This is a genomic window from Achromobacter colocynthidis, assembly GCF_057334535.1.
Genome location: NZ_JBHFIZ010000037.1, coordinates 732,257 through 777,275 on the forward strand (window position 1 = coordinate 732,257; position 45,019 = coordinate 777,275).

34 protein-coding genes and 1 pseudogene (1 of these 35 only partly in view) are annotated in these 45,019 nt (G+C 64.5%); 25 read left to right on the forward strand and 10 right to left on the reverse strand.

All coding sequences use genetic code 11. From position 1 onward, the window contains the following. The 7 genes from ACE04A_RS23035 to ACE04A_RS23065 all read right to left on the reverse strand — a co-directional run. Positions 1–471, reverse strand: the 5' portion of a protein-coding gene (locus tag ACE04A_RS23035; protein ID WP_391437779.1) for an ABC transporter permease. The gene continues 243 nt to the left of window position 1, outside the view; the window shows 471 of its 714 coding nt (coding positions 1–471); it begins with the start codon at positions 469–471; its stop codon lies beyond the left edge, outside the window. Beyond that, positions 468–1,451 carry an ABC transporter ATP-binding protein gene (locus ACE04A_RS23040; protein WP_485820552.1) on the reverse strand — a complete coding sequence of 328 codons (984 nt, stop codon included), beginning with the start codon at positions 1,449–1,451 and terminating at the stop codon, positions 468–470. The genes ACE04A_RS23035 and ACE04A_RS23040 overlap by 4 nt, the downstream gene beginning before the upstream one ends. Before the next feature lie 67 nt (positions 1,452–1,518). After that, complete coding sequence (locus ACE04A_RS23045; protein WP_100854344.1) at positions 1,519–2,379, reverse strand: N-acyl homoserine lactonase family protein; 861 nt, start codon at positions 2,377–2,379, stop codon at positions 1,519–1,521. Positions 2,380–2,712: 333 nt separating this feature from the next. Next, positions 2,713–4,740 (reverse strand): aconitase family protein, encoded by a 2,028-nt coding sequence (locus ACE04A_RS23050; RefSeq protein WP_448716581.1) that lies wholly within the window; start codon positions 4,738–4,740, stop codon positions 2,713–2,715. Next, a complete protein-coding gene (locus ACE04A_RS23055; protein WP_448716582.1) occupies positions 4,737–5,714 on the reverse strand; it encodes a tripartite tricarboxylate transporter substrate binding protein in 978 nt (325 codons plus the stop codon). The genes ACE04A_RS23050 and ACE04A_RS23055 overlap by 4 nt, the downstream gene beginning before the upstream one ends. Before the next feature lie 152 nt (positions 5,715–5,866). Continuing rightward, positions 5,867–6,769, reverse strand: a complete 903-nt coding sequence (locus ACE04A_RS23060; RefSeq protein ID WP_448716583.1) for a LysR substrate-binding domain-containing protein — start codon at positions 6,767–6,769, stop codon at positions 5,867–5,869. Positions 6,770–6,846: 77 nt separating this feature from the next. Continuing rightward, positions 6,847–10,389: an indolepyruvate ferredoxin oxidoreductase family protein gene (locus tag ACE04A_RS23065; RefSeq protein ID WP_485820553.1), complete on the reverse strand. Its 3,543-nt coding sequence runs from the start codon at positions 10,387–10,389 to the stop codon at positions 6,847–6,849. 112 nt (positions 10,390–10,501) lie between these two features. On the opposite strand from ACE04A_RS23065, the gene ACE04A_RS23070 reads away from it, so the two are divergent. Beyond that, complete coding sequence (locus ACE04A_RS23070) at positions 10,502–11,407, forward strand: LysR substrate-binding domain-containing protein (protein ID WP_391437791.1); 906 nt, start codon at positions 10,502–10,504, stop codon at positions 11,405–11,407. Between the two features lie 20 nt (positions 11,408–11,427). On the opposite strand, the gene ACE04A_RS23075 is transcribed toward ACE04A_RS23070, so the two are convergent. Next, on the reverse strand, positions 11,428–12,336 hold the full coding sequence (locus ACE04A_RS23075) for a LysR family transcriptional regulator (RefSeq protein ID WP_448716585.1): 909 nt from the start codon (positions 12,334–12,336) through the stop codon (positions 11,428–11,430). Between the two features lie 121 nt (positions 12,337–12,457). Here ACE04A_RS23075 and ACE04A_RS23080 point away from each other — a divergent pair, with 121 nt between their 5' ends. The 16 genes and pseudogenes from ACE04A_RS23080 (at position 12,458) to ACE04A_RS23155 (ending at position 34,436) form a co-directional block, all read left to right on the forward strand. Continuing rightward, positions 12,458–13,051 carry an amino acid synthesis family protein gene (locus ACE04A_RS23080; RefSeq protein WP_100854342.1) on the forward strand — a complete coding sequence of 198 codons (594 nt, stop codon included), beginning with the start codon at positions 12,458–12,460 and terminating at the stop codon, positions 13,049–13,051. Continuing rightward, a complete protein-coding gene (locus ACE04A_RS23085) occupies positions 13,048–13,902 on the forward strand; it encodes an alpha/beta fold hydrolase (protein ID WP_448716586.1) in 855 nt (284 codons plus the stop codon). Before ACE04A_RS23080 ends, ACE04A_RS23085 begins: the two co-directional genes overlap by 4 nt. 64 nt (positions 13,903–13,966) lie before the next feature. Continuing rightward, positions 13,967–14,950 (forward strand): Bug family tripartite tricarboxylate transporter substrate binding protein, encoded by a 984-nt coding sequence (locus ACE04A_RS23090; protein WP_259250492.1) that lies wholly within the window; start codon positions 13,967–13,969, stop codon positions 14,948–14,950. An 87-nt stretch (positions 14,951–15,037) separates the two neighbouring features. Then, on the forward strand, positions 15,038–15,892 hold the full coding sequence (locus ACE04A_RS23095) for a PA3715 family protein (RefSeq protein ID WP_448716588.1): 855 nt from the start codon (positions 15,038–15,040) through the stop codon (positions 15,890–15,892). A 157-nt stretch (positions 15,893–16,049) separates the two neighbouring features. After that, positions 16,050–18,128 carry a type VI secretion system Vgr family protein gene (locus tag ACE04A_RS23100; protein WP_448716590.1) on the forward strand — a complete coding sequence of 693 codons (2,079 nt, stop codon included), beginning with the start codon at positions 16,050–16,052 and terminating at the stop codon, positions 18,126–18,128. Positions 18,129–18,177: 49 nt separating this feature from the next. Then, positions 18,178–20,853 carry a hypothetical protein gene (locus ACE04A_RS23105; protein WP_448716591.1) on the forward strand — a complete coding sequence of 892 codons (2,676 nt, stop codon included), beginning with the start codon at positions 18,178–18,180 and terminating at the stop codon, positions 20,851–20,853. A 36-nt stretch (positions 20,854–20,889) separates the two neighbouring features. Beyond that, on the forward strand, positions 20,890–21,726 hold the full coding sequence (locus ACE04A_RS23110; RefSeq protein ID WP_448716592.1) for a hypothetical protein: 837 nt from the start codon (positions 20,890–20,892) through the stop codon (positions 21,724–21,726). 745 nt (positions 21,727–22,471) lie between these two features. Next, the gene (locus tag ACE04A_RS23115) at positions 22,472–24,370 is read left to right on the forward strand and encodes a sigma-54-dependent Fis family transcriptional regulator (RefSeq protein WP_448716593.1); all 1,899 of its coding nucleotides are present in this window, start codon (positions 22,472–22,474) and stop codon (positions 24,368–24,370) included. A 361-nt stretch (positions 24,371–24,731) separates the two neighbouring features. Further along, the gene (locus ACE04A_RS23120; protein ID WP_448716595.1) at positions 24,732–26,534 is read left to right on the forward strand and encodes an NAD(P)-binding domain-containing protein; all 1,803 of its coding nucleotides are present in this window, start codon (positions 24,732–24,734) and stop codon (positions 26,532–26,534) included. A 141-nt stretch (positions 26,535–26,675) separates the two neighbouring features. Further along, a complete protein-coding gene (locus ACE04A_RS23125) occupies positions 26,676–27,386 on the forward strand; it encodes a GntR family transcriptional regulator (protein WP_485820554.1) in 711 nt (236 codons plus the stop codon). After that, complete coding sequence (gene acnD / locus ACE04A_RS23130; RefSeq protein WP_448716756.1) at positions 27,386–30,004, forward strand: Fe/S-dependent 2-methylisocitrate dehydratase AcnD; 2,619 nt, start codon at positions 27,386–27,388, stop codon at positions 30,002–30,004. The genes ACE04A_RS23125 and acnD overlap by 1 nt, the downstream gene beginning before the upstream one ends. A gap of 67 nt (positions 30,005–30,071) precedes the next feature. Continuing rightward, on the forward strand, positions 30,072–31,256 hold the full coding sequence (prpF, locus tag ACE04A_RS23135) for a 2-methylaconitate cis-trans isomerase PrpF (protein ID WP_448716596.1): 1,185 nt from the start codon (positions 30,072–30,074) through the stop codon (positions 31,254–31,256). 88 nt (positions 31,257–31,344) lie between these two features. Further along, on the forward strand, positions 31,345–31,677 hold the full coding sequence (locus tag ACE04A_RS23140) for a type II toxin-antitoxin system PrlF family antitoxin (protein WP_279997274.1): 333 nt from the start codon (positions 31,345–31,347) through the stop codon (positions 31,675–31,677). Further along, positions 31,674–32,063: pseudogene (locus tag ACE04A_RS23145) on the forward strand (type II toxin-antitoxin system YhaV family toxin); the annotation flags it as partial. The gene ACE04A_RS23140 and the pseudogene ACE04A_RS23145, both read left to right, overlap by 4 nt. A 531-nt stretch (positions 32,064–32,594) precedes the next feature. After that, the gene (locus ACE04A_RS23150; protein ID WP_485820555.1) at positions 32,595–34,283 is read left to right on the forward strand and encodes a sodium:solute symporter family protein; all 1,689 of its coding nucleotides are present in this window, start codon (positions 32,595–32,597) and stop codon (positions 34,281–34,283) included. Between the two features lie 30 nt (positions 34,284–34,313). Then, complete coding sequence (locus ACE04A_RS23155; RefSeq protein ID WP_230694475.1) at positions 34,314–34,436, forward strand: putative transporter small subunit; 123 nt, start codon at positions 34,314–34,316, stop codon at positions 34,434–34,436. Here the strand turns inward: ACE04A_RS23155 and ACE04A_RS23160 are convergent. Together ACE04A_RS23160 and ACE04A_RS23165 are read right to left on the reverse strand one after the other, a co-directional pair. Beyond that, a complete protein-coding gene (locus ACE04A_RS23160) occupies positions 34,425–34,859 on the reverse strand; it encodes a PaaI family thioesterase (protein WP_448716599.1) in 435 nt (144 codons plus the stop codon). The genes ACE04A_RS23155 and ACE04A_RS23160 overlap by 12 nt on opposite strands. Before the next feature lie 4 nt (positions 34,860–34,863). Continuing rightward, a complete protein-coding gene (locus tag ACE04A_RS23165; protein ID WP_485820556.1) occupies positions 34,864–35,664 on the reverse strand; it encodes an IclR family transcriptional regulator in 801 nt (266 codons plus the stop codon). Between the two features lie 168 nt (positions 35,665–35,832). On the opposite strand from ACE04A_RS23165, the gene ACE04A_RS23170 reads away from it, so the two are divergent. The 8 genes from ACE04A_RS23170 to ACE04A_RS23205 form a co-directional block, all read left to right on the forward strand. Continuing rightward, positions 35,833–37,428: an acetate--CoA ligase gene (locus ACE04A_RS23170; protein WP_448716600.1), complete on the forward strand. Its 1,596-nt coding sequence runs from the start codon at positions 35,833–35,835 to the stop codon at positions 37,426–37,428. Positions 37,429–37,447: 19 nt separating this feature from the next. After that, entirely contained in the window at positions 37,448–38,593 is a 1,146-nt protein-coding gene (locus ACE04A_RS23175; RefSeq protein WP_127185849.1) for an FAS1-like dehydratase domain-containing protein, read from the forward strand. A 159-nt stretch (positions 38,594–38,752) separates the two neighbouring features. Beyond that, entirely contained in the window at positions 38,753–40,003 is a 1,251-nt protein-coding gene (locus ACE04A_RS23180) for a CaiB/BaiF CoA transferase family protein (RefSeq protein WP_485820557.1), read from the forward strand. Between the two features lie 41 nt (positions 40,004–40,044). Continuing rightward, a complete protein-coding gene (locus ACE04A_RS23185; protein WP_448716602.1) occupies positions 40,045–41,010 on the forward strand; it encodes a Bug family tripartite tricarboxylate transporter substrate binding protein in 966 nt (321 codons plus the stop codon). A gap of 210 nt (positions 41,011–41,220) precedes the next feature. Next, the gene (locus ACE04A_RS23190) at positions 41,221–42,651 is read left to right on the forward strand and encodes a gamma-aminobutyraldehyde dehydrogenase (protein ID WP_447991718.1); all 1,431 of its coding nucleotides are present in this window, start codon (positions 41,221–41,223) and stop codon (positions 42,649–42,651) included. A gap of 15 nt (positions 42,652–42,666) precedes the next feature. Continuing rightward, the gene (locus ACE04A_RS23195; RefSeq protein ID WP_448716603.1) at positions 42,667–43,464 is read left to right on the forward strand and encodes a nuclear transport factor 2 family protein; all 798 of its coding nucleotides are present in this window, start codon (positions 42,667–42,669) and stop codon (positions 43,462–43,464) included. A gap of 50 nt (positions 43,465–43,514) precedes the next feature. Next, positions 43,515–44,261 (forward strand): FadR/GntR family transcriptional regulator, encoded by a 747-nt coding sequence (locus ACE04A_RS23200; RefSeq protein WP_259250532.1) that lies wholly within the window; start codon positions 43,515–43,517, stop codon positions 44,259–44,261. 43 nt (positions 44,262–44,304) lie between these two features. Next, a partial coding sequence (locus ACE04A_RS23205) for a cache domain-containing protein (RefSeq protein WP_485820558.1) occupies positions 44,305–45,019 on the forward strand: 715 nt, incomplete at its 3' end.

A 45,019-nucleotide genomic window follows, 5' to 3' on the forward strand; every position in this document is an offset into this window, starting at 1 on the left:
GTTCGAGCAGGCGCTGGACACGGCAATGCCTATCGCCAAAAACAACGCGCCGTACAGGAATACGCCGATGTAACCGCCCACGATGGGGCCGTAGTCAGGCTGCCCGTACCAGGCCAGCGGCAGCACGGCGGCGGTCGTACCCGCCAGCATCAAGGCCAATACGGTCAGCCCCGCCGCGTACTTGGCCGCCACCAGCGTGGCGTCCGACAAGGGCAAGGTCAGCAACAATTCCAACGTGCCCTGCCGCGCCTCTTCCGCAAACGCACGCATGCTGACCAAGGGCATCACCAGGATCAGCAAGATCGTCATGTTGTGAAACGCCGTGACCATTTGGCCGGTGCTGACGAAGAACAGATTGAAGCTGAACAGGTAGCCCGACAGCGCCCAGAACACGGCCACCACCACCAGCGCCACGGGCGAGCCGAAGTCGGTGCGCAGCTCTTTTCGGTACAAGGCAAGAAAGCCCTTCATGCGCGCCTCCGCAAGACCGGGTCCCATAACACCGGATCATTCGGCGCCAACGCCGCCAGCAGGCGGGTTTCGACGGCGTCGTGCAAGGACAGCACGGCGCGCACCTGGGCATGCGCCAGCACGATGCGCAGCACCTGATCGCACACGGCGCCTGGCGCTTCGCCACTACTAGCGGTGTTCCAACTGATGCGCCACTTGCTCAACGCGGCGTCCAGCACCATGGCGTCCACCGCGTGCACGCCCGCGCAGGTCGACAAGGCGGCATGCAAGGCCGCGTGGCCCGACGTGGGCAAGGCCAGTTGCAATTGCAGCGCCGACTGCGCCTGGCCCAAGGCCGCATCTTCCACCAGGTGGCCTTGGCGCAGGATGACGATGCGGGTGCACAAGGCCTCCACCTCTTGCATGAGATGGCTGCTGAACACCACCGCGCGCCCTTCGGCGCAGCGGCGGATCATGGCGCGCGCTTCCACGATCTGCACCGGGTCCAGGCCGTTGGTGGCTTCGTCCAACAACAGCACGGGCGGATCATTCAGCACCGCTTGCGCCAGCCCTACCCGTTGCCGCTGGCCCTTGGACAGGCGGCCGATGGCGCTGCCGGCAACGGCTTGCAAATCGAAGCCGTCAATGGCGCGTTCAATGGCCTGGCGGCGCGCGCGCGCCCCCCCCGCCCCCTTCACGCCCGCGCCAAACTCCAGGTATTGCATGACCGTCAGCGCGTCGTACAGCGGCGCGCGTTCGGGCAGGTAGCCGATGTCGGCATTGCCCCGGCCTGGGGCGGGTTCCTGCCCTCGAACCGTGACGCGGCCGCTATCCGGCGTGTAGAACCCCGCCATCAGGCGCAGGGTGGTGGTCTTGCCGCTGCCGTTCGGCCCCAACAGGCCCACGATTTCCCCGGGCGCTACGGACAGGCTCAGGGAATGCAGGACCTGGCGGGGTCCGAACGACTTGCAGACCTGATGCAAAGCAACAGCCGGCTGCATGGAACGCCTTGGGTCGGTGTATCGGGGGGTGGGCGGGGGGTTGGCGCGAGGTCGTCGGGCCTATGCCTTAGTCAAAGACTTTGGTCTTGGCGTTCTGCGCGTGCTGCTCGGCGTCGTGGCTATACCAAAGCTGCCCCTGGCGCGCGTCGCGGATCTGCTTGAGCCGGTCAATCGCCTGCATCGACGCCGCGGTGTTCCAGGTAATGCCGGGGATCACGCCCGCCTCGTTCTCAGCCGTGTAGATCGCGTCCGCCGCCAGCAGCACCGTGCCGGTGTTCTTCAGTTTCACCTGCAAGGACTGATGCCCCTGCGTGTGGCCCTTGGTGTCCAGCAGCACGATGGTGCCGTCGCCGAACAGGTCGAAGTCGCCTTCCACCTGGATGAAGTCGTAGTCGCGCGTGGTGTCGAAGTCTTTCATGACATAGGCGGCGCGCTGGAATTTCTCGGGCCACCAGGCGGCGCGCAGCTCGGCCTTTTGCACCACGTGCTTGGCCTTGGGGAACATCTTGATGTTGCCGGCGTGGTCCAGGTGGAAGTGCGAATACACCACGTACTTCACGTCGCTGACATCAAAGCCCGCGGCCTTCAACTGGCGGTCGATGACTTCGTCGCGGCCCTGGATGGAATTGAAGGCGCCGCACAAGCCCTGGCCCCAATAGTTGGCGCAGTTGCCATCGGCGGTAGCCTGGTTCATGCCGGTGTCAAACAAGACCAACCCGCGCGGGTGCTGGATCACATAGGCGGGCACGGGGATCTTGATCTTGGTGCCCACATCGACCATGGCGGTCATGAAGCCTTTGTCCAGCTCGATCTTGCCCACGGACAACTGCATCAGCTTGACGTCGGGCGGCGCGTCAGCGGCCTGCGCGCCCGCCATCATCGCCATTGCCCCAAGCGCACCTGCAAACCTCTTCCAGCTCTTGCTCATTGTCGTCTCCTCGGACCAACAGGGATGACCGCCGCCACGTGGCAACGGTCGATAGCAAGCCGCCCGGTGTGTCCCGGGTTTTTTCAATACGGTTTTGCTGTGCGGGGTTGATGGCGCGGCGGATCGGTTCGCCGGCCAGGACGGCATCTGACGGCCGTTTTCTCTGTTGCGCACTCTGACGCAGCGCCGCGCGGCTGCCAATTTAGGATTTATTAAGCTGGGCTTCACGGGCGCCGCACTGGTAGCAACCCTAAGGCGGATGCGACAAGGCATCCGGCCGGCGCAAGTCAAAGACGCTTGGCGCCAGCCGGATGCAGCGGAAGCGATGCGCGATCAGCCCGGGTGGCGGGCCTGCAATTCAGCGAACGACATCAGCGAACCCGCCAGCGCGCTGGCCATCACGGTGGGCGGACTGCCCAGCCACACGCTGCCCGGCCCCGAACGGCCGGGAAAGTTGCGGTTGATGGCGCTGATCGTCACCTGGCCGGCGTCGGTGGAGGATCCCGGCCCGCAGTTGGCACAGGCTCCACACGACGGTTGCAGGATGCGCGCGCCCACGGCCGCGAAGGTGCGGTCATACCCTTGCGCCACGCAGTAATCGCGCACGGCTGTCGTGCCGTATTGCAGGTACAGCGTCACCCCGTCGGGCAGGCGCAGCCCACGTTGCACCGCCCAATCCAGCACCTGGTGATAGGCGTCGAAGTCTTCGCGCTTGCCGGCCGTGCACGAGCCGCCGTAGGCAATGTCGATACGCGGGCGCGTGGCCAGGGTGGATAGCGCCACACCATTACCCGGGTCACCCGGCGCGGCCACCATCGGCGAAAGCTGCGTAGCGTCCACGCGCAAGGTGGCGGCGTAGACGGCATCGGGGTCGCTGTGCATCCAGGGTTCGATCGCCACGTCCACGCCACGGCGTTCGCGCAGAAAGCGCACCGTCTCGGCGTCCGGCGCAACGATGCCGGTCAGGCCGCCCAGTTCGGCGGTCATGTTCGTCAAGGTGGCGCGTTCATCGATGGACAGGGCCGTGACGGCATCACCGGTAAATTCAAACACCTTGCCCACGCCGGCGCCCGCGCGGATCTCGGGCAAGGCCAGCAGATGCAGCACCACGTCCTTGGCCGTCACGCCCGGCGGCAAGGCGCCCGCCAGTTCCACCCGCAGCGAGGCGGGCAGCGTCAGGCGCACGGCGCCCGTGACGAAGGCGTTGGCCATGTCGGTGGTGCCGACGCCAAACGCCACGCAACCCAGCGCGCCACTGTGCGGCGTGTGCGAATCGGTGCCCACCACCACCTGGCCGGGCAGCGCGTAGTGTTCGGCCATCATCGCGTGCGAAATACCGGCGACGTTGCCGCCTCCGTCGCGCGCGGCCTCCAGTTCAGTCAGGGTGCGGTGATGCCGCAGCCCGTAGGCGTCGACAAAGTCCCGCTGCGCCTGGCACATGACGCGCACGTTAGGCACGATGCCCGCCTTGACGTGATTGGGGCTTTCGTCGACATACGACGTGTGGTCTTCAAACACCACGATGCGCGCTGGGTCCACCAGCCGCAGCGGGCGTCCGAAGCGCGCGTGCAGCATGTGCGCGGCCATGCCGGTGTAGTACTCGTGAATGAAGCGCCAGTCGGCGCGGATGAACACGCCCGCGCCTTGGCGCGCGTCGCTGGACGTGACCGGCGTGGCCAGCACGTGGCGTTGGATGATTTTCTCGAACAGCGTGCGTGGCGTGGCGTCTGTGCCCGCATGGCGTTGCGTCGGCTTGTCCCCTGCCGCGACGTCTTGCAGAGGCGCCGGTTCGTCACCCGTGCCGGACACGTCTTGCAGATGCGCCTGCCCAAACGCCAGCAAGCCGCCCGCCCGCACGATGGCGGCGGCCAGATCGTCGCGGCCCGCCACGATCTCGTCCACCGTGATGGCCTCGCCGCGCTCAAGCCGGGCGACAAGGCCCAGGTCGGTGCTGGTATACAGCCCGATGTTGTCGGCGTTCTGGCGGTAGATACGTTCAAAGCTCTCTGCAATCACCAGCCGCACGCCGGCCGATTTCTCGGCCATGGGGCTGTGTTCGCGCGACGAACCCTTGCCATAACGCTTGCCCGCCACGACCACATTGATGCCCGCGCGCTGGATGGCGTCGACGCCGATCGGTTGAACGTTCGCCACCCGAAGGCCGGTGTACGGATAGCGCCCCAGCTTGTCGTCAAAGTGCGTCAGGATGGGCACCGGCGTGATCTCGTCGGTGGAGATATCGTCGCGCAACGGCGCGGCGGACGACGCCGAAATAGCCGTGCCTTGCAACTGCGCGGCGATACACGCCGGGTCTTGCGACAAGAACAGCAGGCGGGGCGCGGCGGCTATTGCGATCGTCATTCAGCAGTCACCGCGGCGGCCTTGACCAGCGCCTGGCTCTTGGTGATTTCAGCGTTCAGCGTCTGCACCGCCTGCTCGGTGCTGCTGCCCTGCGACACGAAACCCTGCGGCGTCAGCGTCTTCAGCACGGCGGGATCGGCCATGGTGCGCTGCGTGGCGGCTTGCAGGGCGCGCACGATGTCTGCGGGCAACTTGGCCGGGCCGATCAGCGAAATCCACGCATCGTAGGCGTACCCCTTGACGCCAGATTCATCCAGGGTCGACACATCAGGCAAGGCCGCCACGCGCTCGGGCGTGCTGACGGCCAGCGCGTGCAGCTTGCCGGCCTGCACCTGCGCCAGCACGGACGGCACGGCCAGGAACGCCACCTGGATCTGGCCCGACATCACATCCGTGATCAGCGCATTGCCGCCCCGGTACGGGATATGCATCATGTTCACGCCCGCCTTGGACTTGAACAGCTCGCCCGCCAGATGCAGCACGCTGCCGTTGCCGGAAGACCCGTAGTTGATCTTGCCGGGCTGCGCGCGCGCGGCGGCCAGCAGGTCGCCGACGCTGCGGTACGGCGAATTCTCGGCCACGACCATGACCAGCGGCGTGGTGCCGATGACCGATATCGGCGTGATGTCCTTGACCGAGTCGTACGGCATGCTCTTGTACAGGCTGGGGTTGATGGCGTGGTTGGACGACACGATGGCCAGCGTGTAGCCGTCCGGCTTGGCGGATACCAACTGCCGCGTGCCGGGTATGCCCGCCGCGCCCGCCAGATTTTCCACGATCAGCGGCTGCGCCAGGGTCTTGCCCAGATGCTCGGCCACCACGCGGGCAACCACGTCGGCGGTGGAGCCGGGCGAGGTCGGCACGATCAGGCGGATGGGACGGTCGGGGTAGCCGGCCGCTTGGGCGAAGGCCGCGGGCAGCATGGCGGCAAGCGCCAACGTACAGCCGGCCAGGAATCTGGTGGTGGGGGTCATGATGTCTCCGTATCGTCGCAGCGGGGTCTGATTGCCCCGGCTTGGGTCCGCGCCCAAGGTCACGTCAAGGGCGCGGTTTGACTATAAGGAGCGGTGAGCGATTGCCGAAGTGTCGTCTGGGCAGGCCAGCCATCGCAAACCGAGATGCCGGCTCAACCTTGCTGCGCCAGGAACTTCACCAGGGTCGCGGCCGTTGCCGACAACTGCTGTTCGCCAGGAAAGACGATGCACAACTGGCGCCGCGCCCATTCATCGGACAGCGGCCGCACCACCACGTCCAGCGACTGAAGATAGAGTTCCGCCACTTGCTGCGGCATCACGGCAATGCCCAGGCCCGCGTGCGTCATGCGGCATAGCGCGTCCAGGCTGGCCACGCGGATCTTCACGGCCAGCGTCGCGCCGATCGCGCGGGCCTGCGCCGCCAGCAACTGCGTCAACGCGCTGTGTTCGCCCAGGCCAACAAAGGTTTCGCCGGCAATGTCCTGCAAGCTCAGTTGCCGCGCGGCGGCACGAGGATGGTGGGACGGCAGCATCACCGCCAACCGGTCGCGCCGGTACGGCAGTTGCTCCAGCCCTTGCGCCCCCGCAATGCGGTTGCAGATGCCGAAATCAAAAGCGCGTTCGCGCACCAGGCGCAGCACATCGGGGCTGTGCTGCTCTTCCAGGTCGATGTCCACTTCCGGAAACAGGCGCTGAAACGCCGCCACGTCTTCCGGCAGGAACTGCACAATGGCCGACAGGTTGGCCACCACGCGCACGCTGCCCTTCACACCCGCATAAAAGCGCGACAGCTCGGCGCCCATGGATTCCACGTCGCCAATGATCTGCTGCGCGTGGCGCAACACCGTCTGGCCCGCGGGCGTGATCGAGACGCCGCGCGTGTGGCGCTCGATCAGCGGCAGGCCGATCAACGATTCCAGCTCGGCGATGCGGCGGCTGACCGCCGACGGCGCGATGAATTCGCGTTCGGCCGCCCGCGCAATGCTGTTTTCCTGGCACACGGCCACGAACAGGCGAAGCGAGGTCAGGTCAAGTTTGCGTAGCAGGTTTTCCATGGCCGGGGGACAGACGAACGCGGCACGATCCGCATTGACGGGGGATCGTACACCAGGCGATCCCCCGCGTTCGCCCCTTAAGCCGCCAGCGACCCCGCCCGCGGATGGCGGTAACGTTCCAGCAAGCCCGCCTGACGCTCGCGCGCCGCCGCCACGCTTTGCTCCTTGACGTGCCCATAGCCCCGGATCGAATCCGGCAGCGTCGCCAGGTCCAGCGCCGCGTCGCGATTCGCGGACGTCAAGGTGCGCGAGAACTCGTCCGCCAACGCCAGGTAGTCCGCCGCCAGTTGCCGTTCCATGCGGCGTTCCTCGGTCTTGCCGAACACGTCCAGCCACGAACCACGCACGCGCTTCATCGGCGCCAGCAGCTTGAAGGCCAGGCCCATCCACGCCCCGAAGGCACGCTTCTGCAAGCGGCCCTGCGCATCGCGTCGCGCGAAGGCGGGCGGCGCCAGGTAGTAACGCACGCGATAGTCGCGCCCCGGTTCGCCTTCAAACTGCGCTTGCAGCTTGGCCTTGAACGCCGGGTCCGTGTATAGGCGCGCCACCTCGTACTCGTCCTTGTAGGTCATCAGCTTGGCCAGGTATTGCGCCACCGCGCGGGTCACCTCGCCGCGCTGGCCGTCGGACAAGGCGGCCTCACGCGCGCGCACCGCCTTCACGGCCGCCACATAACGGGCGGCATAGGCCTCGTCCTGATACGCGCGCACATGCGCGGCCAGGCGCTGGATCAGGCCGTCCAGCGATTCGGGCAGCGCCACCACTTGGGCGGGCTTGGCCGGGCGCAGCGCATCGATACCGCGATGCGCTGCCTGGCGGCCCAGTTCAAACGCGGCCAGGTTCTTTTCCACCGATACGCCGTTGATCTCAATGGCACGACGCAGGCTTTCGCGGCCCAGCGGCAGCCCGCCGCGTTGCCATGCGTAGCCCAGCAACAAGGGGTTGGCGTAGATGGTGTCGCCCAACAAGGCTTCGGCCAGTGGCCCGGCATCCAGGAATTCGCAATTGCCGCCGGTGCTTTTCGCGACGGCGGCTTCGGCTTGCGCCCCCGGAAAGCGCCATGATGGCTGCGACAGGAACGCCGCCGTGGGCGCGGCGGCGCTGTTGACCACCGCGCGGCCGTGGTCCGGGCGCAGGCGCGACAGCACTTCAGGGGAGGCGGACACCAAGGCATCGCAGCCGATGACCAGATCCGCTTCGCCCAAGGCCACGCGAGTGGCATGCAGGTCTTCAGGGCGGTTGGCCAATTGCACATGGCTGAGCACGGCGCCGCCCTTTTGCGCCAGGCCGGCCATGTCCAGCACGGTGACACCCTTGCCCTCGATGTGGGCCGCCGCCCCCAGCAACGCACCCACCGTCACCACGCCGGTGCCGCCCACGCCCGCGATCACCACGCGGTACGCGGCGCCCGGGGCAATGTGCGCGGGGTCCGGCAGCGGCGTATCGGGCATGGCCGACGCACTGCCCGCCGCCGTGGGCTTGCGCAGCACCGCGCCTTCAGCCGTCACGAAGCTGGGGCAGAACCCTTCCACGCAAGAAAAGTCCTTGTTGCAGGACGACTGGTTGATGCGCCGCTTGGTGCCCATCGGCGTGTCCAGGGGTTCCACCGACAGACAGTTGGACTTGACCGAGCAGTCGCCGCAGCCTTCGCACACGGCATCGTTGATGAAGGCGCGGCGCAGCGGGTCGGGATAATCGCCGCGCTTTCTGCGACGGCGCTTCTCGGTGGCGCAAGTCTGGTCATATATCAGCACCGTGGTGCCTTCGATATCCCGCAGCGCGCGCTGCACCTCGTCGAGCGACTTGCGGTGGTGCACGTCGATAGACGCCGGCAGTGCGGCCGCCCCGGTGTATTTGTCTGGCTCGTCAGTCACCACCACCGTCTTCACCACGCCTTCGGCCTGCATCTGCGCGGCAATCTGCGGCACGGTCAGCACGCCGTCCACCGGCTGCCCGCCCGTCATGGCCACGGCGTCGTTGAACAGAATCTTGTACGTGATGCTAGCGCGCGCCGCGACCGCCGCGCGGATGGCCAGCAGGCCCGAATGAAAATACGTGCCGTCGCCCAGGTTGGCGAAGATGTGGCGTTCGCTGGTGAAGTCCTTCTGCCCCAGCCACGCCACGCCCTCGCCGCCCATCTGGCTGAAGGTGTCGGTGTTGCGGTCCATCCACATCGCCATGTAATGGCAACCGATGCCCGCCACCGCGCGCGAGCCTTCCGGCACGCGCGTGGACGTGTTGTGCGGGCAGCCCGAACAGAACCACGGCTTGCGTTCTTCCACCAGCGGGGGGCGAGCGGCCTCGCGTTCTTTGGCGTCGATCACGGCCAGGCGCGCCGCGATGCGGGCACGCAGCGCATCGGACAAGTCCGCCTTGTCCAGGCGCGCGGCGATGGCGCGCGCGATCAACGCGGGCGACAGTTCATAGCGCGCGGGCAACAGCCAGTTGCCGCGCGGCGAGGACCATTCGCCGCCGCCGTGCTCGCGTTCGTCGAACTTGCCGAACACGCGCGGGCGCACGTCGTCGCGCCAGTTGTACAACTCTTCCTTCAGCGCATATTCCAGAATCTGGCGCTTTTCCTCGACCACCAGAATCTCTTTCAGACCGGTCGCGAACTCGCGCGCATCCTGCGCATCCAGCGGCCAGATGCAGCCCACCTTCAGTACGCGGATGCCGGCCTCCTGACAGGCGGCGTCATCCAGCCCCAGGTCGTTGAGCGCCTGGCGCACATCCAGATAAGCCTTGCCCGCCGTCATGATGCCGAAGTGCGCGCGCGGCGAATCGATCACCACGCGGTTCAGCTTGTTGGCGCGTACATAGGCCAGCGCGGCATACCACTTGTGATCCAGTAGTCGCGCCTCTTGCGCCAGCGGCGAATCCGGCCAGCGGATATTCAGCCCGCCTTCGGGCAAGGCGTCTTCGGGCAGCACGATGCGCACGCGGTCGGGGTTGACGTCCACCGACGCACTGGATTCCACCACGTCGGTCACGCATTTCATGGCTACCCACAGGCCGGTGTAGCGGCTCATTGCCCAGCCGTGCAGGCCGTAATCCAGGTATTCCTGCACATTGGACGGATACAGCACCGGGATGCCGCTGGCGATCAGAACGTGTTCGGATTGATGCGCCACCGACGAGGACTTGGCGGCGTGGTCATCGCCCGCCAGCATCAGCACGCCGCCGTGCGCGGCCGAACCGGCCGAGTTGGCATGCTTGAGCACATCCACCGACCGGTCCACCCCGGGGCCCTTGCCGTACCACATGCCGAACACGCCGTCGCGCGTGGCGCCCGGAAACAGGTTGACCTGCTGCGTGCCCCAGACGGCGGTGGCGGCAAGGTCTTCGTTCACGCCAGGTTGAAACACCACGTCATGCGCGGCCAGGTGCTGCTTGGCCTTCCACAAGGCCTGGTCCAGCCCGCCCAGCGGCGACCCCCGGTAGCCCGAGATATAACCACCGGTGTTCAAGCCCGCCTGCTGGTCGCGCAGCTTCTGCATCAAGGGCAGGCGCACCAGCGCCTGGGTGCCGCTGAGATAAACGCGGCCGGTGTCCTGCGTGTACTTGTCTTGTAGCGACAGGCCATGGGTGTTGGCCGCGCCCGGGGGTAAAGGGGCATTCACGCGCTTGTCTCCTGCGGATTGCTGGGGGTTTTTTTGAGTGTTTTCCGCAGTGTAGGAAGCGCGCTGGCTATCGTATATTCATAGTTTCAGGTAGCAGGTATTCGAAAAACAGATGGCTAATGACGTCACCTTGCGGCAGCTTCGGTACTTCGCGGCGGCCGCCCGCACGGGCCGGTTTTCCATGGCCGCCACCGACGAGCACGTCTCGCAATCGGCCGTCACCAACGCCGTGCTGGCGCTGGAGGCGCAGTTGGGCGTGCGCCTGTTCGACCGCCACCCGCACGGGGTGACGTTGACGCCGGAAGGCCACAACTTTCATCGGCGCACGCAAGACATCCTGGATTCCCTGGATGACGCCATCCGCGAACCCGGCTTTCAGCGCTACGCCCTGCGCGGATCAGTGCGCATCGCGGCCTCGTACACGGTGCTGGGCTACTTTCTGCCCGACCTGCTTGCCCGCTTCCGCCGCCGCTACCCCGACGTGACGCTGGACCTGGTGGACATGGACCGCCCGGACATCGAAGCGGCCGTGGCCAGTGGCGATGTCGAGCTGGGCATTGCGTTGCTGTCCAACGTCGACAAGCGCGATCGCTTCGCGCATCAGGTGCTGGTGCGTTCGCGGCGGCAGTTGTGGACGGCGTCGGGCCACCCCTTGCTGAAAGCGTCCGCACCGTCGTTAGCCGACATCGCCCGCTATCCCTACATCCTGCTGGAAGTGGATGAAGGCGAACGATCCACGCTGGGCTATTGGCGCACGCACGGCTTGACGCCCGACATCGCGCTGCGCACGCGGTCGATGGAAGCACTACGCGGTCTGGTCGCGCACGGCTTCGGCGTGACCGTGCTGTCAGACATGGTGTACCGACCGTGGTCGCTGGAAGGCCGCAAGATCGAAGCCGTGCCGATCACTGACGCCGTGCCGCCCATGGAAGCCGGCCTGTTGTGGCACCCGCGCGCGGCCATGGCCAAGCCCGCCGCCGCGTTCCGGCAATTCATGATGGTGGCCTGCGGGGTGTGAAGGCCCAGCTGGCGGGTTTGCTACACCAGCGCCGCCCCTTTGCGCCGGGTGAACTGGGCCAGCGAACGCAGCGCCAGCGTGTGCATGGCCGCCACCGACGGCAACAACGTTTCTTCCTTGCGGGTCAGCACGCCTACGATGCGCTCTACCGTGGGCTCGCACAGCGGCACGAACGCCAGCCCGCTGCTGACGGCGGGCCGCGCCAACACCGGCAGCACCGTCACCCCCAGGCCGCTGACCACGCTGGCCAGCAACGACGCGCGGTTAGACACCACCATGGCCGGATCGTCGATATAGCCGCCCAGTTGCCGGTTCTTGAGCGTGTCGAACGTGGCGTTGCCGATCAGCCTTTCGTGTTCAAGCGCTGACCACGGCACCGCCCCGCGCCGCCGCGCCAGCGGGTGCGATTTACGGCACACCAGCCCAAAGGCATCGCGCGCGACGGGCGTGAAGGCGACCTCGGCTGTGCGCGGCACCTGCCCGGCTACGCCCACCTGCACCTCGCCGCCCAGCACCAGCCGATGCACGTCCTGCGACGACTCATCCAGCGCGCGGATGCGGATATCGGGATGGCTGCGCGCGTAGCGTTCCAGCAGGCGGGGCAGCCACTCATCGGCCAATGACGGCATCACCGCCAGCGACACGGGCCCCTTGTTGCCCATGCCCAGCTGCCGTGCCGCATCAAGCACGCGGTCATGCGTGGCCAGCAATTCGCGCAGCAGCGGCGCCACCGCCAGACCCAACGGCGTCAGTTGCGCCCGCTTGCCGGCTTCAAACAGCGGCGCGCCCAGTTGCTGTTCCAGGTCTTGCATGGCGGCCGACACGGCGGCTTGCGACCGATGCGTGCCTTCTGCCGCCAGCCGGAAGCTGCCGTGGTCGGCCGCCAACAGGAACTGGCGCAGGTGCTGGATCTTCAGGGGCGTGGGCATGATGGGGCACCGGTTGGCTTCAGGTTTTCCGAAATTAACTTGAGTTAATTTGGATTGTCAAAATTTGCTCTCGGCATGAACAATGGGCTCATCATCAGCCCTTATGCGTTGGAGCAATCAAATGGCCCTGCAAGTGCGCAAGATCATCAGTTACGTTGAAAAGACCTGCATCGAAGGCGGCAAGCCGGCTGAGCGCCCCTTGGTCATGATCGTGGCCGCCGCCGTGATCCGTAATCCGTGGGCGGGCTTGCCGTTCCAGGAAGACCTGCGTCCGCAGATCCTGGAAAACGCCCCGCCGTTGGGCGAACTGCTGGTGGCCGAGATATTGCGGCAGGCCGGGTCGGCCGACCAGATCGAAGCCTACGGCAAGGCTGCCGTGGTGGGCACGTCAGGGGAAGTCGAGCATGCATCCGCGTTGATCCACACACTGCGCTTTGGCAATGCCTACCGCAATGCCGTGGGCGGCACCAGCTACCTGGCTTTCACCAACACGCGCGGCGGCCCGGGCTGCGTTATTTCCGTGCCCTTGATGCACAAAGAGGACGAAGGCCTGCGTTCACACTACCTGACCGTGCAGACCAACATCAATGACGCCCCCGCGCCGGACGAAATCGTGATTGCGCTGGGCGCGGCAACGTCGGGCAGGCCGCATCACCGCATCGGCAACCGCTATTCCGACTTGCAGGAATTGGCGCAAGAGGCGCAGTCGAAATGAGCACGCCACGCCGTCGATCCGGCCGTGGCGCACCGCTGGTGCTGCTGCACGGCGTGGGCTTGGACCACACGCTTTGGGATGATGTGGCGCCGCTGCTGGAGGCCCGCTTTGACGTGCTGCGCTACGACCTGCTGGGCCATGGCGCGGCGCCGGGCCTTCAAGGGGCCGCGGAGATGCCGCGGTTTATTGCGCAACTGGACGCCGAGCTGGACGCGGCCGGCTGGAGCGAAGCCAACGTGCTGGGCTATTCGATGGGCGGCCTGATCGCGGGAGCCTATGCCGCCGCGCGGCCCCAGCGCGTGACCCGGCTGGTGCTGTTGAGCACGGTGTTCCACCGCACGCCAGACGAAGTGCGTGCCGTGATGACCCGTCTGGAGGCCGCGGCCACGCAGGACGTGGGCGCGGCGGCGGCGGTGTCGCTGCAACGCTGGTTCACGCCCGCGTTCGAGGCCGCGCGCCCCGAGCGTATTGCCGCCATCGGCCACCGCCTGCTTCACAACAACCGCGCCGACTTCCTGGCGGCCTATCGCTTGTTTGCCCACGGCGACACGCTGCTGGCGCAAGCCGCGCCCGACATTTCGTGTCCGACGCTGGTGATGACGGGAGACCAAGACGTCGGGTCTACACCCCGCATGACGCGCGCGCTGGCGCGGGCGCTACCTGACGCCCGGGTGCGCGTGGTGGACGGCCAGCGGCATATGCTGCCGGTGGAAGCCCCCGAGGCTCTTGCCTCGGCCCTGCATGCGTTTTTACTGCCGAGCGCGCCGTCGGAGGCGCTGGCGGGCGGCATGCCCGGGGGGCCGAATGGCCCAGAGCCTACAGCCTATTTCCGACCCGCAGCCCCCCGCTGAATCGCCCGCCAGACAGAGGTGATCGGCCCACGCCCCGATAACGGGCGCAGAAGGAGACAACCGCATGAATCGCAGAACCGTTTTAAAGCAACTGGCCCTGGGCGCAACAACGCCGCTGGCCGCGTCGCTGGGCCTGTCGCTGGGCCGTAATGCCGCCGCGCGCGAGGCGCCGTTACGCGTCATCGTGCCGTTTCCGCCGGGCGGCGGCACCGACGTGCTGGGCCGCGTTGTCGCCGCCACGCTGGAAGGGGCGCTGGACCGCCCCGTCGTGGTGGAAAACAAGCCGGGCGCCAGCGGCATGCTGGGCGCCGACTACACCGCCAACGGCGCCAAGGATGGCAGCGTGCTGCTGTTTGCCGGGCTGGTGCCGTCGGTGCGTTATTACGCGCGGCCGCCGGAAGAGGTACTCAAGCAACTGGCGCCCGTCTGCCCCATCGCGCGTTCCCCGTACATGGTGGCCGTCAACGCCGACGTGCCCGCCAAGACCCTGGCCGACCTGGTCGCGCAGGCCAAGCGTGAACCCAAGGGCTTGACCTTCGGGTCACCCGGCAACGCCACGCCGCAGCATCTGGCGACCGAACTGCTGCAAGCCGCGTGCGGCATCGACATGCTGCACGTGCCGTATCGGGGCACGGGCCCGATGATGACGGACCTGCTGGGCGGCCAGATTCAGGTGGTGGTGGCCACCGTGGCGGCCGTCGAACCGTATTTGAAGAGCGGGCGGCTGCGCGTGCTGGCCGTAACCAGCCGCGAACGGCTGCCGAAGTATCCCGACATTCCCACGGTCGCCGAAAGCGGTTACGCCGGCTTTGACGCGCAGATCCAGTTCGGCACGTATTGCGCGGCCGGCACGCCCGAAGCCACCATCGCCGCCTTGAACCAGGGCATCAACCGCGCCCTGCAAACCGAGTCCGTGCGCGCCAAGCTGGCCGAACAGGGCTTTGCCCCCACGGGCGGAACACCCGCGCAATTGCAACAATCGCTGCTGGCCGAGATCCGCGACGTGGCCGGACTGGTACAGGCAGGCAAGGTCCGGGTGGACCTGTAGCGATCTGTAGCGGGCGGTAGCGAAGGGGCGCGCAGCCGCGCAAAGGCCTGATTAGAATTCGGACTTCTTCCCCTCCGCCCGCCCGCCATGCTCCGTCCCTATTCGCTGTTGACCGGCGCCCTGACCCTGTCCGCCCTACTGGCTTGTGGCGCCGCGCAAGCCGCCAGCTGCCCCTGCCCCGAAGCGGCCGGCATCGTGCGCGCCGTCTACAACAACACCGACAAGCCCGACGCCCAAGGCCGCATTCGCCTTGCGGAAGGACACGCCATCGTCACGCTCTCCGATGCCGATGTAGGCGCGCCGTTTGCCGTGGCGTGCAAAACGTGGCCCGCCAATCCGGACCTGTTGCTGGTGGCGGTGCCCTTGATGCAGGACACGCCCGACCCCGAGAACGGCCACGTCGGCGACCTGGACGTGCTGGTGCTGGACAAGCAAACGCTACAAGTGCGCCAACGACACAGACTGGTGGGCCTGATGTCGGACGATGCCGTGCGGATCGCCGGGCTGGCATTCGACACGGCGCGCTATGACGTGGCGGCCGACCAGCGCGCATTCGGCATCCGGATCGAACGCGAGGGCGCATCGCGCGCCAACCCCTTCGACGAAACCAGCTTGCGCCTGTTCACCGTGCACGAAAACGAACTGCGCATGGTGCTGGACGGCATGGCCGTCAACCGCTCATCCGGCGTATGGGACACCACCTGCGCGGGCGAATTCTCGGAAAGCGCCGTCAGCCTCGCGATAGGCGACGCGCAACGCCGTGGCTACCGCAACCTGATCGCCACCGAATCCCACTCGGCCAGCCGCGCCTCGGTGCAGCAAGGCGGCTGCGAGGAAAAAACCATCAAGCAAGGCAAGACCCGCCACACGCTTTCGTTTGACGGCAAGCGCTACCGCATTCCGAAGGCGCTGCGGTCGATGGACCGCGATATCGCTGGATAAACACGATTTGCCCAGGTGCTTGCTGACAAAACCGGTATCAGCCGAGCATGCTCGATAACGTTCCGCCTTCGGTGTTCAATATTTCTTAGTCGTCCTATAGCCATACCCTGAATCGCTGTCCAAGATGTGCCGCATGACGCACTCAAGGGGGGGCATCGTGAGTCACAAACACGACTTTCGATTCAGCTTCGGCATCGTAGGTGGCATGGACTTTGAAGTGGTCGAGTTCACCCTGGACGAGGGCTTGTCCGAGCCCTTTCGGCTGGACCTAGCTCTGGCCAGCCATGAATCATCGGTGGACTTCGGCCAGGTGCTGGATCAGGCGGCCTTGCTGACCATCTGGTATCAAGAAGCCCCGGTACGCTACGTACACGGCGTGGTCTCGCGCTTCGAACAAGGCACCACCGGCTTTCGCCGCACCCGCTACCGCGCCACCGTCGAACCGCTATTGGCCCGCGCCGGCCTGTGTTCCGACTGGCGCATTTTCCAGCACCTGTCCGTACCTGAAATCCTGCAAGCGGTGCTTAAAGAGCACGGGGTCCTGGACTACGAACAGACGGTCACCCACGATCACCTGCCTCGCGAATACTGCGTGCAGGCCGGTGACACCGATCTGTACTTCCTGGAACGCCTGGCCCGCGAAGAAGGCTTCTTCCATGCCTTTCATCATCATGCCAAAGGCCACCGCCTGGTCCATAGCGACCGCCTGCACATCCACGGCAACATCGACGGTGGCCCGGTGCGCTACCTTCCCGCGCCCGGCGGTGACCAACCCGAACCGGCGCTGCGCCGCTTCACCTACGCCGAACAGGTTCGCACGGTCCGCCAGACCCAACGCGACTACACCTACACCCACCCCCGGTACACGCAGGAACACAGCCGCGATGGCGTCAACCTGGACCACCAGCGTCACCACTACGAACGCTATGACTACCCGGGCCGCTACAAACGCGACGAAGCGGGCATTCCGTTCACCGAGAACCGCCTGCGGGGGATACGGCGCGATGCGCGCGTTGCATCGGTCGAAGGCGACGACCCGCGTCTGGTCCCGGGCTTGTCGTTCGAACTGGAAGGCCATCCGCGCGGCGACCTGAACCAAGGCTGGCGCCCGGTACGCATGCGTCATCACGGGGTGCAGCACAGCAGCCAACAGGAAGACGGCGCCGATGCACAGCAAGGCACGCGCTATGGCTACACGGCAGAGCTTGTCTCCAAACATACGGAATGGCGTGCCGAACCGCTGCCCAAGCCGCGCATCGACGGGCCTCAGATTGCCACGGTGACCGGGCCCAAAGGCGAAGAGATTTATTGCGACAGCTACGGGCGCGTCAAAGTGCAGTTTCCCTGGGACCGCCTGGGCCGCCACGACGAGCACAGCTCGTGCTGGATCCGGGTGTCGCAAAACTGGGCGGGCGCCATGTGGGGGCACATGGCCATTCCGCGCATCGGACAGGAAGTGATCGTGAATTTTTTGGATGGCGACGTGGACCAGGCTGTCATCACGGGTCGCACCCATATGGCGCTGCAACTACCGCCTTACGAACTGCCCCGCCACAAAACGCGCATGACGATCAAAAGCCAAACTCACAAGGGCGAGGGCTACAACGAACTGCGCTTTGAAGATGAGCGCGATCAGGAAGAGATTTTTGTGCATGCGCAGCGCGACCAGAACATCCACGTCAATCACGACGAAACCACCTTCGTGGGACACGACCGCAGCGAAAAGATCGAAAACGACGAGACGATAGCCATCGGCCGCGACCGCCGCGAAACCGTGGCCAACAACGAGCATGTGGATATAGGCCAAGACCGCCGTCACAGCACGGGCCAGGACGACTTCCTGAGCGTGGGTCGCAACCACACCATCCAGACGGCCAAAGACCGCACGGAAGACGTCGGCAACAGTCGGCGCGACAAGACGGCGGCCAACCACTGGACCGACATCGGCGGCTATGCCGAAACGAAGATCGAAGGGTACGACCTGCTTGAAGTGGGCCAGAAGATACACCGCAAGACCACCGTCTACGAGTTGCAGACCGGCGAGAAAGTGATCTTCAAAGGCCCTGGCGGCACCATCACCATCGACGGCTCGGGCATCACGTTGGATGGCGTAGAGATCAAGATCAAGGGGCCCTTGAGCCAGAGCAGCTCGGGTAGCGGCAGCTCACTCCAGATAGCGGGAATGCCCGCCGTGTCGCGCGACGTCGACCCGGCGGATATTCCGTTGTCGGAGTAAGGAAATCGCGCAGGAGTCCATCGCAGTTCGAACCTGGGAGTAAGACGTCATGTTGATCAGCGCGCCCTTCCTACGCGCCGTGTTGCAAGCCGAAGACGCGGAAAGCAATGCCTACTGGAGCCTGGGTGAGAAAACCGGCAAGGGTGCGTTTCCTGTCAGCCATCAGTTTGGCTGGCATGGCGGCGTTCACCTGGTGGCGCCGGGGTCTCCACAGAATCCCGAACCGGTGCGGGCGATCGCGGATGGCGTCGTGGTGTATGCCAGGGCCAGCGACAAACCTAAACCGGCAATCGATTCCGCCACACCGTCCAATGACCCCTTGAGGTACTACAAGGGCTGGACCAGCAACGGCGTCTTGGTTCTGAAGCACGACACCGAGATCGGTGAAGGGGTCAGCGTCACGTTCTATTCGATCTATCAGCACCTGCATACCTTGGAAAAGAACGCGGGAACAAAACTCGCCTTGAACACCGGCGACAAGGTCTACCGCAAAGAGGCCATCGCCCAGGCCGGCTACATCTACGGCGAACCCCACCGCATCCACTTCGAAATCGTGGCCGACAAGGCCAACGTAGAACGCTTGCTGGGCCGTAGCACGGGTGAACTGAAAAGCAAGGAAGGCCGACGCGACTGCGTCTGGGGCGATATTCATTTTGTGCTGCCGGCCAATACGCCGCTTTACGACACCAATCCACGGGAGTTTCGCAGCACCTATCTCACCCGTTTGTTTCAACCCGGGCAACCGGGAAGCAATGATCGCCCCGATGCCATCGCATCCTTGTTCGGCACCACCCCGGATCAGTTGTGGAAGATGAACCGCAAGTCCATTAGCGGCGCGAAGCGGGAGGGGGACGAGAAGACGTGGTTCAACTGGGTAACCGGTGCCCACCAGAATATGTTTGATCTACCCACCCCTAGCGCAACCGAAAGAACGATCTACGTGCCTGGGGTATATGGCGCGCTGGCCGACCGCCATCCTTCCGGTTCCAATTCCGAACATTGGGCGAACTGGCATGTGCCGGTGGCGGCACGGACGACAGCAGAGCTGATTATCAGCATCAGCGAACAGCGCGGAGTTTTCACGGTCACTGCCCGCAACCGGCAGGGCAAGGTAACCGGCATCTTGCAAGGCACCGCCGAGAAAAGCGAAAGTTCCTACGAGCTTTACAACACCGCTGTCAAAAACTATCCAGGTTGCCCCAGCGCCGGTTTCGAAATGCTGCGCTTTGGCCGTGTGCTGGGTCCAGACGCACCAGCGCAAAGCGATCTGTATAACGGCCGGCTACCGCATATCCGCAGAATCCGCCTCTCTGATGGCAGCATATTTTTTGTTGATCTGAATGCGGCAGGCGTTCGCGTCTACAGCGACGCGGACTTTCCGCACTGGCAAGGTTGGACGTTTATTGACGACGATCTGGATGGGAATAGCCGATGCGATTCAGGCACGTTGCTGAACCTGATCGAACCGTTGAAACCGACTGCGCCTCCGATACCGTCACTAACGGGTGTCATCGGCGACACCATCCATAAGGTGACTAGTGGGGTAATCGCCTTGATGCAATACCAAGACCGCCTGGCACGCGCCACCGCCAAGATCCGCACCGCGCAGGTATCCAAGGCGTTGCGCCGCTGTGTGGTGAAGATTCCCACGGAATGGTCGCGTGACGATTTTGATCAGCGATGGAGCTGGCTGAAGGTCGACGATCCTGATCAACGCCCGGCGAATGTGCTGAGGACGAGTGAGTGTCTTAGCGATGAGGCGTATGGCAGGCTGAAGCGGCACCACCTGGCGCTGGCGTTCTGGGAAGAGGCGCAGGGGAAAGGGCTGGCATTGGATGGAGTGCATTACCACTTTCATCCGTTGCAGTTTATTGAGGAGTTCGCAAAATGCATGTGGCTAAGCGAGTCAGAGTTTATACAGCTCTTGCCAAAGGAGACGCTAAGAGAACATGGCTCCGGGATATATTACGAGCCCGTCAAGCTAGGGGACACCAGGGAGCGCAACATCAAACTCCATCAAGCGCACCTTAACTTTGCGTTGCGAAAAAACTTAATAAACACTCCCCTTCGAATGGCGACTTTCTTTGCCAATGCCCTTCAAGAAACAACCTGGCTTCAAACTCTGCGCGAGAACGACTCCACCCGCTGGTACTACCCTTGGGATGGACGTGGCTTCTTGCAATTGACACACGCGACGAACTACATCCGCTATTGGGATTATCGTGGGCGAGAAAAACAAATATCACAGGAGACGCGGGAAGCTCTCTCGCATGCCACTAAGCAGGCCAATTCTCACCGATCGCAAGCCATTACTTTCCTAGGCGATGCCGTCAGCGGGGTAACCTCGATAATGCTTCAATGGCGCTCAGAGCTTGGGGCGGAAGTCGAACCGCTTCAGACGGAAGCGTACTTCTCGCCATCCGATAGTGCTGGATTCTATTGGTCCTTGATGAAAATGGCCCGATACGCCGATGGCGAAGTCAGTTTGGAAAGACGCGTCGTCGCGGCTACGCACCCAAGTGCTCCGACGCAAATTAAACAAAAAATCTATTATCACGCCACCGGGTTCCGAAATGCCTCGGCCAGCATCAATTACCCCAAAGCGGTAAATAACCCAAGCATAAACTTCAATGGATATATCGCCAGATGCATTCCATTTGCGCAGGCACTGGGCGGTTTTGGGAGATTTTCTGTTTCCCGATGCTTCTGGCCGCCTATCCCTTGAATATCCGGAGGGACATACTCCGAGAAGAGAACCCCTATGAAAATCAAGTTCTTCACCGTACTGGTTTACGTACTTTTGCAAGTATCAGGGATCTCTTGCCTCGCCGGCGAGCCAACGGCGGCACCCAAGCAACTTCGCGTCGACATGGGGGATAACTGTGTTATCCGCATAGTGGACTATTTCGACGGCGAACTGAGTAGGAGAGGTCCAGGCCTAGCTCGATACGCTTCTGAGAAAGCGCCCGTCGACACCTCATTACATAAGTTTGGCGTTCCGTTTACTTGCGGCAACAATCCAATTTCAGGAAATAACTCAGTCGCCAAGAAATATGGCGCGATATTAAATATCGGCAACGAAGATTGGGAACCTCTTTACCCCACATCGGACGAGGATGAGATAAGAGGGTTGAGGGCCGTAACGTCTATTCATAATTTCTCGTCGGCCAATGCCAGTGGATTCTATAAAACCCAGGATGCCGATGACGGGCTACCACGCTTGCGTGATCGCGCAATGACCTACTGCTTATTTGGCGAAAAAAAGCATGTATGTGGATTCATGATCGTCATGCGGCTGAATGAGCCCAAAACCAACCAACTACCTCACATCTTAAAAGTCCTTCGCAGCGTCGAGTTTCTCGATCCTGACGTATCAGACGAAACAAACTCGGCCGCCCCTGATTGGGCATACATAAAGAGTTTCCAAGACTTGACCGATGGCCCACATCTCGCCGCCGATGTATTGAACGTCACCTTACAAGTAAACAGAGCAGCATTACATTTACAGAATAGAAGCAAATATTTTCCCATGCATATCAGGCCATATCGGACGAAGTTCCTATCAACCTTCCAGAGGGGAGCATTTGACCATGATTAAATTAATGGCCGTCTTGATGCACATAGGTATCATCGCATTTTCTTCAAATTCGAATTCCTCTAATTCCAGAGCTCTGTTTGACCTGTCCTCAGCTTGCGGATACTCAATGCAATCGAGTCGACCGCTAGTTATCCAAGCCGATAAATGCAGAGTTTTTTATGAAGATATGGTGAATAGCCCCGCCTTCTATGGAAGCCTTAGATCGTTCAAGACAACCGAAACCCCTCCTCCGGACTTCGTGCTACTTAAATACGTAAATGGCCGATTAAAGTCCTTAAGGGAGAATTATTACGACAGCGCCCGTGACACAAAGCAGACCATAATAAAAAGGCGACGATACCCACTCCCGAAAAATAACAATCGAGACACCACAATAATTACACGACTTCAGGTCGACTATCTCAAGGAATCACCTGACTTTACTGAACTAGAATCCGTTGAAGAGAAATACGATTGCTGGGATGGCGTGGCGTTTGGCAGAATTTGGGCAGTTCATTATTCGCTCTGCTCCTTGGTAGATGCCCGCTCGGACGAGCTATTTTCAAGTGCCCGCTGGCAGTATCAAGTAATCAAAAGTCTCAAAATTCAGTGATGACCCTCCTTGGATCCAGCGTCACCCGCCCCCCCGCTCCGCTGAAATCGATGCCCCCCACCACCACTGGATAACCACCATTTACAAGCCGATTCGTCTCTGTGCATGCTGCCGTGTTGATCCGGCATAGATCGGGCGCAACATGGAGACGACATGCCTAGTCAGGAATCCCTGCATACCGCTCACATCCGCGAGATCGAACAGGTGGGCCGGGGCCGCCCCACTCAGCGCGACGCGCACGTGGTGCGCAGTTGGCTGCGCTGCCTGGATCAATACCGGCTGGACCCCGCGCAGGCTTGCGAAGCGTATATCGTGCCGGATGGCAGGTTGCGAGAACACCGCCAGCAATCCGAAGCGCTGATCCGCATTGCGCGCAGCGGGCTGGACCATCTTTTCCGGCAGGTGGCCGGGCAAAACTACGTGCTGCTGCTGGCCGACCGCCAAGGCGTCACCGTGGAATTCCTGGGGGACCCCGCGCAGACGTCCAAGCTGCGCAAGGCGGGCCTGTACCTGGGATCGGAATGGTCCGAGCCGCGCGCCGGCACCTGCGCCGTGGGCGCTTGCCTGGAGACGGGCGAGGCGCTGACCATTCACCAGACCGACCACTTCGACAACACCCATACCCCGCTGTCCTGCACGGCCGCGCCGATCTACAACGCCGACGGGGAACTGGCCGCCGTGCTGGATATTTCCTTGCTGAGTTCGCCCAGCCTGAAGACCAGCCAAAACCTGGCGCTGCACCTGGTCAACAGCACGACGCGCCGCATCGAACTGGCCAACCTGATGGCGCGAACGCGCAACGAATGGGTGCTGCGCTTTGCGCGGTCGCCGGAGTTTTTGGACGTGGACCCGGAAGCGGCGATCTCGCTGGACGGCGCGGGCCGCATCCTGGGCATGACGCATTCAGGCGCCAAGCTGCTGGCGCGCGCCGCGGGGCTGGACTGGCGCCAACCGGCGGGCCTGATCGGCCAACCGGTCACGCGCTTCTTCGACGTGCAGTTGGACGACCTGCCCCAATACACGCGTGGCCATGCGCCGCAAGATCGTCTGATCGTCGCGCGGGATGGCAACGCGTTGTTTGCGCACGCCATTGAACCGAACCGCAGTGCACGCGGCGCCACCGTCGCCGTGCGCGGCACGCCGTCGGCGCTGCGTGGGCTGGACGGCGGGGATGCCAGGATGGCGGCCTTGCAGGCGCGCGCCGCCAAGCTTGCCCGGCAAGGCCTGCCTATCCTGCTGCAAGGCGAAACCGGGGTGGGCAAGGAATACCTGGCGCGCGCCATTCACGAAGACAGCCGGCGGCCGGGCCGTTTCGTGGCGGTGAACTGCGCCGCCATTCCGGAATCATTGATTGAAAGCGAGCTGTTCGGCTATCTGCCGGGCGCCTACACCGGCGCTGCGCCGAAGGGCCGCAAGGGCCTGATCGAAGAGGCCGACGGCGGCACGCTGTTTCTGGACGAGATCGGCGATATGCCGCTGGCGCTGCAAAGCCGGCTGCTGCGCGTACTGGCGGAATCCGAAGTCACACCCATCGGCGCCAATGCGCCGCGTGCGCTGCGGCTGGCGCTGGTGTCGGCCTCGCACCGCGACCTGGGCGCTCTGGTGCGCGAGGGGCGCTTTCGTGAAGACCTGTACTACCGCATCAATGCCGCTACGCTGACCGTGCCCGCGCTGCGCGAGCGCCAGGATCTGGACTGGTTGATCGCGCGCATGCTGGCGCGCCATCAGGATGAATCGGGCGCGCCCGTGCTGTCGCCCGCCGCCTTGCTGGCATTGAAGGCGCATGCCTGGCCCGGCAATATCCGCGAACTGGCCAACGTGATCGCCGTGGCCGCCGCGCTGTGCGAACACGGCATCATCGAACCGGCCGACCTGCCCGAGGCGCTGGCCCCGGGCGGCGTCGCGGTGTCGGCCGAGGAAGCCGCGTTGCGATCCACGCTGGACAGTTGCGCGGGCAATGTGTCGGAAGCCGCGCGGCGGCTGGGCCTGGACCGTTCCACCGTGCACCGCCAGATGCGGCGCTACGGGCTGGGTCCGCGCGGGCGACGCTAGGGTTTCCCACGCTGCGGATTCCTGGCGCGACTTTCCGCGATCAGGCCGTAACTTGCCGCGCCGCCGCCAGTTAGCGCTCCTGGCCGCAACTTGCCGCGCCTCGCCCGACTTGCCCCCTGCCCGCGCCCCAGCCCCCCCCCGGCGCCACACCCCCGCGCCACAGGTGTGGCGCCGCGCCACGGTGGGTCGGCAGCGTATCCGCCCGTTCCCCCGTGCCACGGGCGCGCGGCGTTGTCGGCGAGCTGGCACAGCATTTGCATGGAAGGGGTTGGGCAGCCACCGGCCGGCACAGGCCGGGGCCGCTCGCGGGCGCACGCGTCCGCCACCCCAACCACGCCCGCCCTGGGCAAGGAGACAAGTTATGCAGACCGCCCCCGCCGACGCCGCTTTGGACGCGGTGCTCGCCCGTCTGAACACCGCGCTGGGAAACAAGGACATGGCCGCCATCACCGGCCTGTTTCACGACGAATGCTATTGGCGCGACCTGGTGCTGTTCAGTTGGAACCTGCGCACCTTCGAAGGCCATGCGCAGATCCGCGACATGCTGACGCAACAACTGTCGCAGGTGGAGCCGGTGCGCTTCACGCGCGACGAACGTGAAGCGTCGACCGACGACGGCGGCCTGTTGCAAGGCTGGCTGAACATCGACACCAACCTGGCGCGTGGCTACGGCCACATCCGCGTGAAGGACGGCAAGATCTGGACGCTGCTGACCACCATGTCCGAACTCAAGGGGCATGAAGAGCCCAGCGGCACGCGCCGCCCCATGGGCGCCGAGCACGGCAGCCGCCGCGAGCGTCAGACGTGGCTGGAAAAGCGTGAGCAGGAAGCCGCCGAACTGGGCTACACGACGCAGCCTTACGTGCTGATCATTGGCGGCGGGCAAGGCGGCATCGCGCTGGGCGCGCGGCTGCGCCAATTGAACGTGCCGACCATCATCATTGAAAAGAACGAGCGCGCGGGCGATAGCTGGAGAAAGCGCTACAAGTCCTTGTGCCTGCACGACCCGGTCTGGTACGACCACCTGCCCTACATCCCCTTTCCCGAGAACTGGCCCGTGTTCGCGCCCAAGGACAAGGTCGGCGACTGGCTGGAGATGTACACAAAGGTGATGGAGCTTAACTACTGGACGTCCAGCGTGTGCGAATCGGCGCGTTACGACGAAGCAAAGAAAGAATGGGAAGTCACCGTGCTTCGGGAAGGCCAGCCCGTGGTACTGCGGCCCAAGCAGTTGGTGCTGGCCACCGGCATGTCGGGCAAGCCGAACGTGCCGCGCTTTCCCGGCCAGGACGAATTCCAGGGCGAACAGCAGCATTCCTCGCAGCATCCCGGTCCGGACGCCTATCGCGGCAAGAACGTGGTGGTGATCGGCGCCAACAACTCGGCCCACGACATCTGCGCGGCCTTGTGGGAAGGCGGCGCCAACGTAACGATGGTGCAGCGTTCGTCCACGCACATCGTGCGGTCGGACACCTTGATGGACATCGGCCTGGGCGGCCTGTATTCCGAGCAGGCGCTGGCCAACGGCATGACCACGCGCAAGGCCGACCTGACGTTTGCGTCGCTGCCCTACAAGATCATGGCGCAGTTTCAGATCCCGCTTTATAACCAGATGCGCGAACGCGACGCCGAGTTCTACGGCAAGCTGGAGAAGGCCGGCTTCATGCTGGACTGGGGCGACGATGGCTCGGGCCTGTTCATGAAATACCTGCGGCGCGGGTCGGGCTATTACATCGACGTGGGCGCCTGCGACCTGATCATCGACGGCAGCGTCAAGTTGCAATCCAACACCGATGTCAGTCACCTGGCGCGCGACGCCGTCGTCTTGAAGAACGGCGTGACCTTGCCGGCGGACCTGGTCGTGTACGCCACCGGCTACGGCTCGATGAACGGCTGGGCCGCCGACCTGATCAGCCCGGAGGTGGCCGACAAGGTCGGCAAGTGCTGGGGCCTGGGGTCGGACACCACCAAGGACCCCGGCCCCTGGGAAGGCGAACAGCGCAACATGTGGAAGCCGACCCAGCAGGAAGGGCTGTGGTTCCATGGTGGCAACCTGCACCAGTCGCGGCACTACTCGCAGTATCTGTCGCTGCAACTGAAGGCGCGCCACGTGGGGCTGCCGGTGCAGGTGTACGGCATGCAGCAGGTGCACCACAAGCGCTAACCGGCGTTGACGCCTCTGTCGCAAGCGGCCGCCCGGCCGCTTGCACCCTGTCGATCCACAAGGTAAATTGTTGACAATCTAGCGTTTCCATAGCGCTTTAACCCGACATCACCTCCACAAATCGGACAGATTGTTGACACCATGAGCAAAGTGCTGACCCTGCCGGGCGCTGCGCCCGGCGATGGCGAGACCTTGTCGGATCACATTTTCAAGAAGATCCAGGCGGCCATCGTCAAGGGCGAGATCGCCCCCGGCAGCAAGATTTCCGAGCCCGAGCTTGCGCGTATTCACGGCGGCCGCCGGGGTCCGCTGCGTGAAGCGCTGCATCGCCTGGAAGGCCAGAGGCTGCTGGTGCGCGTGCCGCATGCGGGCGCGCGGGTGGTGTCCTTGTCGCCGCAGGAATTGTCCGAGCTGTATGAAATCCGCGAGTCGCTGGAAGGCACCGCGTGCAGGCTGGCCGCCGAGCGCATGCCACCGTCTGAAATCGCCGAACTGCGCGAGGTCTTGCACGCGCATGAACGCGATGCCGCCTTTCAAGCCGGCGTGGGTTACTACCAGCAGGAAGGCGATTACGATTTCCACTACCGCATCGTCAAGGGCAGCGGCAACCAGATGCTGTTTCGCATGCTGTGCGACGAGCTCTATCAATTGGCGCGGATGTACCGCATCCAGTACTCGACCACGCCCAACCGCCCCCGGCAAGCCTACGCCGAACACCACCGCATTCTTGACGCCATTGCCGACGGCGATGGCGAGCTGGCTGAAATCCTGATGCGCCGCCATATCCGCGCGTCCCGCATCAACATCGAACAACAGATCGCGCAAAGCACGTTGCAGCGCACGGAGGCATGATGAACCATTCGTACCGCAAGACCCTGCCCGGCACCCGCCTGGATTATTTCGATGCGCGCGCCGCCGTCGAAGCCATCGCGCCCGGCGCCTACGCCGGCCTGCCCTACACGTCGCGCGTGCTGGCTGAAAACCTGGTGCGCCGCTGCGATCCGGCGATGTTGACCGATGCGTTGAAGCAGTTGATCGAACGTCGCCGCGACCTGGACTTTCCGTGGTTTCCGGCGCGCGTGGTCTGTCATGACATTCTGGGCCAGACCGCGTTGGTGGACCTGGCGGGCTTGCGCGACGCCATCGCCGAGAAAGGCGGCGACCCGGCCAAGGTGAACCCGGTGGTGCCGGTGCAGTTGATTGTCGACCACTCGCTGGCGGTTGAATTCGATGGCACAGACCCCGACGCCTTCGCCCGCAACCGCGCGGTGGAAGACCGCCGCAACGAAGACCGCTTCCATTTCATCGACTGGACCAAGCAGGCCTTTCGCAACATCGAAGTCGTACCGCCGGGCAACGGCATCATGCACCAGATCAACCTGGAGCGGATGTCGCCCGTGATCTACACGCAAGACGGCGTGGCGTTTCCCGATACGCTGGTCGGCACCGACAGCCACACACCGCACGTGGATGCGCTGGGCGTCATCGCCATTGGCGTGGGCGGCCTGGAAGCTGAAAACGTGATGCTGGGCCGCGCGTCGTGGATGCGCCTGCCGGACATCATCGGGGTTGAACTCACCGGCCGTGCGCAGCCGGGCATCACCGCCACCGACGTGGTGCTGACGCTGACCGAATTCCTGCGCAAAGAAAAGGTGGTGGGTGCGTATCTGGAGTTCTACGGCGAAGGCGCCGCCAGCCTGACCTTGGGCGACCGCGCCACCATCTCGAACATGGCGCCGGAATACGGCGCGACGGCCGCGATGTTCTCGATTGACCAGCAGACCATCGACTACCTGCGCCTGACCGGCCGCGAAGACGAACAGATTGCGCTGGTGGAGACCTATGCCAAGACGGCGGGCCTGTGGTCCGACAGCCTGACGACCGCCGAATACGAGCGCGTGCTGCGCTTTGACCTGTCGACCGTGGTGCGCACGCTGGCAGGCCCGTCGAACCCGCATCGTCGCCTTCCGGTGTCCGACCTGGCCGAACGCGGGATCTCCGGCACGGTGGAAAACGAGCCGGGCTTGATGCCTGACGGCGCGGTGATCATTGCCGCCATCACCAGCTGCACCAACACCAGCAACCCGCGCAACGTGATCGCCGCCGGCCTGCTGGCACGCAACGCGCGCCGCGCGGGCCTTGCCCGCAAGCCCTGGGTGAAGAGCTCGCTGGCGCCCGGCTCCAAGGCCGTGCAGTTGTACCTGGAAGAAGCCGGGCTGCTGCCCGATCTGGAAGCGCTGGGGTTTGGCGTGGTGGCGTTTGCCTGTACCACGTGCAACGGCATGTCGGGCGCGCTGGACCCGGTCATCCAGCAAGAGATCATCGACCGCGATCTTTATTCCACCGCCGTGCTGTCCGGCAACCGCAACTTCGACGGACGCATCCACCCGTACGCCAAGCAGGCGTTCCTGGCCTCGCCCCCGTTGGTGGTGGCCTATGCGATTGCCGGCACCATCCGTTTCGACATTGAACGCGACGTGCTGGGCGTGGATGCCAGCGGCAAGGAAATCCGCCTGAAAGACATCTGGCCCAGCGACGAAGAGGTCGACGCCATGGTGAAGTCGGCGGTCAAGCCCGAGCAATTCCGCAAGGTCTATGCGCCGATGTTCGGCATTCAGGAAGACCGCAAGGCAGGCGTCAGCCCGCTGTACGACTGGCGTGCGCAAAGCACCTACATTCGCCGTCCGCCGTACTGGGAAGGCGCGCTGGCGGGTGAACGCACGCTGCGCGGCATGCTGCCGCTGGCGGTGCTGGGCGACAACATCACCACCGACCACCTGTCGCCGTCCAACGCCATCCTGATGGACAGCGCGGCGGGCGAATACCTGCACAAGATGGGTTTGCCCGAAGAAGACTTCAACTCGTACGCCACCCATCGCGGCGACCACCTGACCGCGCAACGCGCCACCTTCGCCAACCCCAAGCTCTTCAACGAGATGGTGACGAACGACGACGGCACGGTGACGCAGGGCTCGTTGGCGCGCGTAGAACCGGAAGGCCAGGTGATGCGCATGTGGGAAGCCATCGAAACGTATATGGAACGCAAGCAGCCGCTGATCATCGTGGCGGGCGCGGACTACGGCCAGGGCTCGTCGCGTGACTGGGCGGCCAAGGGCGTGCGGCTGGCGGGCGTGGAAGCCATTGTGGCCGAAGGGTTTGAACGCATCCACCGCACCAACCTGATCGGCATGGGCGTCCTGCCGCTGGAATTCAAGCCGGGCGTGAACCGCAAGACGCTGGCATTGGACGGCACCGAAAGCTATGACGTGATCGGTGAACGCAAGCCGCGCGCCGACCTGACGCTGGTGATCCACCGCCGTAACGGCGAGACCGTGCAGGTGCCTGTGACCTGCCGCCTGGATACGGCGGAAGAAGTCTCCATCTACGACGCCGGCGGCGTGCTGCAACGCTTTGCGCAAGACTTCCTGGAAGCCGAATCCGTGGCGGGCGCCACCAAGAAGGCCGGCTGATTTTCATTTGGACAGGCGGGTGCCTACGCGCCCGCCGCCTTCAACATTCAAGACATCAGGACAACCCATGGCCCATGCTCCCCAGACCAAGATTGCCGCCACCTACATGCGCGGCGGCACCAGCAAAGGCGTGTTCTTCAAGCTTGACGACCTGCCCGAATCCGCGCGCGTGCCTGGTCCCGCGCGCGACGCGCTGCTGCTGCGCGTGATCGGCAGCCCCGACCCTTACGGCAAACAGATCGACGGCATGGGCGCGGCCACGTCCAGCACCAGCAAGAGCGTGATCGTGGGCAAGAGCACACAGCCGAATCACGACGTGGACTATCTGTTCGGCCAGGTCTCCATCGACCAGCCGTTCGTGGACTGGAGCGGCAACTGCGGCAACCTGTCCGCCGCCGTCGGCCCGTTTGCCATCACCAACGGCCTGGTGGACCCGGCGCGCGTGCCCGACAACGGCGTGGCCGTGGTGCGCATCTGGCAGGCCAACATCAAGAAGACCATCATTGCGCACGTGCCCATGACCGACGGCGCGGTGCAGGAAACCGGCGATTTCGAGCTGGACGGCGTGACGTTCCCCGCCGCCGAACTGCAACTGGAATTCATGGACCCGGCTGAAGACGGCGACGGCGGCTCGATGTTCCCCACCGGCAACCTGGTTGACGACCTGGAGGTGCCGGGCGTAGGTACGTTCAAGGCCACGATGATCAATTCCGGCATCCCGACCATCTTCCTGGACGCGGCCGCGCTGGGCTATACCGGCACGGAATTGCAGGACGACATCAATGGCGACGCCGCCGCCTTGGCGCGCTTTGAAACCATTCGCGCGCACGGCGCGCTGCGCATGGGCCTGATCGAAAAACTGGAAGAAGCCGCCAGCCGCCAGCACACGCCGAAGGTCGCGTTCGTTGCGCCGCCCAAGGCGTACGTCTCATCCAGCGGCAAGCAGATCGAGGCCGACAAGATCGACGTGCTGGTGCGCGCGCTGTCCATGGGCAAGCTGCACCACGCGATGATGGGCACGGCATCGGTGGCCATCGCCACCGCCGCGGCAGTGCCCGGCACGCTGGTCAACCTGGCCGCCGGCGGCACCGAACGCGACAACGTCAACTTCGGCCACCCCTCCGGCACGCTGCGCGTGGGCGCGCAAGCGCAGTTGGTGGACGGCGAATGGAAGGTCACGAAAGCCATCATGAGCCGCAGCGCGCGGGTGTTGATGGAAGGGCGGGTACACGTGCCGCGGCAAGGGTTCTGAGCGCGGGCTGGTGGTAACGGGCTCCGAGCGGCGTTGATTCGGTAATGCAATTGCATTACCATTCCAACATTCCGCTTAGGAGACCGCCATGCCTGCGACCCTGGAAATTGAATCGACCCTGACTGACCGCTACCAAACCACCATTCCCGATACCGTGCGCAAAGCGCTCGGGCTCAGCAAACGCGACAAGCTTCACTACAGCATCCGGCCAGGCGGAGAAGTCCTTTTGACGCGTGCCGCCACGTCGAACGACGACGATCCGGCCATCTCTGCCTTCCTGACCTTTCTTGCGCAAGACATCACTGCGCACCCTGATCGCCTGCAAGCCCTTCCCGCCAGCTTGGCGGATTCCTTGCGCGACCTGGCTTCGAAGGTGGGTGAGCTGGATTTGAATGCACCGCTGTCCGAGGCAGACGAATGAGCGCCAAAGCAGGCGCGGTCAGCATCCATGGCTGGACGATTTACCTGCACCCTCTGTTTCGCCAACAACTGGAACAGCTAGCCAGCCAAGTGGCCGCGCAGCGCGCCAAAGATCCTGACGGTTATACAAAACGCAATGCCGCCAAGCGTCTCGCGGCCATCACGAAGCTGGCATTCGAGATCATCCCCGAAGATCCCGGCCGGCCAGAATACCGGCAAGGCGGCACACTGGGCGCGGACCATAAGCACTGGTTCCGCGCCAAGTTTTTTCAACAATACCGCTTGTTTTTCCGTTACCACGCTGCCAGCAAAGTGATTGTCTTTGCCTGGGTGAACGACGAGAACACCAAACGCGCCTATGGGCATGACGATGACGCGTATCGGGTGTGAGCAAACACTCGCAACCCCTATTTTTACCGGGTTTTTTAGGCCTAAAGGGTAGACGCCGCCCTCGTCTATCCCTATACTCCTGGGCTGTTGTTACTCATCACCGGACTCTGACGATGCATCGTCATCCCAGGGCACCCGTCACACGGCCGCGCACAGCGGCCCGGCGCCAGCGCCGAAACACCACCACCCAGCCGCCAGGCTTATACCGGCGGCTGCGGAACAAAAACCTGCTTACCCAGCAGGACCATTGCTCACCGCATTGAGCTGCGCCTGCATCTAGGGCTTCGAGCTATGGCGTCGAATTTCGCGTTCTGACTACGCGCTCGAACGACGTCTTCGTTTCCATGATGCGCCGGCCCAATGCCGCAGCAAGACACCATCACGGTGTGTCTTGTGTCTTGTCCAACCCGGGCTGCCATCCCCTGCCCGGGCGGGCAGGCACGTGATCGCGCGCGCGAAACGTACAACCCCTGCGCTCGTGATCAATGGTGTTTGGTGCCTGGCCGTCCACGAGCAAGGACCTACAAGATGCAAGAGAGTGTTTTCTTCCAGTTATCGGCCACCACGGCCATTTTGTTGCTGGCCGGCTTCTACGGCGCCACGTTCCTCATGTCGCTGTTCATCGGCGAAAAAAACGAGAACGTGGATGGCTTCATGGTGTCCAACAACGCGGTCGGTTTCGGCCTGTCGGCCGCCAGCATGATCGCCACCTGGATTTGGGCGGCGTCCTTCTACGCCAGCGCCACGTCCGGATTCAAGTACGGCTTGTCGGGCCCGCTCCATTACGGCTTCTGGGGCGCCTTGATGATTCTGTTCATCTACCCCTTCGGCAAACGCTTCAGACAACTGGCGCCCAAGGCGCACACACTGGCCGAAGTGATCCATGCGCGCCACGGCACGTCCAGCCAGATGATCATGGCGGTGTCGAACATTGTGGGCAGTTGCATCAGCCTGATGGTGAACTTCACGGCGGCAGGCGCGCTGGTGTCGATACTCAGCCCGCTTACGTTCATCCAGGGCGTGCTGATCGCCGGGCTGGGCGTGCTGTCCTACACACTGTGGTCAGGCTTTCGCACATCAATCATGACCGACTTCGCGCAACTGGCGGCGATGATCATCGCCGCCGTCATCATCATCCCGCTGATCTTCTTCAACGCCGGCGGGCCAGACTTGCTGCAAGCCAACATGTGGCGCTTGAGCAGCGATCAGGCCGACTTCTATTCGACGAAAGCCATCCTGGAACAAGGCGCGCCCTACTTTGTGGCGGTGCTGGCCTATGCCATCGGCAACCAGACCATCGCGCAACGGCTATTCGCCGTACGGGAAGACTTGATCAAGCCCACGTTTCTGACGGCCACCATCGGGTATGGCGCAGTGGTGATCGGGCTGGGCATGCTGGGCCTGTTGGCGTTGTTTGTGGGGCTTGAACCCGCCAACGGCGACATGAACAACATCATTCCGCAGATGGCGTCGACCTACCTGCCTCCGTTTGGCATCGCGCTGTTCTTCCTGCTGGTGGTGGGCTCGCTGTCGTCCACCGCCGATTCCGATCTGGCTGCGCTGTCGGCAATCGTCATGACCGACGTCTACGCCAAGAACCTGGCGCGCGGCCGCCCCCCCCCGCGCCGCATGCTGTGGTGGGGCCGCGCCACCATGATCATTGCCACGATGATTGGCGTGATCTTCGCAAGCCTGCGCCTGGACATCCTGGTCATGCTGGTGTTCGTGGGCGCGTTGTGGGGCGCCATCGTCTTTCCTGTCATTGCCAGCTTCTACTGGGACCGCGTCAACAACCGCGCATTCGTCTGCTCGGTGCTGTCCGCCGTGGCGCTGTTCACGATCGCGCGCTTTGAGCTGCTGCCCATGACGGGCGTAATCGCGGTGTTCTTTGAAATCTGCGCGGCCGTGGGCGGCGGGGTGGTGTTGGGCCTGATGACGTTCGGCTTTTTTGGCCGCACGGCCGCGATTGCCGTGGGCACGATTGGTGTCGTCGTCATGCTGCCCGCCTTCATCGGCAACTTGCGCGACTACATCGTGCTGTTGGCATCCCTGACGGCCTATGGCGCCAGCGCCATCGTGTGCGTGGCGCTCAGCCTGCGCAACCGCGAACGCTTTGATTTCACGCTGCTGGCAGACCGCGTGACGTCGTTTCATCACGAGCAGGAGGTCAGGTTGAAAACGCCGTCCTCAACGCTCGCCCCCGACGCCGCGCAATGATGCACCTGCTTCAACAACAAGGAGATTGATATGTGGTTGACCGCTTATTTTCTGATCTGGCCGGCGATATCCGCGGCCATTCTGGCGATCTTGTGCGTGACGCTGTGGAGGGATATCAGCGCGGCGAAGCAGAGCGGAAAGTCAATGATCTGACGCTGCGGCCAGCACCTTCAACACCGCCGCCCCCGTCGCGACCACGTTCCCCGCGACGCTCAATTCCCCGCGCATGAACACCAGGCTGGACGTGGCGCGCAGCAACTGCCCGCGCACTTCCAGGAACTGGCCCGCGCGGGCCGGCGCCAGGAAATGCGTGTCCAGTTGCACGGTGACGCACGGGCGGCGGTCCAAGGCTTGCCAGGCGATGGCGCTCAGGCCGTGGTCCAGCAGTGCGGTCAGGAGGCCGCCGTGCACCACGCCGGCGGGGTTCAGGTGATCGGCAGTCGCCAATAATCCGTACGCCCAGGCTTGCGCTTCCTTGCGCACCCACAACGGCCCGATCAACCCGGCAAATCCAGGCGGCGTCTTGCAATGCCAACCCTCGGCGGCAAGCGATTCGGCGGTGACGGGTGGCGGCATGGGTTCAGCTCCGGGTGGACAACAGTTGCGATAGCGTGTGCGCTTCGGCTTGCAGGTCCTTGGCCAGCGCATGCGCGCGGGCGTCGTCCAATTGCTCGGCCAGCCCCGCGGCCACCAAGGAATGCGTCATCCGCTTGTGGCTGTTCAGCACCGGCACCGCAATCACGACGACGCCGTTGATGTAGTGGTTGCGGTCCAGGCTGTAGCCGTCGCGGCGCACGGCGTCCACGTCGGCTTTCCAGGCGGCGTAGTCGGGCGCCTGATCCCAGCGCAAGGCCTTGAAGCGGCGTTCCAGTTCTTTGTCCGATAGCTCGGAAAACGCGGCAACCAAGCGGCCCGTCGCGCTGATCAGCGCGGGAAAGCGGCTGCCCACGTCCACATGCAAGCGGAACGGCGCGGTGGAACGCGACAGCGCCAGCACCACCATGTGCTCGCTGCCCGTCACTTCCACACCGATCGCGGTGACGTTCGCGGCACTGGAAAGCTTGTCCAGCACGGGCTGCACCAACGCAGGAAACGGGCTGCTTTCGATCACGCTGCGCGCCAGCGTCAACATGCCCACGCCCAGGCTGTAGCGCTTGGTGCCGGCATCGACTTTCACCAAGCCCTCTTCCACCAGCACGCGAAGAATGTGCAGGCAGGTGCTGGTCACCATGCCGAGCTCTTGCGAGATCGTCTTCAAGGTCATGGCTTCGCCACCACGGCCCAGCAATCGCAGGATGGCGATCGACCGCGTCACCGCCGGCCCGGCGCGCACGCGCGGGCCCGTGCCGGCAGCGGTTTCCTGGGAACTGGCTTCACTCATCTGGCTCTCCGATTTTTATTGCGGCAAGCATACCTTGGGCGCGCTTGGACGGTGGCCCCGAACCCGACGTTAAATTGTATATATACAATCAATAGACGTCATTGACAATTTGAAAGCCGACGCGCATAGTCTGTTCAACCGCTTGCCGACCCACACAGGTACGACGACATGACGACGTTGACGCAGACCACTTCCTACGCAGACGCCCAGGCGCTCTGCTCCCAAGACAAACTTTGGGAGCTGTTCGACGGCAATCGTGAACGCATGAACATCGCGCACGAATGCATCGACCGGCACGCGGGCAAGGACCAGCCCGCGATCATCCTGGTGCGGGCGGCGGGGGGTGATGAAACCTTCAGCTTCCAGCAGATTGCAGAGGCATCCTCGCGCTTCGCGCACTATCTGGTGGATCAGGGCATACGCCCTGGCGACCGCGTGGCGGTGATGCTGGAGCCCTCGCTGGCGTTCTACGTGGCGATGTTCGGGGCCATGAAAATGGGCGCGATCGCCGTGCCCCTGTTCACCCTGTTCGGCCCTGATGGCATCCGGTTGCGCGTGCAGGACTGCAAGCCCCGCATGCTGGTCACGAACGCGGAAAAGGCGCCCATGGTGGCGGCCGCCGACGACATGCGCGTCGTCATCGCGGATGACGGCTTCATCGCAGCGCTGGCCCCCTATCCCGCGCACTACGCCTGCAACACCCTGGCAGACGACCTGGCCATCTACCAATACACGTCCGGCACCACCCGCGAACTGCCGGACGCCGTGAAGCACACGCACCGCGCGCTGGTCACGCTGATGCTGGCGGCGCTTTACGGCACCGGCGTGCGGCCGGGCGACCGCTACATGTGCCCATCGTCGCCGGCCTGGGGCCATGGCTTGTGGCACGGCACGCTTGCCCCCTTGGCGCTGGGCGTGACCATCGGCGCCTACGCCGGCAAGTTCAACGCCGAACGCCTGCTGCAAGCATTGCAAGAGCACGGCTTCAACAACATCTCGGCCGCGGCCACGCATTACCGGATGATGCGCAACTCCGGCGCGGCCGGCCGGTATCGCTATCAGCTCGACAAGCTGTCCTTCACCGGCGAGCCCATCGACAGCGAAACGTCTGCCTTTGTCGAAGCCACCTTTGGCCGCCCCGTATGCAGCATGTACGGCACCACCGAAATCGGCGTGTGCCTGGTGAACTATCCCGGCGCGTCCGACTTCATGGTCAAGCCGGGCTCGCTGGGCAAACCCGTGCCGGGCTTGCGCGTGGAAGTGCAGGACGCCAGCGGCGCGCCCTGCCCGCCCGGCGTGACAGGCGAACTGAAACTGTGGCGTCGCGACGCCTGGGTCGCCACCAAGGACCTGGGGCGCGTCGACGAAGACGGCTACTTCTGGCATGGCGGCCGCGCCGACGACGTCATCATCTCGGCCGGCTGGACGATGAGCGCCGTCGAAATCGAAGACGCCATCCTGAAGCATCGCGACGTAACCGAAGCCGCCGCCATCGGCGTGCCCGACGCCTTGCGCGGCCAGGTCGTGAAGGCCTTCGTGGTGTCGGCCCGCCCGGGCGACGACGCCTTCGTGGAAGAAATTCAGAACACCGTGCGCAGCCAACTGGCCCAGCACGAGTACCCGCGTCAGGTGGTGTTCGTGCCTGAACTGCCCAAGACGCCGGCCGGCAAGATCCATCGCCGAAAACTACGCGAGCAAGAGCTTGCCAATGCTGCCGCATCAACCACTGACACCCCGAAAGCCGCGCCCGCCGCGCACGTCTGACCCATCCCCAGGAGACATCATGTTGACCAAGACCAAAACTGAACGTAGTTTCCCGACCATCACCGAACGCGGTCTGGACGAACTGCGCGCGCGCATCGGCGTGAAAATCGGCGCTACCGCCGAACCGTGGTGCTACGAAGCCACGCGCGACAACATCCGCCACTACGCCCACGGCATCGGCGACGACAACCCCCTGTGGTCTGACCCCGAGTACGCCGCCAAGACCCAGCATGGCGGCATCATCGCCCTGCCCAGCTTTCTGTTCTCCACGAGCCGCATCGTGTCGGGCTACGTGGGCGGCCTGCCCGGCGTGCACGCCATGTGGTCGGGCGCCGACTGGACCTGGCACAAGACCGTCAAGCGCAACGATGTGATCTCCACCGAAGCGCACCTGAAAGACCTGATCGAACACCAGACCCGCTTCGCGGGCCGCGCGATCCAGCAGATCTACCACGTGGACTTCTTCAACCAGGACGGCGACAAGGTGGCCGAGGCCGATAGCTGGTGCTTTCGCACCGAACGCGACCACGCCCGCGAACAAGGCAGCAAGTACAAGGAAGTGCGCGCCCGCGAACCGCGCCGCTACAGCCCCGAGGAAATCAAGGAAGCCTACAAGCTCTATGCCCAGGAAGAAGTGCGCGGCGCCACGCCCCGCTACTGGGAAGACGTGAAGGAAGGCGAGGAACTGCCCGTGATGTTCAAGGGGCCGATGACGGTGACGGGCTTCATTGCCTACGCGCAGGGCTGGGGCGGCCTGTACATCCGCGCCAACAAGCTGGCCTGGCAACTGATCGACGCGCACCCGGGCGTGGGCATCACCAACCGATTCGGCATTCCCGATGTGCCCGAGCGCGTGCACTGGGAAGAGGAGTTCGCGTTGGAAGTGGGCGCGCCGGGCGCCTATGACTACGGTCCCGAGCGCAATTCGTGGCTGACGCACCACCTTACCAACTGGATGGGCGACGCCGGCTTCCTGCGCAAGTCCATGTGCAAGATCCGCCGCCACAACCCGGAAGGCGACATGCTGTTCTTCAAGGGCCGCGTCACACGCAAGTACGTGGAAGACGGCCGGCACCTGGTTGAAATCGAACAGGAAGCGCGCAACCAGGACGACGAGCTGTCCGTACTGGGCACGGGCGTGGTTGAATTGCCCACCCGCGGATGACGCGCGGGTTGCGTGGGCGCATCGCCTGCATCGAATGCATCACACGCATCGAGCGCCCGCGTAGCCTGATTCCCGACGGCTGACCGGCCGCCGCTGCTTGCCATGATCGCGCGCGGGCGGCTCGCCGCCCGCGCGTTGGACATGACCAAAACGAGGTCAATGATGTCTGGTTCATCGGAGCACGCTGCACACGCCCCGCCTGCCCGCGCCGCTGGTGCGCTTGACGGCATACGGGTGATTGATCTGTCCCGGGTGCTGGCCGGGCCGCTATGCACCCAGATGCTGTCGGATCAGGGCGCCAGCGTCATCAAGGTCGAGCCGCCCGCCGGCGACGAAACGCGCGCCTTGGGCCCGCCCGTCAATGCGGACGGCGACGCCGCCTACTTCACGGCGGTGAACCGGGGCAAGCGCGCCATCGGGCTGGACCTGTCCTTGCCTGGGGGCCGCGAGGTGTTGCTGCGCCTGCTGGAACAGGCCGACGTGCTGGTCGAGAACTTCATTCCCGGCACGATGGCCAAGTGGGGCCTGGATTACGAAGCCGACTTGAAGCCGCGCTTTCCCCAACTGATCTACTGCGCCATCTCGGGCTTCGGCGAAGACGGGCCGCTGGGCGGCATGCCCGGCTACGACGCCATTCTGCAAGCCATGTGCGGGCTGATGAGCGTCAACGGCGACGCGGCCAGCGGGCCCACCCGCATTGGCATTCCCATCGTCGACCACCTGACGGGATACACCGCGCAGTCGGGCATTCTGCTGGCGCTATACCACCGCGCCCGCACGGGCCAGGGCCAGCGCGTGGACGTGACCTTGTTCGACACCGCGTTGAGCCTGCTGGTGCCGCACGCCGCCAACTGGATGCACACGCAACGCACGCCCGGGCTGATGGGTAGCGCGCATCCCAACATCGCGCCGTACGACCGCTTTGCCTGCCGCGATGGCGACATCTTCCTGGGCGTGGTGAACGACCGCCAGTTCCAAAAATTTTGCGGCTACATGGGTTTGGCGCCCTTGCTGGAAGACGAGCGCTTCACCTCCAACCGCCAACGCCTGCAACACCGCGACGCCCTGCGCGCGGCCATCGAAGGGGCGCTGCGCGATCGCGCGCGCGAGGCGGTCTGCCATGACCTGATGCGGCTGGGTGTGCCGGTGGGCCCGGTCAATAGCGTGCCCGAGGCCTTCGAGCAGGCGCATACGGCGCATCGCGGCATGCGTGTTGATCGCGACGGCTACCACGGCATCGGACCCGCCACGCGCCTGGCCGAAGCGCCCCCGCGCATGGGCCGCCTGCCGCCCGCTTTTGCGCAGCACACGGACGAGGTCCTCCGGGAGGCCGGCCTCGACGACACCCGCATCGCAAGCTTGCGGGAGCAAGGCGTTCTGCCGCCGCGCAGGCCTCCGCCCAAGCCGTAGCAGCAAGAACGCAAGCCCATAAGAAAACCCAGGAGACCACCATGAAATCACTACGTTTGATCGCCGCGCTGGCGGCGTCCCTGCTGTGCACGCAGCCCGTGGCGGCGGCGGACAACTATCCTTCCAAGCCCGTGCGGATCATCGTGCCGTATCAGGCGGGCCAAGGCACCGACGTGGCCGCGCGCTATCTCAGCGACTACCTGGCGCGCGAGGTCGGCCAACCCTTCATTGTTGAAAATCGCCCTGGCGCGGGGGGCAACATCGGCGCATCCGAAGCGGCCCGCGCCGCGCCCGACGGCTACACCGTGCTGATGGGCACCAACGGCACCCATGTGCTGAACCAGTACATCTACGCTTCCACCAACTTTGATCCCGCCAAGGATTTTGAACCGATCATGTTGGTCAGTTCGTTTCCGATGGTGCTGATTACCACGCCGGCATCTCCCTACAAGAGCCTGGCAGACCTGAAAGACCCGAAGATAGCCAAGCCCGACAGCGTCACCGTCGGCATGCCCAGCACCACGGCGCGCCTGGTGTTCGAACTGCTCAAGCAGCAAGGCGTGACCAGCATTCGCGGCATTCCCTACAAGGGCTCGGCCACGGCCACCACCGACCTGATGGGCGGCCAGGTGCAGATCGGCATCGACACCGTCAGCGCCGCGCGCTCGTTCATTACCGGCGGCAAGCTGCGCGCGCTGGCCGTCACGTCCTTGAAGGAGTCGGCCTTGTTGCCCGGCGTGCCGCCCGTGTCGGCGCAAGGCCTGCCGGACTTCCAGGTGATCGCTTGGAACGGAATGTATGCGCCCAAGGGCACGCCGCCCGCCGTGGTGCAGAAGCTGAACGCCGCGCTGGTCAAGATTCTGAAGCAACCCGAGGTGCGGCAGCGCTTGCTGGAGTTGGGCCACGAACCCGGCGGCGGCACGCCGGCCGAGCTGGAAGCCTTCGCGCGCAGCGAACGGCTGAAGTGGGAACCGCTGATCCTCAAGGCGGGGTTGAAAGCGGAGTAAGGGTTCCGGCCGTTTGAAGGTCCCTGTCCCAAACCCTCCAATGAATGACCACGCCCGGGCCTTGCGCCGGGGCGTTTGCGTTGATGCGGCTGACTAAGGCGTCCCTGGCGGTTCTGATAGCTCCAGGGTTTACCCCAGCAGAATTAATACCTATAACATCAGAGAATATAACTATTAGAACAAGCACCCATCCCCCCTCGGAGACAAACCATGGCGATGCCCACCCTCAAGCATTTCATCAACGGCCAATACGCGGAGTCCAAGGGCTCTGAGTATTTTGATCTGATCAGCCCCGTTACCGGCCAGCCGATCGCCCGCTCTCCCAACGCCAATGACGCCGACGTGGACGCCGCCTATGCCGCCGCCAGCCACGCCTTCAAGACCTGGGGCCGCAGCACCCCGTCGGCCCGCCAGCAAGCCTTGTTGAAACTGGCCGACGCCGTCGCCGCCAACAGCGAGCGCCTGGTAGACGCCCAAAGCCGCAACACCGGCCAGCTCAAGCATTTGATCGCCTCGGAAGAAGTGGCGGTGTGCGTGGACCAGATCCGTTTCTTTGCCGGCGCCGCCCGCTTCCTGGAAGGCAAGGCCACCGGCGAATACATGGAAGGCCTGACGTCCAGCATTCGCCGTGAACCGCTGGGCGTGGTGGGCCAGGTCACCCCCTGGAACTACCCGCTGATGATGGCCGTGTGGAAGATCGCCCCGGCGCTTGCCGCGGGCAACACCGTGGTGCTCAAGCCCAGCGACAGCACGCCTGAAAGCACCTTGCTGCTGGCCGAAATCGCCGCGCCGTTCTTCCCCGCCGGCGCCTTCAACGTGGTGCTGGGCAACGCCGCCACGGGCGCCAAGGTGGTGTCGCACAAGACGCCCGCGCTGGTATCCATTACCGGTTCGGTGCGCGCCGGCCTGCAAGTGGCCGCTTCCGCCGCCGCCAACCTCACGCGCGCCCACCTTGAACTGGGTGGCAAGGCGCCGGTCGTCGTGTTTGAAGACACCGACCTGGACCGCGCCGCGCAACACATCGCCATGACGGGCTTCTTCAACGCCGGCCAGGACTGCACCGCCGCCACGCGCGTCATCGTCGCGGAATCCGTCCACGACGCTTTCGTTGAAAAGCTGGTGGCCGCCGCCCGCGACACGCGCTTCGGCGAACCCGACGACCAAGACGCGCTGTACGGCCCGCTGAACAACGCCGCGCAACTCGAGCGCATACAAGGCTTCATCAAGCGCCTGCCCGCCCACGCCCGAGTTGAAACCGGTGGCCGCCACGCCGCGCGCGCCGGTTATTACTTCGAGCCCACCGTCATCACCGGCCTGCAACAGCACGACGAAGCCATCCAGACCGAAGTCTTCGGCCCCGTCATCACGGTGCAGAAATTCGCCGATGAAGCCGACGCCATCACCAAGGCCAACGACGTGGAATACGGCCTGGCCGCCAGCGTCTGGACGCGCGACCATGGCCGCGCCCAACGCCTGTCGCGCGATCTGGATTTCGGCACCGTGTGGATCAACACGCACATCCCGCTGACCGCTGAAGCGCCGCATGGCGGATTCAAGCGTTCGGGCTACGGCAAGGACCTGTCCGCCTACGGCTTCGAAGAGTACACGCGCGTCAAGCACGTGATGAGCTCGCACGATTAACCGGGGGGGATAGCCATGACCACGACTTCACACACCACCCCGCCCAAGGCCAACGTCCTGCGTGACCTTGTCGCCCGCGCGCACCATGAACTGTTCACGCTGCGCGACACCGGCGCGCTGGAGCGCTATTTCTCGCCACGCTTCATTGAGCATTCCCCGCTGGTGAAAGACGGCGCGGACGGCCTGTTCATGCTGGTGCAGGAACATACCGACTTGCATCACGAGGTGTACCGCGTACTGGTGGACGGCGACCTGGTCGCCATCCATGGCCGCTACACCGGCCTGGGCGAGCAAGCGCTGGTGGGCTTCGACATCTACCGCGTGGCCGACAACCGCATTGTTGAACACTGGGACGGCCTGGTGCCCGAAGCGCCGCCCAACGCCAGCGGCCGCACCCAACTGGATGGCCCCACGCAGCCCCAGGCGGGCCAGGACGTCGAGGCCAACCGCGCGCTGGTGCTGGCCTTCTTCACCCGCGCCCTGATCGAAGGCGACTATTCCGCCTTCAATGATTACTGCAACGGCGCAGGCTTTCACCAGCACAGCCCCGACATCGCCGACGGCACGGTGGCCGTGGTCGACTTCCTGAACCAGTTGCGCGAAGCGGGCCAGGGGCTGCAATACAGCCGCGTGCATCGCAGCGTGGCCGAAGGCGACTTCGTGCTGACGCATTCGGAAGGCAGCATCGCCGGCGAGCGCCATGCCTACTTCGAACTGTGGCGCGTGCAGGACGGCAAGGTTGCCGAACTGTGGGACGCCATCACGCCGGTGCCCGAGGACAGCCAGGCGCGGCATCGCCACGGCATCTTCTAGCGCCGCCATGGCATGATGCACGTTTCCCATTCCCGCCCCGGAGTCCCGCCATGACCGCCCACGCCATCGTCTACGCCCCCATCGGCCAAGGCACGCGCTCGGAGCAGGTGGTCGAACGCTTAAGCAACGCGATCGTGGCCGGCCTGCTGCATGCCGACGAACAACTGCCCAACGAGAACGAGCTTTCACGCCTGATGGGCGTGTCGCCCGTGACCATGCGCGAGGCCCTGAACACCTTGCGCGCCCGGCAGTTGATCGATACCCGGCGCGGACGCAATGGCGGCAGCTTCGTCTGCCCGGTGCCGGCGCAGATGATGCACGACCGCCATCCGCTGCGGCTGGCCACGCCGGGCGACCTGGCCGACCTGGGCGAACTGCATTGCGCGGTGGTTGGCCACAGCGCGAAGCTGGCCGCGCAACGCTCCACCGCCAATGAACATCAGCGGCTGGCGCGCGAGATCGATCAGTTCCAGGCGGCGGCCGACCCGCAGGCGCGCGCACAGGCCGACATGCGCTGCCTGCTGATGCTGGCCACCCACGCGCAGTCCGCGCGGCTGGCCAACCAGGAACTGGCGATACAGGCGGAATGGGCGCCACTGGTCGCCTCCATTTACCCGCACGCGGCGCTGCATACCGGCATCGTGGGCGCCTACCGCCGCTTGCAGGCCGCGCTGCTTGCCGGCGACGAGGCGGCCAGCAGCGCCTGTGCCCAGGACATGATCGGCATACAAACCGACCACCTGCTTGAACACAAACTGCGGTTGGACGCCACGGCGCCCCCGCCACAACAGACCTAGGGCCGCTGACGCTGGCGGCCAGCCTGGGCAGAGGAGACGGCAGATGAACGAAGACGCTCATATCGACCGCGCCAACGGCATTCTGGAATGCGTCGTGAACGACGCGCAGAACACCGCCGGCGCGCTGGCTGAAGCGGCGGCCCAGATCCTGTCGGGGCAGACCCCGGCGCCGGGCAGCGGCCTTCGACTGTCGGGCGAACAGCGCCGCGCGCTGCAAACCCATATCCAGGTTGCGCTGCAACTCAACCCCTGGTGCAACGGCGCGGGCTTTGCCAGCTACGCGGCGCCGGTCGGGCCCGAAGACGGCTACTGGACGCTGGAATGGTGGCAACAGGAAGGCCCCTCGATGCAGCAGGCGCAGTTGGATCGCAACCAGGAAACACGGCGGCGTCTGGACTTCCGCGCGTTCGCCTGGTTTGACCAGCCCGCGCGTTGCCTGCGCCCGGTGGTGGAAGGCCCCTATGTGGATTACATCTGCAACGGCGCCTACACCATCACCGCCGCGCATCCGGTGTTGGTGCAGGACGCCTGCGCGGGCGTTGCCGCCGTCGACGTGCTGGTCTCGACGCTGGACCGCATGCTGCTGCCCGCCTTGCACCACATCGGCAAGCCGGCGCTGGTGCTCAATGCCGATTCGCGCGTGGTCATGTCCACCGCCCACCGCATCCGCCCTGGCAGCCTGTGGCGGCCGCAGCACGGCGACCGCCTGATCGGCGCCCCCCGCGCGCGGCGCCTGGCGGTGCTGCCCGGCGCAGCGC

Excerpts from the sequence above, each read along its gene's own strand:
- ACE04A_RS23040 (WP_485820552.1), bottom strand. The coding sequence starts at position 1,451 with ATGCAGCCGGCTGTTGCTTTGCATCAGGTCTGCAAGTCGTTCGGACCC.
- ACE04A_RS23045 (WP_100854344.1), bottom strand. The coding sequence starts at position 2,379 with ATGAGCAAGAGCTGGAAGAGGTTTGCAGGTGCGCTTGGGGCAATGGCG.
- ACE04A_RS23050 (WP_448716581.1), bottom strand. The coding sequence starts at position 4,740 with ATGACGATCGCAATAGCCGCCGCGCCCCGCCTGCTGTTCTTGTCGCAA.
- ACE04A_RS23055 (WP_448716582.1), bottom strand. The coding sequence starts at position 5,714 with ATGACCCCCACCACCAGATTCCTGGCCGGCTGTACGTTGGCGCTTGCC.
- ACE04A_RS23060 (WP_448716583.1), bottom strand. The coding sequence starts at position 6,769 with ATGGAAAACCTGCTACGCAAACTTGACCTGACCTCGCTTCGCCTGTTC.
- ACE04A_RS23070 (WP_391437791.1), top strand. The coding sequence starts at position 10,502 with ATGGCTAATGACGTCACCTTGCGGCAGCTTCGGTACTTCGCGGCGGCC.
- ACE04A_RS23075 (WP_448716585.1), bottom strand. The coding sequence starts at position 12,336 with ATGCCCACGCCCCTGAAGATCCAGCACCTGCGCCAGTTCCTGTTGGCG.
- ACE04A_RS23080 (WP_100854342.1), top strand. The coding sequence starts at position 12,458 with ATGGCCCTGCAAGTGCGCAAGATCATCAGTTACGTTGAAAAGACCTGC.
- ACE04A_RS23085 (WP_448716586.1), top strand. The coding sequence starts at position 13,048 with ATGAGCACGCCACGCCGTCGATCCGGCCGTGGCGCACCGCTGGTGCTG.
- ACE04A_RS23090 (WP_259250492.1), top strand. The coding sequence starts at position 13,967 with ATGAATCGCAGAACCGTTTTAAAGCAACTGGCCCTGGGCGCAACAACG.
- ACE04A_RS23095 (WP_448716588.1), top strand. The coding sequence starts at position 15,038 with ATGCTCCGTCCCTATTCGCTGTTGACCGGCGCCCTGACCCTGTCCGCC.
- ACE04A_RS23105 (WP_448716591.1), top strand. The coding sequence starts at position 18,178 with ATGTTGATCAGCGCGCCCTTCCTACGCGCCGTGTTGCAAGCCGAAGAC.
- ACE04A_RS23110 (WP_448716592.1), top strand. The coding sequence starts at position 20,890 with ATGAAAATCAAGTTCTTCACCGTACTGGTTTACGTACTTTTGCAAGTA.
- ACE04A_RS23115 (WP_448716593.1), top strand. The coding sequence starts at position 22,472 with ATGCCTAGTCAGGAATCCCTGCATACCGCTCACATCCGCGAGATCGAA.
- ACE04A_RS23120 (WP_448716595.1), top strand. The coding sequence starts at position 24,732 with ATGCAGACCGCCCCCGCCGACGCCGCTTTGGACGCGGTGCTCGCCCGT.
- ACE04A_RS23125 (WP_485820554.1), top strand. The coding sequence starts at position 26,676 with ATGAGCAAAGTGCTGACCCTGCCGGGCGCTGCGCCCGGCGATGGCGAG.
- acnD (WP_448716756.1), top strand. The coding sequence starts at position 27,386 with ATGAACCATTCGTACCGCAAGACCCTGCCCGGCACCCGCCTGGATTAT.
- prpF (WP_448716596.1), top strand. The coding sequence starts at position 30,072 with ATGGCCCATGCTCCCCAGACCAAGATTGCCGCCACCTACATGCGCGGC.
- ACE04A_RS23140 (WP_279997274.1), top strand. The coding sequence starts at position 31,345 with ATGCCTGCGACCCTGGAAATTGAATCGACCCTGACTGACCGCTACCAA.
- ACE04A_RS23150 (WP_485820555.1), top strand. The coding sequence starts at position 32,595 with ATGCAAGAGAGTGTTTTCTTCCAGTTATCGGCCACCACGGCCATTTTG.
- ACE04A_RS23155 (WP_230694475.1), top strand. The coding sequence starts at position 34,314 with ATGTGGTTGACCGCTTATTTTCTGATCTGGCCGGCGATATCCGCGGCC.
- ACE04A_RS23160 (WP_448716599.1), bottom strand. The coding sequence starts at position 34,859 with ATGCCGCCACCCGTCACCGCCGAATCGCTTGCCGCCGAGGGTTGGCAT.
- ACE04A_RS23165 (WP_485820556.1), bottom strand. The coding sequence starts at position 35,664 with ATGAGTGAAGCCAGTTCCCAGGAAACCGCTGCCGGCACGGGCCCGCGC.
- ACE04A_RS23170 (WP_448716600.1), top strand. The coding sequence starts at position 35,833 with ATGACGACGTTGACGCAGACCACTTCCTACGCAGACGCCCAGGCGCTC.
- ACE04A_RS23175 (WP_127185849.1), top strand. The coding sequence starts at position 37,448 with ATGTTGACCAAGACCAAAACTGAACGTAGTTTCCCGACCATCACCGAA.
- ACE04A_RS23180 (WP_485820557.1), top strand. The coding sequence starts at position 38,753 with ATGATGTCTGGTTCATCGGAGCACGCTGCACACGCCCCGCCTGCCCGC.
- ACE04A_RS23185 (WP_448716602.1), top strand. The coding sequence starts at position 40,045 with ATGAAATCACTACGTTTGATCGCCGCGCTGGCGGCGTCCCTGCTGTGC.
- ACE04A_RS23190 (WP_447991718.1), top strand. The coding sequence starts at position 41,221 with ATGGCGATGCCCACCCTCAAGCATTTCATCAACGGCCAATACGCGGAG.
- ACE04A_RS23195 (WP_448716603.1), top strand. The coding sequence starts at position 42,667 with ATGACCACGACTTCACACACCACCCCGCCCAAGGCCAACGTCCTGCGT.
- ACE04A_RS23200 (WP_259250532.1), top strand. The coding sequence starts at position 43,515 with ATGACCGCCCACGCCATCGTCTACGCCCCCATCGGCCAAGGCACGCGC.